Annotated in this window: 44 protein-coding genes and 1 tRNA gene (1 of these 45 running past the window's edge); 30 read left to right on the plus strand and 15 right to left on the minus strand. The window is 35.4% G+C overall.

Annotation, left to right across the window (positions count from 1 at the left end; translation table 11 throughout):
- A protein-coding gene (locus U6A24_RS20525; RefSeq protein WP_324181891.1) for a PfkB family carbohydrate kinase crosses the window boundary here: on the plus strand, positions 1-880 show its 3' portion. The gene continues 50 nt to the left of window position 1, outside the view; 880 of the gene's 930 nt are visible here — the last part of the coding sequence; its start codon lies off the left edge, out of view; its stop codon occupies positions 878-880.
- Between the two features lie 86 nt (positions 881-966).
- Positions 967-2,865 (plus strand): amidophosphoribosyltransferase, encoded by a 1,899-nt coding sequence (locus U6A24_RS20530; RefSeq protein WP_324181892.1) that lies wholly within the window; start codon positions 967-969, stop codon positions 2,863-2,865.
- A gap of 264 nt (positions 2,866-3,129) precedes the next feature.
- Here the strand turns inward: U6A24_RS20530 and U6A24_RS20535 are convergent, their stop codons facing one another.
- The gene (locus U6A24_RS20535) at positions 3,130-3,738 is read right to left on the minus strand and encodes a superoxide dismutase (protein ID WP_324181893.1); all 609 of its coding nucleotides are present in this window, start codon (positions 3,736-3,738) and stop codon (positions 3,130-3,132) included.
- Between the two features lie 190 nt (positions 3,739-3,928).
- Between U6A24_RS20535 and U6A24_RS20540 the strand changes: the two genes are divergently transcribed.
- The 9 genes from U6A24_RS20540 (at position 3,929) to U6A24_RS20580 (ending at position 18,964) form a co-directional block, all read left to right on the plus strand.
- Complete coding sequence (locus U6A24_RS20540; RefSeq protein WP_324181894.1) at positions 3,929-7,078, plus strand: UvrD-helicase domain-containing protein; 3,150 nt, start codon at positions 3,929-3,931, stop codon at positions 7,076-7,078.
- A 285-nt stretch (positions 7,079-7,363) separates the two neighbouring features.
- Entirely contained in the window at positions 7,364-8,758 is a 1,395-nt protein-coding gene (locus U6A24_RS20545) for an OmpA family protein (protein WP_324181895.1), read from the plus strand.
- Between the two features lie 100 nt (positions 8,759-8,858).
- Positions 8,859-11,594, plus strand: coding sequence for a PD-(D/E)XK nuclease family protein (locus tag U6A24_RS20550; protein ID WP_324181896.1), 2,736 nt, complete (start codon positions 8,859-8,861; stop codon positions 11,592-11,594).
- A gap of 2 nt (positions 11,595-11,596) precedes the next feature.
- Positions 11,597-12,445: an alpha/beta hydrolase family protein gene (locus tag U6A24_RS20555; RefSeq protein ID WP_324181897.1), complete on the plus strand. Its 849-nt coding sequence runs from the start codon at positions 11,597-11,599 to the stop codon at positions 12,443-12,445.
- Between the two features lie 57 nt (positions 12,446-12,502).
- Positions 12,503-12,790, plus strand: coding sequence for a hypothetical protein (locus U6A24_RS20560; RefSeq protein WP_324181898.1), 288 nt, complete (start codon positions 12,503-12,505; stop codon positions 12,788-12,790).
- A gap of 80 nt (positions 12,791-12,870) precedes the next feature.
- The gene (locus U6A24_RS20565) at positions 12,871-15,273 is read left to right on the plus strand and encodes a TonB-dependent receptor (RefSeq protein WP_324181899.1); all 2,403 of its coding nucleotides are present in this window, start codon (positions 12,871-12,873) and stop codon (positions 15,271-15,273) included.
- A gap of 10 nt (positions 15,274-15,283) precedes the next feature.
- Positions 15,284-15,886 (plus strand): type 1 periplasmic binding fold superfamily protein, encoded by a 603-nt coding sequence (locus U6A24_RS20570; RefSeq protein WP_324181900.1) that lies wholly within the window; start codon positions 15,284-15,286, stop codon positions 15,884-15,886.
- Between the two features lie 1,324 nt (positions 15,887-17,210).
- Positions 17,211-18,053, plus strand: coding sequence for a M57 family metalloprotease (locus tag U6A24_RS20575; protein ID WP_324181901.1), 843 nt, complete (start codon positions 17,211-17,213; stop codon positions 18,051-18,053).
- Positions 18,054-18,175: 122 nt separating this feature from the next.
- Entirely contained in the window at positions 18,176-18,964 is a 789-nt protein-coding gene (locus U6A24_RS20580; protein ID WP_324181902.1) for a M57 family metalloprotease, read from the plus strand.
- Positions 18,965-19,078: 114 nt separating this feature from the next.
- Here U6A24_RS20580 and U6A24_RS20585 read toward each other — a convergent pair whose 3' ends face one another.
- From U6A24_RS20585 to U6A24_RS20600, 4 genes are all read right to left on the minus strand, one after another.
- Positions 19,079-19,267, minus strand: a complete 189-nt coding sequence (locus U6A24_RS20585; protein WP_324181903.1) for a hypothetical protein — start codon at positions 19,265-19,267, stop codon at positions 19,079-19,081.
- A 31-nt stretch (positions 19,268-19,298) separates the two neighbouring features.
- Entirely contained in the window at positions 19,299-19,493 is a 195-nt protein-coding gene (locus U6A24_RS20590; RefSeq protein ID WP_324181904.1) for a hypothetical protein, read from the minus strand.
- A 320-nt stretch (positions 19,494-19,813) separates the two neighbouring features.
- Positions 19,814-19,887 (minus strand) — tRNA-Ala (locus U6A24_RS20595).
- 7 nt (positions 19,888-19,894) lie between these two features.
- Complete coding sequence (locus U6A24_RS20600; RefSeq protein WP_324181905.1) at positions 19,895-20,695, minus strand: universal stress protein; 801 nt, start codon at positions 20,693-20,695, stop codon at positions 19,895-19,897.
- Between the two features lie 181 nt (positions 20,696-20,876).
- Here U6A24_RS20600 and U6A24_RS20605 point away from each other — a divergent pair, with 181 nt between their 5' ends.
- From U6A24_RS20605 to U6A24_RS20640, 8 genes are all read left to right on the plus strand, one after another.
- Positions 20,877-21,263 carry a GNAT family N-acetyltransferase gene (locus U6A24_RS20605; RefSeq protein WP_324181906.1) on the plus strand — a complete coding sequence of 129 codons (387 nt, stop codon included), beginning with the start codon at positions 20,877-20,879 and terminating at the stop codon, positions 21,261-21,263.
- A 107-nt stretch (positions 21,264-21,370) separates the two neighbouring features.
- Positions 21,371-22,705 carry an MATE family efflux transporter gene (locus U6A24_RS20610; protein ID WP_324181907.1) on the plus strand — a complete coding sequence of 445 codons (1,335 nt, stop codon included), beginning with the start codon at positions 21,371-21,373 and terminating at the stop codon, positions 22,703-22,705.
- Positions 22,706-23,127: 422 nt separating this feature from the next.
- A complete protein-coding gene (locus U6A24_RS20615; RefSeq protein WP_324181939.1) occupies positions 23,128-23,895 on the plus strand; it encodes an enoyl-CoA hydratase/isomerase family protein in 768 nt (255 codons plus the stop codon).
- Between the two features lie 105 nt (positions 23,896-24,000).
- Positions 24,001-24,825, plus strand: a complete 825-nt coding sequence (locus tag U6A24_RS20620) for a LytR/AlgR family response regulator transcription factor (protein ID WP_324181908.1) — start codon at positions 24,001-24,003, stop codon at positions 24,823-24,825.
- Positions 24,826-24,929: 104 nt separating this feature from the next.
- Positions 24,930-25,532 carry a hypothetical protein gene (locus U6A24_RS20625; RefSeq protein WP_324181909.1) on the plus strand — a complete coding sequence of 201 codons (603 nt, stop codon included), beginning with the start codon at positions 24,930-24,932 and terminating at the stop codon, positions 25,530-25,532.
- A 160-nt stretch (positions 25,533-25,692) separates the two neighbouring features.
- Positions 25,693-26,724, plus strand: a complete 1,032-nt coding sequence (locus tag U6A24_RS20630; protein WP_324181910.1) for a serine hydrolase domain-containing protein — start codon at positions 25,693-25,695, stop codon at positions 26,722-26,724.
- A gap of 121 nt (positions 26,725-26,845) precedes the next feature.
- Positions 26,846-27,298 (plus strand): 6-pyruvoyl trahydropterin synthase family protein, encoded by a 453-nt coding sequence (locus U6A24_RS20635; protein WP_324181911.1) that lies wholly within the window; start codon positions 26,846-26,848, stop codon positions 27,296-27,298.
- Positions 27,299-27,342: 44 nt separating this feature from the next.
- A complete protein-coding gene (locus U6A24_RS20640) occupies positions 27,343-28,101 on the plus strand; it encodes a UDP-2,3-diacylglucosamine diphosphatase (RefSeq protein ID WP_324181912.1) in 759 nt (252 codons plus the stop codon).
- On the opposite strand, the gene U6A24_RS20645 is transcribed toward U6A24_RS20640, so the two are convergent.
- The 7 genes from U6A24_RS20645 to U6A24_RS20675 form a co-directional block, all read right to left on the minus strand.
- Positions 28,098-29,066 (minus strand): ABC transporter ATP-binding protein, encoded by a 969-nt coding sequence (locus U6A24_RS20645; protein WP_324181913.1) that lies wholly within the window; start codon positions 29,064-29,066, stop codon positions 28,098-28,100. The two genes, U6A24_RS20640 and U6A24_RS20645, sit on opposite strands and share 4 nt — an antisense overlap.
- Before the next feature lie 91 nt (positions 29,067-29,157).
- A complete protein-coding gene (locus U6A24_RS20650; protein WP_324181914.1) occupies positions 29,158-31,326 on the minus strand; it encodes a prolyl oligopeptidase family serine peptidase in 2,169 nt (722 codons plus the stop codon).
- A gap of 206 nt (positions 31,327-31,532) precedes the next feature.
- A complete protein-coding gene (locus U6A24_RS20655; protein ID WP_324181915.1) occupies positions 31,533-31,901 on the minus strand; it encodes a DoxX family membrane protein in 369 nt (122 codons plus the stop codon).
- 151 nt (positions 31,902-32,052) lie between these two features.
- Complete coding sequence (locus U6A24_RS20660; RefSeq protein ID WP_324181916.1) at positions 32,053-33,045, minus strand: aspartate-semialdehyde dehydrogenase; 993 nt, start codon at positions 33,043-33,045, stop codon at positions 32,053-32,055.
- Between the two features lie 230 nt (positions 33,046-33,275).
- Complete coding sequence (mscL, locus tag U6A24_RS20665; protein WP_324181917.1) at positions 33,276-33,695, minus strand: large conductance mechanosensitive channel protein MscL; 420 nt, start codon at positions 33,693-33,695, stop codon at positions 33,276-33,278.
- 101 nt (positions 33,696-33,796) lie between these two features.
- Positions 33,797-34,909: an alanine racemase gene (gene alr / locus U6A24_RS20670; protein WP_324181918.1), complete on the minus strand. Its 1,113-nt coding sequence runs from the start codon at positions 34,907-34,909 to the stop codon at positions 33,797-33,799.
- Positions 34,902-35,540, minus strand: coding sequence for a thymidine kinase (locus tag U6A24_RS20675; protein ID WP_324181919.1), 639 nt, complete (start codon positions 35,538-35,540; stop codon positions 34,902-34,904). The genes alr and U6A24_RS20675 overlap by 8 nt, the downstream gene beginning before the upstream one ends.
- A 106-nt stretch (positions 35,541-35,646) precedes the next feature.
- Here U6A24_RS20675 and U6A24_RS20680 point away from each other — a divergent pair, with 106 nt between their 5' ends.
- From U6A24_RS20680 to U6A24_RS20700, 5 genes are all read left to right on the plus strand, one after another.
- Entirely contained in the window at positions 35,647-36,399 is a 753-nt protein-coding gene (locus U6A24_RS20680; RefSeq protein WP_324181920.1) for a hypothetical protein, read from the plus strand.
- A 17-nt stretch (positions 36,400-36,416) separates the two neighbouring features.
- Complete coding sequence (locus U6A24_RS20685; RefSeq protein ID WP_324181921.1) at positions 36,417-36,764, plus strand: DoxX family protein; 348 nt, start codon at positions 36,417-36,419, stop codon at positions 36,762-36,764.
- Positions 36,765-36,944: 180 nt separating this feature from the next.
- The gene (rsmI, locus tag U6A24_RS20690; protein WP_324181922.1) at positions 36,945-37,619 is read left to right on the plus strand and encodes a 16S rRNA (cytidine(1402)-2'-O)-methyltransferase; all 675 of its coding nucleotides are present in this window, start codon (positions 36,945-36,947) and stop codon (positions 37,617-37,619) included.
- Positions 37,619-38,191 (plus strand): uracil-DNA glycosylase family protein, encoded by a 573-nt coding sequence (locus U6A24_RS20695; protein ID WP_324181923.1) that lies wholly within the window; start codon positions 37,619-37,621, stop codon positions 38,189-38,191. Before rsmI ends, U6A24_RS20695 begins: the two co-directional genes overlap by 1 nt.
- A gap of 84 nt (positions 38,192-38,275) precedes the next feature.
- A complete protein-coding gene (locus tag U6A24_RS20700) occupies positions 38,276-38,974 on the plus strand; it encodes a M50 family metallopeptidase (protein ID WP_324181924.1) in 699 nt (232 codons plus the stop codon).
- A gap of 73 nt (positions 38,975-39,047) precedes the next feature.
- On the opposite strand, the gene U6A24_RS20705 is transcribed toward U6A24_RS20700, so the two are convergent.
- Entirely contained in the window at positions 39,048-40,208 is a 1,161-nt protein-coding gene (locus tag U6A24_RS20705; RefSeq protein WP_324181925.1) for a hypothetical protein, read from the minus strand.
- 230 nt (positions 40,209-40,438) lie between these two features.
- Here U6A24_RS20705 and U6A24_RS20710 point away from each other — a divergent pair, with 230 nt between their 5' ends.
- The 4 genes from U6A24_RS20710 to U6A24_RS20725 are packed head-to-tail and all read left to right on the plus strand — an operon-like array spanning position 40,439 to position 43,339.
- The gene (locus tag U6A24_RS20710) at positions 40,439-41,221 is read left to right on the plus strand and encodes a hypothetical protein (RefSeq protein ID WP_324181926.1); all 783 of its coding nucleotides are present in this window, start codon (positions 40,439-40,441) and stop codon (positions 41,219-41,221) included.
- Positions 41,222-41,251: 30 nt separating this feature from the next.
- Positions 41,252-41,902, plus strand: a complete 651-nt coding sequence (locus U6A24_RS20715) for a hypothetical protein (protein WP_324181927.1) — start codon at positions 41,252-41,254, stop codon at positions 41,900-41,902.
- Complete coding sequence (locus tag U6A24_RS20720; RefSeq protein ID WP_324181928.1) at positions 41,878-42,657, plus strand: sensor histidine kinase; 780 nt, start codon at positions 41,878-41,880, stop codon at positions 42,655-42,657. The genes U6A24_RS20715 and U6A24_RS20720 overlap by 25 nt, the downstream gene beginning before the upstream one ends.
- A gap of 28 nt (positions 42,658-42,685) precedes the next feature.
- Positions 42,686-43,339: a response regulator transcription factor gene (locus tag U6A24_RS20725; protein WP_324181929.1), complete on the plus strand. Its 654-nt coding sequence runs from the start codon at positions 42,686-42,688 to the stop codon at positions 43,337-43,339.
- Between the two features lie 44 nt (positions 43,340-43,383).
- Here U6A24_RS20725 and U6A24_RS20730 read toward each other — a convergent pair whose 3' ends face one another.
- Positions 43,384-44,139 (minus strand): toxin-antitoxin system YwqK family antitoxin, encoded by a 756-nt coding sequence (locus tag U6A24_RS20730; protein WP_324181930.1) that lies wholly within the window; start codon positions 44,137-44,139, stop codon positions 43,384-43,386.
- Between the two features lie 74 nt (positions 44,140-44,213).
- Positions 44,214-44,804 (minus strand): carboxymuconolactone decarboxylase family protein, encoded by a 591-nt coding sequence (locus U6A24_RS20735; RefSeq protein WP_324181931.1) that lies wholly within the window; start codon positions 44,802-44,804, stop codon positions 44,214-44,216.
- 128 nt (positions 44,805-44,932) lie between these two features.
- Here U6A24_RS20735 and recJ point away from each other — a divergent pair, with 128 nt between their 5' ends.
- On the plus strand, positions 44,933-46,618 hold the full coding sequence (recJ, locus tag U6A24_RS20740; RefSeq protein WP_324181932.1) for a single-stranded-DNA-specific exonuclease RecJ: 1,686 nt from the start codon (positions 44,933-44,935) through the stop codon (positions 46,616-46,618).
- Between the two features lie 700 nt (positions 46,619-47,318).
- A partial coding sequence (locus U6A24_RS20750) for a leucine-rich repeat domain-containing protein (RefSeq protein WP_324181933.1) occupies positions 47,319-49,662 on the plus strand: 2,344 nt, incomplete at its 3' end.

Raw genomic sequence — 49,662 nt, forward strand, 5'->3', positions numbered from 1 at the left:
TCCGTTTGGGAAGACTGATAAGATTTTAGGTGGAGCAGCACCTTATATTGCACTTTCTGCTTCAAATTTTAATATATCATCTGCCATTGTTTCTGTGGTGGGCGAAGACTTTCCTCAGGATTATTTCAGAACTCTGGAAGAAAAAAATGTAGATACTTCTGCGATTGAAGTCGTAAAAGGAGGGAAAACTTTTTTCTGGAGTGGTAAATATCACAATGACCTAAACTCTAGAGATACATTGGACACTCAACTTAATGTATTGGCAGATTTTAATCCAGTAGTTCCCGATACATATAAAGATGCAGAGATTGTGGTGTTAGGAAACCTTAATCCGTTGGTACAAATTAGTGTTCTGGAACAACTTACAACAAAACCAAAACTTGCCATCTTGGATACTATGAATTTCTGGATGGAAGATGCTTTTATTGAAGATCTTCGCAGAATAATATCTATGGTAGATGTGATCACTATTAATGATGAAGAAGCCAGACAGTTAAGCGGTGAATACTCTTTGGTAAAAGCAGCTCGAGTAATAGAAAACATGGGGCCAAAATATGTGGTTATTAAAAAAGGAGAACATGGAGCCTTGTTATTTCATAAAGAGCAAATTTTCTTTGCACCGGCACTTCCGTTAGAAGAGGTGTTTGACCCAACTGGAGCCGGAGATACATTTGCCGGAGGTTTTGCGGGATATTTAACCAAGACCGGGGATATTTCTTTCGAAAACATGAAAAATGCAATTATTCATGCGTCTAACTTAGCTTCGTTTTGCGTAGAAAAGTTTGGAACCGAGCGAATGGAGAATCTCGACCGGGCCGAAGTGCAAAAGAGGCTTCAGCAGTTTAAAGAATTAACACAATTTGAAATAGAATTGTCTTGATACAAATCTGGCCCTTGAAACAGTGTTTTCGGGGCTTTTTTAGTTATGGTTTACTCAACACAACAACTTAGAATTTTTGGAATACAATGAGTGATGCTTTAAAACACGAATGCGGAATTGCGTTCATAAGATTATTAAAACCATTAGAGTATTATAAAGAAAAATACGGTAGTGCATTTTATGGAGTAAATAAAATGTATCTAATGATGGAAAAACAACACAACCGCGGACAAGACGGAGCTGGATTTGCAAGTATTAAATTAGATACCCCTCCTGGAGAAAGATATATTAGCAGAGTTAGGTCGAGTGCACCCCAACCCATACAGGATATATTTTCGCAAATAAATGATCGAATAAATAAAGAATTGGTCGATCATCCAGAGTATACAGATGATGTTACTCTTCAGAAAAAAAACATACCCTATATAGGAGAAGTGCTATTAGGGCATGTTCGCTATGGAACTTTTGGCAAAAATAGTGTAGAAAGTGTTCATCCGTTTTTAAGACAAAACAATTGGATGCACCGAAACCTTATTGTAGCAGGTAATTTTAATATGACCAATAATGACGTGTTATTTAAAAATTTGGTACGTCTTGGTCAGCACCCAAAAGATAAGGTAGACACGGTTACCGTAATGGAAAAGATAGGTCATTTTCTTGATTCTGAAGTAGCAAAACTTTATAAGCAACTCAAAAAAGAAGGGTATAATAAAATTGAAGCGTCTCCACAAATAGTTGAACGGCTTAATGTTGCAAAAATCCTTAAAAAATCTTCACGAGATTGGGATGGTGGATATGCTATGGCTGGAATGCTGGGGCATGGCGATGCATTTGTTTTAAGGGACCCTGCTGGAATTAGGCCTGCATACTATTATAAGGATGATGAAGTAGTAGTAGTAGCCTCAGAAAGACCCGTAATACAAACAGTGTTTAATGTTCCTTTTGAAGAAGTCATAGAGTTAAAGCCAGGAAAAGCCATTATTGTAAAAAAGAATGGAGATACCACTATAAAAAAGATCATCGAGCCATTAGAAAGGAAAGCATGCTCTTTTGAACGCATCTATTTTTCTAGAGGAAGTGATGCAGAGATTTATAAGGAGAGAAAAGATCTAGGTAAACTAATCATGCCTCAGGTTTTACAGGAGATTAATCACGATACAATTAATACGGTTTTCTCATTTATACCAAACACAGCAGAAACTTCATTTTACGGAATGGTAGAAGCTGCACAAGATGAATTGAATAAGCAGAAAAATGAAACTATCCTGTCCGAAAAGGAAACCCTAACCGATGAGCGTTTATCTGAAATACTTTCATCCAGATTAAGAACAGAAAAAATTGCTATTAAGGATGCCAAACTTCGAACATTTATTACCGAGGACAGTAGTAGAGATGATCTTGTAGCACACGTTTATGATATCACCTATGGCGTTGTAAAACCTGATGATAATTTGGTGATTATAGATGATAGTATTGTAAGAGGAACGACGCTTAAGAAAAGTATTATCAAGATGATGGATAGACTTAATCCAAAAAAGATAGTAATTGTCTCATCTGCACCTCAAATTCGATATCCGGATTGTTATGGGATCGATATGGCTAGACTAGAAGGCTTAATAGCATTTCAGGCAGCATTAGAACTTTTAAAAGAAAATGGGAATTATGATTTGGTAGAAAAAGTTTATGAAAAATGTAAGGCTCAAGAAAATCTTAAAGATGCTGAAGTTCAGAACTTTGTGAAAGAGATTTATGGTGGGTTTTCAGATCAGGAAATAAGTGATAAAATTGCAGAATTGCTTAGCGACGATACGGTTAATGCCGAAGTTCGAATTATTTATCAAACCGTAGAAAACCTGCACCAGGCTTGCCCTAAGAACCTAGGGGACTGGTATTTTACTGGAAATTATCCTACTGTAGGAGGAAACAGAGTGGTAAATAAAGCATTTATAAATTTCTTTGAAGGTAAAAACGAAAGAGCTTACTAGAAAAGCGTAAAAAAATTGATGTTAAAAATGGTTAATTTGTGTATTTCAACAAGTATTTTGACCTTTCATCTAAAACATTTTTTCACAATGAATTTCCGTCTTATATTAGCAGAGCCATAGCATAAGTAGGTTAAGTTCATGGTAGATTTGGGGCAAAAAAAGGTGGACTTTCCACCTTTTTTTATTTTAGGACAATTCGTAATTATCAACATAAAAAAAGAGTCGCAAACTGCGACTCTTTTTTATATAGAAATTTTCTACAATTTATTTTCCTTGCGCATATCTACTTGAAACCTCATTCCAATCAATTACGTTAAAGAAAGCGGTAATATAATCTGGACGACGATTTTGATAATTTAAATAGTAAGCATGTTCCCAAACATCTATTCCTAAAATAGGAGTTCCTCCACAACCTGTTTTTGGCATCAAAGGGTTGTCTTGATTTGGTGTCGAGCAAATCTCTACTTTACCACCTTGTTGAACACATAGCCATGCCCATCCTGATCCAAAACGTGTAGCGGCAGCATTGGCAAAAGCATCTTTAAATGCATCAAAAGAACCATAGGCAGCATGTATCGCATCTGCAAGCTCTCCAGAAGGTTTTCCTCCTCCGTTTGGAGACATAACTTCCCAAAATAAATTATGATTGTAATACCCACCACCATTATTTCTTACTGCAGTATTAGACATATCTAGATTAATAAGGATATTCTCAATAGTTTTACCCTCTAGATCAGTGCCATTAATGGCAGCATTTAATTTATTGGTATATCCAGCATGGTGCTTATCATGATGAATTTCCATGGTACGGGCATCTATATGAGGTTCTAACGCATCAAAAGCGTAGTTTAATTTTGGTAATTCGAATGACATATTTTACTTTATTTGATTAATAAAAAAATGAAAATGACACCAAATTTAACAATTAGAGCGATGAATAAAAATTTATAATTGTTATAAATTAATTAAAACAAAATGAATGTTGCCAGCACTACTTTGTAACTTAATTGTGAAATGAAGACACAAAAAATAACTGCTTTTAGTATTTTAGTAAAAAAAAGAATTGAACGCCAACACTGCCTTTACTGTTTATAACGCTGCTGCCGGAGCCGGAAAAACCTATACATTGGTAAAACAATATTTGATTACTTTATTAACCGGTGAGTTTAAAGATAGTTATAAAAATATCCTTGCGATTACCTTTACCAATATGGCAGTGACCGAAATGAAAAACAGAGTCGTAGAAAACCTGGTGGCGATTAGCAGTTCTGACACCCCTCAAGACTATCAAGAAACATTAAATGACCTGGTAAACGAAACAAAAATCCCTGAAGAAAAACTTAAACATAAAGCCGATAGAATATTAAAAAGTATTCTTCATAATTATGCAGCATTTGACATTGTAACGATTGATACATTTACTCATAGGGTAATTAGAACTTTTGCTCATGATCTAGGTATCCCGATGAATTTTGAGATCGAAATGGATACTGAGGGGCTTATTGAGGAAGCCGTAGATGCCGTGGTAGCCAAAATAGGATTGGACTCCAAACTCACCAAGTTAATTGTTGATTTTGCCATAAGCAAATTAGAAGAAGATAAAAGTTGGGACATTACTATAGAACTCAATAAAGTTGCTAAACTTTTATTTAGTGAAAATGATAGAAAGCATCTTGATCGTATTTCAAATAAGGAAATCAAGGATTTTGATGAGCTTAAAAAGAAATTAATACAAAGGATAGATGCGTTTCAAAAAGAAGTTGTTTCTCGAGCCCAAGGGGTTCTTGAGCTAATTGCAAACAAAGGAATAGAACATAATGATTTTACTAGAGGATCGGTTCCTGGTCATTTTAAAAAATTAGCGCAAGGAGACACAGTAGATTTTAAAGCCGCCTGGAAGCAGGACATACATAATGCTTCTTTTTACAATGCAAAATTGGATGAGCATAAAAAAGAACAGATTGATCACATCAGACCCACCATCGAAGAAGCTTTTTTAACTACCAAAAAACAAGTAACTCAAATACGGTTTTTGAAAAACTGTATCAAAAACCTTACTCCTTTGTCGGTCTTAAATGTTATTAATCAAGAACTACTAAAAATTAAAAAAGAAAAAAGGATTCTCCTCATTTCAGAGTTTAATTCGATAATAAGCAAAAGTATACAGGATCAACCAGCCCCTTTTATTTATGAACGGCTTGGAGAACGTTATAGAGATTATTTTATTGATGAATTTCAAGATACATCAGAGTTGCAATGGAACAATTTGATTCCGCTTGTTGACAATGCGGTTGCCACAGAGACCCTAACTGGAAAAAGAGGGAAAATTACCATCGTTGGTGATGCAAAGCAAGCTATTTATAGATGGAGAGGAGGCAAGCCAGAACAGTTTATAGAATTATCGTTAGATCAGAACCCATTTTCGGTTAAGCAGAAACAGGTTTTTAACCTACCAAGAAATTATCGAAGTCATGAAGAGGTTGTAAAGTTTAATAATAGCTTTTTCACATTTTTATCTAAGGATTTTAGTGATGAAAAACATAAAGAACTTTATTTACTTGGAAACAAACAGGAAGTAAATTCTAAAAAAGAGGGCTATGTAAATATTTCCTTTATAAAGGCAAAAAATATAGTCGAAGAACATGAGATTTACCCACAAAAAGTATATGATATCATACTCGAACTTAGGGAAAAGGGGTATCAGTCAAAAGACATTTGCATTATTGTGCGTAAACAGAAAGAAGGAGTAACTATTGCAGATTATCTTACAGATAAAGGTGTTTCGATAATTTCTTCAGAAACATTATTGCTCAAAAACTCACCAGAAGTAGGGTTTATTGTAGATTTAATTACTTGGTTTGTGCAACCAGATAATCTTCTTGCAAAAATTAAGGTATTGCACTTTCTTTCAAATAATATTGCAGTGAATGAGAAGCACTCTTTCTTACAAAGGATGATTGCCAACGACAGGACAGATTTTATAGTCGGTTTAAAGACGTTGGGGATTGATTTTAGTTTTGATCAATTGGCACTACGGCCCTTTTATGATGCTATAGAGTATGTAATTAGTTGCTTTAAGCTAGCAAAAACGGCACCGGCATATGTTCAGTTCTTTTTAGATATCATTTTTACATATTCTCAAAAACATACTGAGGGAATGATAGGTTTTCTTTCGTATTGGAACGACAAAAAAGATAAGCTCAGCATCGTGGCTCCAAAGATTAAAGATGCTGTACAGATTATGACAATACATAAATCAAAAGGGTTAGAGTTTCCATGTGTTATTTATCCATATGCCAATGAAGATATCTACAGAGAGATAGAACCCAAAACCTGGTTTACTGTCGATAAGGAAGAATATCTGGGTTTTGAAGAAGTTTTTATAGATTATAATAGAAGTATTGAAGATTATGGATCTATAGGCCAAAAAATTGTTGCTGATAGAAATGCTCAGTTAGAACTTGACGCCCTCAATTTACAGTATGTAGCGCTTACTAGGGCGAAAGAGCAATTATATGTAATTTCTAAGTTAGATTTGACAAGTAAAGGAGTAAGCAATCCTAACAAATTCTCAGGAAAACTTATTACATATCTCAAGGATATTGCGAGATGGAATGATGATGTACAGGAGTATTCCTTCGGGAATCCTCGCAAACCTCCTGTTATGGTATTGGAAACCAAGAAGTCGGTAAAGACCATAAAACTTTCTCATTTTGATGATTCTTCAAAAGTGCTTAAAGTTCATATTGTAACAAACTCTGGTAAACTATGGGATACAGCTCAAAAGGATGCAATCGAAAAAGGAAATCTTATACATGATTTGATGGCTTCAATCTATACTCAGGATGATGTACAAACGGTGATTGAAGAGGCTTATATAAAAGGAGAAATAGCGGGTACAGAAAGAAAAACTCTTCTTAATGAAATGAATTCTTTGGTAAATCACCCAGAATTATCGAAATATTTTTCAAATGAAAATATAGTCTTTAATGAAAAAGATATTATCTCTGAAGGGCGTTTTTTTCGTCCAGATAGAATAGTGGTTAACAAACATCAAGAAACGACCATAATAGATTATAAGACTGGTGTTTATATGCAATCACATGCTGTGCAAATACAAAAATATGGTGATGTGTTAAAAAATTTAGGTCATGACGTTAAATACAAAATTCTCGTTTATTTTAATGAAGATATCACCTTAAAATACGTATAAATTAGATATCATTTTCATAATTACTAAAAGAAATTTAAGGATAAAAGGTATTTTTATCTTATAATTGTACCATAATTTTTAAGATAAACACAATTAATTTTATCTGAAAAGGTTAAAATTCTCGTTTTTTTAAGGACTAAAATACTGTAAGAAAAAACTTTAAGACCCTTGAAAACAGCGATATTTACTGGCCTATTAAGAAAAATTTATTAGATTTATCTTTGACAGTTATGTTTAACATATTACATTTGCTCTAATTAACACTTAAAAATTAAATTATTGAATATGAAACATCTTAGCAGATTTTTAGTTGCTTCGTTACTGGTACTAGGGGTTAGTACTGCGAATGCACAAGATGAAAACAATCCTTGGGCGGTTTCTATAGGCGTTAATGCCGTTGACATCTTTCCTACTGGGGGAGACCTTTTAACTCAAGGTGAAATTTTCGACGAATATTTTAATGCTACAGACCACTGGAACATTCTTCCTTCTGTTTCCAAAATATCTGTTGGAAGATATATAGGAGATGGTTTTACCTTCACAGTTTCTGGGTCGGTTAACAAAATTGACAAGGCAGGAGAACTTCCTGATGGAACAGATGTTAGTGCAGACGATTTGTCTTATTATGCTGCAGATGGTAGAGTTAGCTATAGCTTTAAAAACGCTTTAAAAACAAGTTGGTTGGACCCTTACTTAGGTGTAGGTGGTGGATATACTTGGGTTGACGAAATAGGTGCAGGAACTCTAAATGGTTCTATAGGAATTAACTTCTGGTTTACTGAAAACTTAGCACTTAACGTACAGTCTACTTACAAGCATGTATTCGAGGATTATGAAGTAAGTAACTATCCTCCAACGCATTTCCAACACTCTGCTGGTCTTACTTTCGCTTTTGGAGGTAAAGATACAGACGGTGATGGTGTATATGATAAAGATGATGAGTGTCCAGACGTTCCTGGTTTAGAGGAATTCAATGGATGTCCTGATACAGATGGTGATGGAATCACTGATGCTAAAGATGACTGTCCTGATACTGCTGGTACTGCAGAGTTCAATGGATGTCCTGATACAGACGGTGACGGTGTAGCTGATCCTAAAGATGAGTGTCCTACTGAAGCTGGTCTAGCTGAGCTTAACGGATGTCCTGATGCTGACGGTGATGGAATCGCTGACGGTAAAGATGGTTGTCCTAATGAAGCTGGTCCTGCTGAAAATAACGGATGTCCTTACCAAGATAAAGATGGTGACGGAGTATTAGATAAAGATGATAACTGTCCTGATGTTGCTGGTACTGTTGCAAACAACGGATGTCCAGAAGTAACTGAAGAAGTACAGAAAACTCTTAATGAGTACGCTGCTCAAGTATTGTTCGACTCTGGTAAGTCAACTATCAAAGAACAGTCTACAAAAGTACTTAACGACATTATCGCTATCTTAAAAGAGTACCCAACTGCCAAGTTTACAATTGAAGGTCATACGGATAGTCAAGGTAGAGCTGCATCTAACCAGAAATTATCTGATGCTAGAGCAAATGCAGTTAAAACTTTCTTAGTAGAAAACGGAGTTGATCAGTTCAGATTATCTGCTGTTGGATACGGAGAAGACAGACCAATCGCTACTAATAAAACTAGAGCGGGTAGAGCTAAAAACAGACGTGTAGAGATCAACTTAAAGAAATAAGAAGAATCTCTTAACAAATAATAAATATGAAAACGTCCCGATATTATCGGGACGTTTTTTATTTTTAGAAAATTGAATGATGATTTTAAAACAGTAGTATTTGAAAAGTTTTCTAAAAGAAGTATTGCTCGAAGTACAGAACACACAAGATACAATCAGTGATCTTGTATTCCTGGTTCCTAGTAAAAGAGCTGGTTTGTTTCTTAAAAAAGAACTTCTTGACCTTTATAAGAATGAAACCATCTTTGTTCCCGAAATTTTTAGTATTGAAGAATTTATAACCCAAATATCGGGATTACAACAAATAGATAACATACAGGCGTTATTTGAGTTTTATGAAACCTATTTAAACACAAATTCTCATCTCAGAAAAGAAAACTTCGAAACCTTCAGTAATTGGGCTCAAACTCTAATATATGATTTTAATGAGATCGACCGATACTGTATTGATCATAATAGTTTTTTTGCTTATCTCTCAAATATACAGGACATAAATCATTGGTATTTACAAAAGGAAAAAACAGAATTAATACAAGAGTATATTAGATTTTGGGAAAGCCTTCCAGAGTATTATAATAACTTTAAAGAACGATTATTAGCCAAAAAAATAGGATATCAAGGGTTGTTGTATCGCAAGGCCTCCGACGATATACAGGGATATATTAAAGTTGAAAGCCGACAACATATCTTAGTAGGGTTTAATGCATTAAATAATGCCGAACAGCGCATTTTTCAAACTTTATTAAAGGAAGGAATGGCAGAGGCGTATTGGGATAGTGATCAATTTTTTTTGGAAAACCCCTATCATGAGGCCTCTCTATTTTTGCGCAATTATAAAAACCAATGGGACTATTATAAGCAAAACCCGTTTAAATGGATTAATAACAACTTTTCCTTACAAAAAGATATCAAATTAGTCGGGGTGCCAAAAAATGTAGGTCAGGCAAAATCTATTGGTAAGATACTTGCAGGCATTTCAGAATCCGAAATGGAAAAAACTGCCTTGGTACTAGCCGATGAAAACTTACTTCAACCAACCCTTACTTCATTACCCAATACGATAAAATCTGTAAATATCACAATGGGCTTACCCCTGAAAGAAGTACCAATATCAGGTTTCTTCGAACAGTTATTTAACCTTCATGAGAATAATACTTCAAAAGGATTTTACTTCAAATCGGTTCTTGAAATATTAAGTAATTTCGTCTCTTACAGATTAATGGGTATTACTTCGAGACATTTAATCACAACGATTTCTAAAGAAAATCTAGTGTATATAACACAGGACAAACTGCAAGAATTAGTTGGCGATGATAAAAAAGAAATCGTACGATTATTGTTTGATCCATGGGAAAATGTAACCACGACCCTAAATAATTGTAGAGAAATAATACAATTACTAAAAAGGAACATAGGAAAAGAAGGTAGCGCCATGGAATTAGAGTATGTATATCATTTTCATGTAGTATTTAATAAACTAACGACCTTACATAGCAATTATCAATATCTTACATCTATAAGAGCTTTACATACTCTTTATAAAGATATGTTAACTACAGAGTCCTTAGATTTTTCTGGTGAACCTTTTGCGGGATTACAGCTTATGGGAATGCTAGAATCTAGGTGTCTCGATTTTGAAACGGTAATTATTAGCTCTGTAAATGAAGGAGTCTTACCTGCAGGGAAAAGCACAAATTCTTTTATTCCTTATGATTTAAAACGGGCGTACAATTTGCCAACATACAAAGAAAAAGATGCAATATATACATATCACTTTTATCGCTTAATCCAACGTGCCAAGAAAGTATATTTGATGTATAATACCGAAGATGAAGGGGTTGGTGGAGGAGAAAAAAGTAGATTTTTACTTCAGCTGGATATTGATAAAAGGCCAAATCATAAAATTTCAAAATATACCGTTTCTTCAGAAGTACCCAAACTCACCCATGAACTTATTCGAGTCGAAAAGAATAAAGAGATCCTTGATAAGTTAAAGGCGCTTGCCGGGCATGGCCTGTCTCCTTCGGCACTTACTACATACATCAGGAATCCAATCGATTTCTACTATAAATATATTTTGGGAATTAGAGAAACCGACGAGGTAGAAGAGACAATCGCGGCGAATACATTGGGAACCGTAATTCATAATACACTAGAGACATTTTATAAACCTTTGGAACATACATTTCTTACCATAGAGAATATCAAAGAAATGAAAGGTGAGATAGATAGCGAACTTTGTAAACAGTTTTATAATGAGTACGCTCAACTTGATATTACTCAAGGAAAAAACTTATTGATTTATGAAGTAGCCAAACGCTACATCCATAATTTTCTCACCTCTGAAGAAAGACTATTGAATCAAGGGACTCAACTCAAGATTGTTGCTATAGAGAGTAACCTGAAGACTCAAATAAAGATTCCAGAACTGGATTTTCCAATCTATATCAAAGGAAAAGTGGATCGTATAGATGAATTGGATGGGAAAACACGTGTTATAGATTATAAAACGGGGAAAGTAAACAAAAGCGATGTTGTTTTAATGGATTGGGAAGAAGTTACTCTGGATTACAAATATAGTAAGGCAATTCAGATATTGGCTTACGGGTATATGTACTACAACGAAAACATAATTGCACAAGCATTTGAAGCTGGAATAATTTCATTTAAAAACCTGCAGGAAGGGTTTTTAAGGTTTGGCACCAAAGAAAGCGTAAGAAGTAAACCAAACCATGATATCACTAGTGAAGTTTTTGATGAGTATTTGACGCAATTAAAAAATTTGATTGTGGAGATTTTTGATAGTAAGATTCCTTTTATAGAAAAAGAAGTATAGCCATGATTACCCGTAAAAAAAATATCAAGTTAGAAGGAAAGCACCAAAAACCTATTTTGGCCGATGTTTTCTATATAAAAAGTCAAGAAAAAAAACCTATAGTGATTTTCTGTCATGGGTATAAAGGATTTAAGGATTGGGGTGCGTGGGATTTGGTTGCAGATGCATTTGCAAATGCTGGTTTTTTATTTGTGAAGTTTAATTTTTCTCATAACGGAGGAACGGTAGAACAACCTATAGATTTCCCCGACCTTGAAGCCTTTGGAAATAATACTTATATCAAGGAACTGGATGATTTGGAAACCATCATAGATTGGGTTTCTGGTACTGACTTTGGGTATAAAGGCATGGCAGATACTGCCGAAATATCTCTTATTGGTCATTCAAGAGGTGGGGGAATTGTAACAATCAAGGCAGCAGAAGATCCAAGAATATCTAAATTGATCTCTTGGGCCGGAGTATCAGATTACAAAGAACGTTTTCCAAAGGGAAAAGCTTTTGAATTATGGAATAAAAAAGGAGTGTACTATATCGAGAACGGAAGGACAAAACAACAAATGCCACACTACCTAGGTTTTTATACTTCCTTTATAGATAATGAAGAACGACTTACGATTAAAAAAGCGGCAAAAAAGATAAAAATTCCACACCTTATTATTCACGGCACACATGATCCAACGGTAAGTTTAGAAGAAGGTCAAAATATCCACTCCTGGAATCCCAATAGCGAGCTATTTTTGATAGAAGGTGCCGATCATGTTTTTGGAGCAAAACACCCTTGGTCTCACAATGAAATGCCAGCATATCTTAAGGAAATCACAGTAAAATCGATCGATTTTGCACTACTTTAACAAGAAACAAGAGGCTGTCCTACAATTTTTATTCATTTTTTTTGTTTATTTGTTACCATGAAGTCAAATCGACATATTATAGCATCCATACTCCTGGTGCTGTTCAGCTTTATGCAATTAGCTGATCTCCATGTTTTGGATCATGATGCTAATGATGTTGATGATTGTAATATATGTCAACTAGCTTCAGAAAACCATAGTGATGGATATATAGGTATAGAAATTGTTGAAACTCCTTGTATTATTACAATTCCTGCCGATGTTGTTCGATCTAACTACGAACAAAAGTATTTTGATTCTTCTATCAATTACTCTTTTCTTAACAAGGCTCCACCTACGGCCTAACCTTTTAATTAATTTTCCAGATTGACCTTTTACTAGCATGTTATTGCAACTAATCTAGTTAATATTTATTTTTTATTCGAATGAAAAGATTCACTTTAGCTTGCGTGTTTCTTTTGGGTGTATCCATTTTATCAGCACAAGATTGCGATAAAACACTTACCGGACAGGTAATTGATTTTCATGATGGGGTACCTCTAAAAGGCGCAACGATAACTTTTAATAATAAAACCATAGTGACAGATAGTAATGGTACATATACAATTAATGGCTTGTGTGCTGTGTCCTATGCATTTACGGTATCTCATGTAAATTGTAATGCTCAGGTGTTTACCATAGATATGTCTAAAGTCGCAACAAAAGATTTTTATCTAGAACATCATTTAAACGAGCTTCAAGAGGTAAAAGTAGCGGGGAAAAATAGACGAGAGACATCTTCTTCTCAGGAACAGACTATTAATACAGATATAATAGAGAAATATAGCAGTGCTTCTCTGGGAGATGCCTTAAGAGAGATCCCAGGAGTATCTTCATTAAACACGGGCACTACTATTGTAAAACCAATTATTCAAGGTTTAAGCGGCAGTAGGGTTCTTATTATGAACAACAATGTGAGAATGCAAGATATGGAATGGGGTGATGAGCACGCCCCTAATATAGATATTAACACCGCCGGAAGCGTCACCGTAGTAAAAGGAGCTTCGGCCCTGCAATATGGAGGTGATGCCATTGGAGGGATCATCATTATGAAGCCTAAACGTGTACCTGCTAAAGATACATTATTTGGAAAAACCATAATAACTGGAGCCACAAATGGTCGTGGGGGTTCTATATCTTCAGAAATAGTAAAGGGATACGAAAATGGGTGGTTCTTAAAAGCACAAGGAGCTCTTAAAAGATTTGGAGATTTTGAAGCACCTGATTATGTGCTTTCTAATACCGGTGTTTTTGAAAAAGGTGCATCAATTGCATTTGGAGTTAACAAATTTGAATATGGTTTCGATGCTTTTTATTCATTTTATGATACAGAAATTGGGATACTCGCCTCTTCACATATCGGAAATGTTGATGATCTAATTCGATCTATTAATAGCGGCCAACCAGATATTATTAGGGATTTTACTTATGACATTTCTAATCCAAGACAGGAAGTTACGCACCATCTTGGTAAAGTAACATATTATAAAAGGTTCGAAGAGTTAGGTAAATGGACGACTCAATATGATTTTCAACAGAATCAGCGATTCGAGTTTGATATTAGAAGAACTGACGAACTGAGTAGAAGACCAAGTATAGACCTGGAACTTACCACTCATACGTTAACCTCAGACTTTGAATTCGATGCTAAGCCTAATTATAGTTTAAAAGGAGGAATTCTTTTAAGATATCAGGAAAATGTTGCTGATATTGCAGAAACTGGCGTTAGACGTTTGATCCCAGATTATGATAAGTACGATATTGGTGCTTTTCTCACAGGAGAATTTGATATTAATGAATCCTTGATTATGGATGCTGGTATACGATATGACTTTAATAGGATCGATGCAAAGAAGTTCTATCAGGATAGTCGGTGGGATGAACGGGGGTATGAAACTGATTTTTCAGATATTGTGATAGACAGAGAAGTAAGAAACTCTCAACTATTAGCGAATCCGGTGTTTGATTATCATAACATCTCATCAACTGTTGGGATACAATATTCGTTTAAAGAAGATTACCAACTTCGAGCTAATTATGCTTTAGCTCAAAGAGCTCCCAATCCAGCCGAATTATTTAGTGATGGTCTACATCATTCTGCTGCCAGAATAGAATTAGGAGATTTAAGAATAGATCAGGAAACTTCACATAAATTATCGGTATCCCTTCAAAAAAATAACGAAAAGTGGGGATGGGAGATAGCTCCATATGCCAACTTTGTTAATGACTATATTTTACTTGAACCCACGGGTACCAATCTCACTATTCGAGGCGCTTTCCCAGTTTGGGAATATAGACAAACTGATGCCCAACTTTTGGGGGTTGATGCAAAAATGTATGTAAACTGGTCAAAACATTGGCAAACAGATCATAACTTTTCATTGGTAAAAGGAAAAGAAACGGATAATGATATCCCTTTGATCAATATGCCTGCACCCAATTTTACTAATAAAATTACTTTTACAAAAAAGGATTGGTTTAATTTGCAAGCTTCCTTGGAAAGCCAGTATACCTTTAGACAAAACGAATTCCCTCCTAATATAATTGTATTTTCTCCAGATGCTCAAGAAGATGTCGAACTAGAGATTAACACTCCGCCAGATGCGTATCATTTGTTAAACTTTGATACGGATATGGAGTTTGAATTGGGGCAGAAAACAGATCTAAATGTGGGACTCACTATAAACAATATATTAAATACAAACTATAGAAATTATCTAAATCGTTTGCGATATTTTGCCGACGAATTGGGTAGAAACTTTTTATTACGAATATCAATTAACTATTAAATTTTTAACAATGATGAACTTACGTAAATTTTTAGCCGTGTTTTTTTTAGGCGCTCTTGTATTGACTTCTTGCTCTGATGATGATGATAATCCTGATCCAGGTACCGAAGAAGAGGTAATTACAACAATGACCGTTACATTAACTGATGGAACAGATCCAGTAGTACTTAACTTTTTTGATGCAGATGGAGAAAATGGACCTATAGATCCTGTTCCTACTGTTACAGGGGTTTTTAAAGCAAATACAACGTATGAAGGAACGATATTATTATTAAATACGACTGAGGACCCTACAGAAATTGTAAATGAAGAGATAGAAGCAGAGGCAGATGAGCATCAATTCTTCTATTTAACTGAAGACTTAGGAATAACAATTGCATATGATGATATGGAGTCTGATTATGTGAATTCAGAAGGAGTTGCCTTTACATCTGAAAACCCTGTAGGAATCGATTTTACATTAACTACTTCTAATGATACAGGTAATGGGCAATTAAGAATTGTATTAAGACATGAACTAAGCAAGGATGCTGCTGGAGTATCTGATGGAGATATTACTAATGCAGGAGGATCTCCAGATATCGATTGGACATTTAACATATCGGTAGAATAAACGATAAACAAGTTTTTGTTGAAACTTCATTTTTGAATATTTAAGTTGAGTTTTGTGTATTAAATACATATAATGAGTTTCAATGTGTAGTTACCCTCAGATTTATTCTGAGGGTTTTTTTATTCATATTTTATAAAAATTTATAGTGACTTGGTATAAATTTTGATGATTTTACAATAAAATAATATTCATATTGTGAATTTCATGTAAAAACCATTGAGAATATGATAATAAAAGCATGTTAAAGGCAATAGGAATTATAGCAAAAATTGATTTTCAATACGTTAAATACAATGTTTTTACGAGGATATTATGACATCGTTAAATGTGGATTATCATCAATATTCTCATAGAATATTTAATAGATAGAAGTTATATTCGCAGCATTAAACCAGCCAAATAAACAATACAATTGAAACTATCATAATTAGTATAAGTTGAGTTTGTGTTAAATACAATTAAGTTTCAATTTAGACCCCCAGAAGTAGTTAGCTGGGGGTTGTTTTTTTATAACAAAAAAGTCCTGTTGGGGAGCAGGACTTCTTATTTGTAAGGGACACTCTAATTTTTTTGAAAAAAAACCTCAGTTGCAACAACGCCTTACAAAAGAGGTTTTTTAAACAAAATGTACTATAATAAGGGTGAATTTAATTTTTTAACTAAAAGAATTAAGCGTTATATACTGGCTAATCATAAAATATGTTAGAAACAAGCAATAGGATATAATAAAAACCCCTCCAAGTAACATTTTATCTTTCAACATTTTTTTAACTATATGCATAAACAAGTTGTATTTAATGACTTTGTATTAATAAAACAACTAAGTATTAAAAATTCCTTTATTAAATCTATGTTTTTTTTAAGTAATTGAAAACAAATAACATAGAGTGCTGTTTTGAGTTGTGGCTTTGTCGCCAAAGAACATACATGGTAAACCCTTTTTGGATATAGGATGTTTACCCAGAAGATAGTGAGTTAATTAACCCTTTTTTAAAGAGGTATTAAACGGAGATTTTTTTCTAAATACTTGATATTCATGTATTTGTGTTGTTTTTAATATTTTTAAGAGGCTTTAAGTATTTTTTAAGAAATTGATATTAAATACCTTTGAATCAAATCAATAGAGCAAATTATTTCATTGGTTTGATACTCCACTCTAGGGATTAGAATCCCACAATAGTTTATAGCATCATTAAGATATAACCGTCTATAATGGAAGAAACAAAAAATGAAGAATAGGATTTGTTTCAAATGAGAATGATCACATAAATAGATTGTAGGTTTCGACACGCAAAAATTCTTATTCTTAAAAACCAAAAACAAAATGAAAAAACTCAAAGTATTTGCGCTTTGCGCAGTGATCGCAGGATTAGTTATGTCCTGCCAGAAGGATGAGGGTGCCAGTGAGACACCGCAGGAAGAGGTAGCTGCTCAACCAACCAAAGCACAACTAATCAAGTTGTCTAATATGGGAATAAATACCGATGATGTTAAGATTGAAAAAATACCTATGGTCGATGGTTCTTTCGAGAAACATTTAGTTTCAGGTGATATTACAATTCCGGTAGCAGATTTAGAAAAATTTGCAGATTTAGAAACATTAGAAAATGGGGATAAACAATTTCGCACAACAAACATTGTTGCGCCACAGTATCGAAATATCAGAATTTTGGGATATACAGGAGGCAGCTTTGCACTTACACCAAAGATGCAAACGGCACTATCCTGGGCAGTTTTCAATTACAATGTGCTACCAAATACTCTTAATTTTACACTTACATATGGTACCAATACCGCAGCTGCAGATATTGTAGTATATAAAGTCAATGGCAATGCTGGTGGATCTGCTGGATTTCCATACAATAATGGTAGACCATATAAATGGGTACGAATTAATTCGGGGACAGATGCTTTGTCTACCAACGTAAATGAGCACGTGATTGGACACGAAATAGGACATTGTATAGGATTTAGACACCAAGACTGGTACAACCGTCAAAGTTGTGGTCAAAACGTTAACGAAGGCGATGCCGGTGTAGGGGCTATTTGGGTTTTTGGAACGCCATTTTTATCAACAGAAGATTCGATCATGCTAGCTTGTTTTGGAGCGAATGAAGATGGAGAGTTGACAGATTCAGATAAGAATGCACTAAACATTCTGTATTAGAAAATGGTTAGAAAAAAGAAAGGATCCCCATAGCTTGCTTCGGGGATCCTTTCTTAAAAAAAAGCAAAACCATCACATAAATTTCAAAACAACAAATACATTATTCTTAAAACGTATATAAAATGGAAAAACTAAAACTTGTAGTTTTTTGCATTATCGCAATAGCTTTGGCTTCTTCTTGCAATAAAGGGGAAATCAATAAAGAAATTCCGCAGCAACAAAAAATTGAACCTACCCAAGAACAAATCGATAAATTATCTGCTTTGAATATTGATATCAAAGATGTGTCAATCGAAGAAATTCCAATGATAGACGGTTCTTTCGAGAAACACTTGGTTTCTGGAGATATTACTATTTCTGTTGCAGATTTGGAAAAATATAATGTAAAAGAACCTGTACAATATCAAAATAAACAATTCAGAGCCCCTTACATTGTGGCACCTCCATTTAGAAATATTAGAATATTGGGATATACTGGCAGTGGTTTTGCGCTAACTTCAAAAATGCAGACGGCACTATCGTGGGCAGTTAATAATTATAATGCGCTGCCCAATACTCTTAATTTTATACTTTCTTATGGAACCGATGTTGCGGCTGCAGATATCGTGGTTTATAAAGTAAACAATAGTACAGCTGGAGGGCAAGCAGGGTTTCCATCATCCAATGGTAGACCTTATAAGTGGTTAAGAATTAATTCGGGTACCGATGCTTTTAGTACCAATGTAAACGAACATGTGATTGGCCACGAGATAGGACATGCTGTAGGATTAACACATCCAGGTTCTGGGATCTGGATACCAGGTACACCCATTGCAGTAACAGAGCCTTCTATTATGCAACCTTCTTTTTCAGCTACTGTGGATGGAGAGCTAACACCATCGGATAGGCTGGCTTTAAATATATTGTATTAGATTGTAAAGAAGCATCATAATTTGATTATGATGCTTCTTTTGATTTGTCGACTATTTGAGTTAAGATTAAGAAAAAAACAAACAACTATAGGTGCATTTTAAGATAATCAATTATTAAAGAATACCACTGCAGTGCTTAGCTGCTGAAAGTCTGGCGGCAATAAGAGCAGAATCACTTAAGTCATTGTGTCTCACGATCATATCAAGTGTTCTACAATACTCAACGACATCGACTCCTCCATTAATAAATTTTAATTCTGTTTTAGAGATTTTAAATTGTTGAAGATTTTTTAAATTATTCATGACTTTAATTTTGAAATTGTTTACCCTAATTTTATTCTCTATTACGACAGTTGTGTTCAGGATCCAAAGTTTCTTCACACACAGGCATCAACCATGGGTTTCCGTCTCTCTGTGCTGTTTGCATACACCTGTTTACATAATCGCAAATATCCCCATCACCGGCATTAATTGTTTTTAACTGATGGTATGGAATTTTGAAAAATTGAAAATCTTTTAAGTTCTTCATAAATTTTGTATTAAGAGATTAATTTACTGAAATTAAAGAATGGTAATGAATCGAAAGTTATTATGTTAAAAGAACCTTCTTACTGGCAATTCTCTGGACTATATGATTAAATACGTGTTTTTTAAACTCAAATGTATTTAAATCAAAGGTAATTATTGGTATAAATTAATCTAAAAAAAGTGCCGAAACTCAGTAAAAGCGGGACGAAAAAAGAAAATCTAGGGATATAGAAATTTTTCTTAAAATAGATAATTTTCAGTGCAAATTGCATGTAAATAAAAAGAGTTATAAAACACTTTTTATAACTCTTTAATAATTAGTGGAGAAGATGGGACTCGAACCCACGACCTCTTGACTGCCAGTCAAGCACTCTAGCCAGCTGAGCTACATCCCCATATTTTTTAATCAGATCCTCGCAATATAAGTAGCGGAATCCTACTTTCAAAATCTCTTTTAAGAATCGTATTCTCTTCCCAAAGTTTGGCAAAAAAACCACGTTTACGTCTGAAAACACATAACAAATCCGGATGATTTGCATTAAGGTGTTCTAGAACTCCCTGAAACAAAGTAGCATTCTCTGAAGATTTATAAGACGAAATTATAGTTTCTAAATCTTTTTGAATTTCAGAATCTCCTGGCAAAAAATCGGTAGTTTTTACCTGTAGCAACTTCATTTGAGCACCAAATGTAGTCAAAATTTCTTTTATGGGAGCCAAAGCATTTTTCTTTTTTATGCTGCCCGATTTAATAGCCATGAGAACCTTATTTATAGGTGCAAATCTATAGTTTTCGGGAACTATTAATATGGGTATCTCTGTCTTCTTTACTAAGCTTCCAGAGGTTTCACCAAGAAAATATGGATCTTTTATACCACCATTTTCTGGACCCAGAACGATTAAATTGATAGCGTTTTCCAAATTAAATTTTGGGATAGCTTCTAATAACTCTCCTTCTAGTGGCAGCGCTACTACTTCTACTCCTTTTTTATCCAATTCAGATAATTGCTCTTCAATAGAAGAGGCCGTTATTTGTTTTAGAGTTTTATTAACCGTTGGGAGGCTGCCGGACCTTGGCAGCTCCTTGAAAACCTGAGTGACATAAACTGTTCCTCCGAGTTCTTTGGCCAAGTTTATAGCATATTCGACCCTATTTAAAGTAATTGAGTTTTCTGATAATCCCAAAGGAACAAGTATATTCTTCATTCCGTTAATTTGATTTGTGATGTAGTCAGCAAAATTACGATTTTATACCAATTGGTAATTAAAATACATGAAAAGATAAAGGGTCCCTATATCTTAAAGTTTCATTAAATATATAACCTAATGTATTCAGAGATTATTTTCTGCTTCATAAAGTTAGTATTTTTGGCCTTTGCAAAAAAGTATGATTAGAAAAGCGTTGTTTTCAGACATATCATCTGTCCATAAATTAACAAAGGCTTGTGGTGCAGCTATGATCGCAAAAGGGATTTATCAATGGAACGAACATTATCCTACATTAGATCGTTTTCAAAAAGATATAGAACTACGGGAATTATTCGTGCTTGATGAGGTTAAAATAAAAGGTATTATTGTACTTACAGAAATTGTAGACGAAGAATATATACCAGTAAAATGGTTAACCGAAAACAAGAATAATCTTTATGTACACCGTTTGGCAGTGGATCCTGAATATTGGGGGCAGGGATATGCGCAGCAATTAATGAATTTTGCAGAAAATCATGCAAGAAATAATCAATATGCTTCGGTTCGGTTGGATACTTTTAGTTAAAATAAACGCAATCAAAAATTTTATGAAACCAGGGGATACAAAAGGCTTGGAAGCATATATTTTCCAAAACAAAGTAAGGATCCTTTTTATTGCTATGAGCTTGTTTTATGAGTAGTATTATAAGTTTTAAAAATATAAACCGCCTGGCGGTTCCTGCAATCATTTCTGGGATTGCCGAACCTATATTATCGGCAACCGATACGGCTGTGGTGGGTAATATTCCAATTATCGGAACAGAATCTCTAGCAGCTGTTGGGATTGTAGGTTCGTTTTTGTCGATGCTTATTTGGGTTTTGGCACAAACAAGAGCCGCTATATCGGCCATCATTTCTCAATATTTAGGTGCGGGAAAATTGGACGAAATCAAAACATTACCAGCGCAAGCTATTCTTTTTAACATTGGATTGAGTATTACTATTCTTATCGCTACGGTACCTTTTATCAAGGAAATCTTTATGTTACTAAAAGCCGAAGGCCAGGTTCTAGAGTATTGTATATCATATTATAGTATTCGAGTATGGGGGTTTCCATTATCACTTTTTGTGTTTGCCATTTTCGGAATTTTTAGAGGACTGCAAAACACATTTTGGCCCATGATAATTGCTTTGATAGGTGTTTTTGCAAATATCGCTCTTGATTTTGCTCTTGTCTATGGAATAAAAGGAGTTGTCGATCCGATGAATTTAGAAGGTGCTGCCTGGGCAAGTCTCATTTCTCAGGTTATAATGGCCATATTATCGTTGATTCTATTACTCAAAAAAACAGATGTATCTCTTCGTCTTAAAGAAATGTGGCACCCAGAAATGAAACGATTTTTAGTAATGAGCGGAAATCTTTTTATTCGATCTTTGGCACTTAATACTACGTTAATGCTAGCGGTACGAGAGGCTACAAGCTTGGGGACAAATTATATTGCAGCTCATAGTATCGCCATACAGTTATGGTTATTTTTTGCATTTTTTATTGATGGATATGGAGGAGCAGGAAATATTTTGGGAGGAAGATTATTAGGTGCAAAGGAGTATACTACTTTGGTGGCAATGTCTAAAAAAGTGACACTATACGGGGTCATTGTTGCATGCATGCTAGCGGGTATAGGGTTGTTTTTTTCTGAAACGCTGGGACTTATTTTTTCTAAAGATCCTGAAGTATTAAAAGTCTTTACAGGTTTCTTTTTTATTGTTGTTATTATGTTGCCCATTAATGCTCTTGCATTTGTTGGTGACGGTATTTTCAAGGGATTGGGAGAAACAGGGTATCTGCGCAATGTCCTTTTGGGATCAACATTCTTAGGATTTTTACCCACATTATTAATTGCTCGTTATTTTAATTGGCAATTGCACGGAGTTTGGATCGCTATTTCAGTTTGGATGTTTATAAGAGGTATTTCCCTGGTAATTAAGTTCAAACAAAAATACGTTTCCTTAGCTTTATCTCGTTAGTGCTTTTACAGTTATCAAAAGGGTTAACAAATACAAAGAACCCATGATAATTTCTAATCGATATTTTTCAAAAATTCTTTTAACCATATTTCAAAGATAAAAGGTGTTAAGACATTATAAAATACGTATAACCACGTATTTATAAGCAAATTTGGGCAGTTGTTTTAAGAGCTATTAATTATTTCTATTATAAAACAAATAGAATAAGCATGGTATAAAAAACCATTAAAAGCACCCCAATTTTTAATCTGTGTTTTTCGAAGAATTGTTCTAACATATGTTAAATATAAACCAAGTTCGTTGGTTATCATATAAAATAGACTTAGTAGTTATTATTAGTTTTTAACATAAAATGAACAAATTAGGATCTAGAAATAAACATTAATTAAGATATTAACTATTTTTATGCGGAAAAATCAATAATAATGACATTAAGAACCAACGGAAGTTTATATGTAAATACTCAAAATAATGTTGCAACTATAGAGTTTGGGCATCCTGCTAGTAATTCATTTCCTTCAGAATTATTAGATCGTTTAACAAAAGCATTTGTTAAATTATCTGTTGATAACTCTGTGCATGTTATCATTTTAAAATCAGAAGGTGATCGTGCCTTTTGTGCAGGAGCTTCTTTTGATGAGCTACTTTCAATAGCTAACCATAAAGAAGGTAAAAAGTTCTTTTCGGGCTTTGCCAATGTAATCAATGCAATGCGAAATTGTACAAAACCAGTTATTGGAAGAATACAGGGCAAAACAGTGGGTGGCGGTGTAGGTTTGGCTTCGGCTTGTGATTATTGCCTGGCTACCGAGGCGGCTTCTGTTAAGTTAAGTGAATTAAGTATAGGTATCGGTCCTTTTGTAATAGAACCAGCTGTATCTAGAAAGATTGGATTGGCAGCTTTTGAATCGTTGGCGTGGGATGCATCACAGTGGAAAAACGCGTATTGGGCAAAGGAAAAAGGGCTTTATACACGAGTATTTCCAACTATTGAAGAACTGGATAAAGAGGTAGCGTTTTTTGCAGAAAAACTGGCAGGCTACAATCCAAAAGCATTACAACAAATGAAAAAGGCAACATGGCAAGGTACAGATCATTGGGGAGAACTTTTGTTGGAGCGAGCAACCATTTCTGGAGAACTAGTATTGTCTGAATTCACAAAAAATGCTCTGGCAAAATTCAAAAAATAAATTTGCTCACGCTGCATAAACATGGTACCTTTTTAGACTCAATGATTAGCATATAACAACAAGTTTTACGATTTATAAAAAGTATACTTTAGTTTTAAATGAGCCATGTTATTTCTAAGAAAAGATTCGCGATATTACCCTGATATTCCATTATTTCTTATACTGATTCCTTTTATCAGTGCCTTTAACTATTATCTAACCTATACCAACATAAAACTCAACGGTTTTTTAGCGCTTACCTTTACTTTAGATACCTTAACAGGATACGTGGGTTGGTTAGGGGCTCGTAAAGCTATTCTGTATCTTGATAAAAGCTTACCTTATAGTAAAGGAATTCCGAAACGTATCATCATTCAGTTTCTTTTAACAACCCTAATTGGACTTTTTATAATAAGTGCCTTTACAGAAATAATAAGTCTTATTGCCAGAGGAAGAATGGCTCCTTCAAGTTTTTATACCCACGATCTTTTTATTATTAGCATTTGGTTCTTTGTGATTAATGCCATTTATATTATGCTCTATTATTATAAAAAATGGCAACGAACTGAAGCTGAGATAACGCAAGAAAAACAAATTAAAATTGAAGGCTTTGTGATACGTGTTGGTAAAAAAGATTTAAAATTTTCTTATGATGAACTCGTTGGTTTTTACGTGGATTCTGACTATGTAATAGCTTGTCATGCTAATGGTAACACCTATTATCTAGACACTTCACTTGACAAAATAGAAGAAAAACTCCCTACAGATTTTTACTTTAGACTTAATCGTAAATATCTTGTTCATCGCAATTTAATGAACGGGTTTAAACGAGTTGAAAATGGGAAACTTTTGGTGTTTTTAAATTTACCATATTCATCAATTCCAAATGAAATTCCTGTTAGCCGAGCAAAAGCTCCAGCGTTTAAAAGTTGGTTTTGGCCAAATTCATAACATTTAAAATGTAAAATCAATACCATTCACCGGAAAAGTGAATGAAACACACATTTTACAACGATTACTTCTGATAATTTTATCTGAGATCTAAAAATCTCAGTATGAAAAATAAACATATTATTATCGGGTTACTATGTTGTGTACTGTGTGCAGGATATTCTCAAGGTGATTCCACACAAAGTTATCGCAATTTTCCTTTGATTATTACGCTTCAGTTTCACTCTTTTTCTATGCCTTTTAAGAATATTAAATCTAATTTTTCAAATATTGGAATAGGAATAGGAACTGAAGTTAGTTATAACAAGAAATCAAGTGGTGTACAGCAGCTTCATCTTTTATGGTATCGAAACAAAAACATGGGGAATGGTCTCATGGTGTATTCGCAAGCCGTTTGGCGACCCGCAATAGGTTCAAATGGCTACACAGAACTAAAACTAGGAGCGGGATATCTTTTGTCCAAAAGGCCTTCAGAATCATATATACAAAATAACAGTGAATGGATTTCGGTAGGTAAAAAAGCCAAAGGCATGTTCATAATACCAATTGGTCTGTCGGTAGGATATGAAAACGAAAATGAAGAAACATATGTCTCACCATTTGCGAGTTATCAATTTCTTGTGGCAAGTAGTTATAATAAGAGTATTCCTGTAGTACCATATACCTTAATACAACTAGGTAGCAGAATTCATTTTGAAGACCAATAGCTTTAATATCCACAATCAATATCCTATGAAAATGTATCAAAATCGTATTTTTTTTTCCGCTTTATATTTTTTAGTAATCTCTATATATGCACAAAGCCCTAATTACTGCGAAAACCCACCAGAACTCAACCATAATTATTCAAAAAAAGAAGCTGTACAAATGGCATTAGATTTGCTTGTAAAAGAAGGAATTCCCGGTACAAGTTTAGCTGTTCTTTCAGAAGAGGGTTGGTTTATGGCTAACTCTGGATTGGCAAATATTGAGGAAAAAACACCTGTGCAATTCTGTCATTTACAATATCTACAAAGTATTGCTAAAACGTACATGGCAGTAGCAGTTTTGAAATTATATGAACAGGGAAAAATAGACCTAGATGACCCTATCACAAAATATTTACCTTCTTCTATTAGTAATCATCTCGCTAAATCTGACAAAATAAGTGTTCGTATGCTTTTAAATCATACTTCAGGTCTTGCAGAGTATAATTTTAATCCCAATTATATAACCAAACTATTTCAAGATCCAGAACATATTTTTGAACCTGAAGATTACATAAAATACATACATGGCAAACCACTCGATTTTCCTGTAGGAAGTAAATACTCTTATCGAAATACAAACTATGTATTGCTGGCGATAATAGTAAACAAAATTACAGGAGATCATACTGCATTTATTCGAGAAGTTGTTTTTAGGCCTTTGCAACTTGAGCATACCTACTATCCTCTTGTAGTTAATCAACTTGGTAATGATCAATTGGTTTCTGCTTATTGGGATCGCCATAGCCAGGGTATTATAGAAAATGTTTCAAAAATACAGCAAAACAATGTAGCCAATATGGTGGGAGATGATGGTATTGTGACTACTCCTGTTGAAGCTATAATATTCCTTAAAGGATTGATGGAAGGTAAATTAATAAACAAAACTACTTTACAAGAAATGTTACAATGGGCAAAGAGAAAAGATGGTACACCAGCATATGGATTGGGTATTGCCTATAGTAGTATCAATGGTTTTAAGTCATACGGACATACAGGGGGCGGTATTGGTGCAGGATCAGAACTAAGATATTTTCCTGACAAAGGGGTATACATGTTTGTGGGAATAAATTTAGGTACCGTTACCGAGAGCCCTTTGCACAAAGGTATTGCACCTGCCAGAGATCAACTTTTTAAAGCAATATTAGAATAGAAAGATGAATAGGTGTGCATAAAAACGTATCGATATTTGGGTCATAGCAGCTTATTACAGATTTTGAAGTAAATAGAATGTAATCTTTGTGTAACTTTGCAAAAAATTATAAAGTAGAAGGATGAGTAAGATTCGCATCACCAAACGATTTTCTTTTGAGACTGCCCATGCCTTATATGGTTACGACGGGAAATGTAGAAATGTACATGGGCATAGTTATAAATTAAGCGTTACCGTGATTGGAAATCCGATCACAGATACATCCAATGTAAAATGGGGTATGGTAATCGATTTTGGAGACCTGAAAAAAATCGTAAAAGAAGATATTGAGGATGTCTTCGATCATGCCACAATATTTAATAAAAACACGCCCCATCTAGAGTTGGCTAGAGAATTAGAAACTAGAGGACATGACGTGATTTTGGTAGATTACCAGCCAACCAGTGAGAATATGGTAATCGATTTTGCTGAAAGGATAAAAAAGAGACTTCCCGATACTATTGAACTACATTCACTAAAACTTCAGGAAACAGAAACTGCATATGCAGAGTGGTATGCTTCAGACAACCAATAGTAACCTTATAATGCTTTTCTTATATTTACATTAAACAGAAATTTATGAACCTTCCTGAAGGGAAAAAAATATATTTTGCCAGTGATAATCACCTGGGAGCTCCAAGTAATGAGCAAAGTTTTCCTAGGGAGCAGAAGTTTGTAAGATGGCTTGATGAGGTTAAAAAAGACGCTGCAGCAATTTTTTTACTCGGTGATCTTTTTGATTTCTGGTTCGAATATAAGACTGTGGTACCCAAAGGATTTACAAGAACATTAGGGAAACTTGCAGAAATTACCGATTCAGGGATTCCTGTCTACTATTTTGTAGGGAATCATGACCTTTGGATGAACGGTTATTTTGAGGAAGAGCTTAATATTCCCGTATACCATAAGCCAAAAGAATTTATATTTAACGAGACTACTTTTTTTATTGGCCATGGTGATGGCCTGGGACCCGGTGACAAAGGTTATAAGCGCATGAAAAAAGTATTTACAAATCCTTTGGCAAAGTGGTTGTATCGATGGTTGCATCCGGATCTTGGTGTAAAATTAGCTCAGTATCTCTCTGTCAAAAATAAACTGATTTCGGGAGATGAAGATGTAACATTTTTAGGCGAAGAAAACGAATGGCTTGTACAATATTGCAAAAGAAAACTAGAAGATAAGCACAGAGATCATTTTGTGTTTGGACATAGACATTTGCCTATGGAAATCAAATTAAATGACAACTCCCGATATACTAATTTGGGAGATTGGATCATTCATTATACATATGCCGTATTTGATGGAAAAAAGATGAGTCTGGAAAAGTTCGAAGGCTAACTTTTTAGTCTTTTTTGAATAATTTCATCAGAAATTGAAATGTTCACAACCTCTGGTGCTATTAAATTCGCATTGTGATCAAAGAATATAATAGTATTGTCAAAAACAGCCTCAATTAAATAATGACCTCCGTTGAAATAAGAATTTTTTACCCGTGCTTTTATTGAAGAAGTAGGATCTACTTTTAGCTCATGAGGATAGACCAAGATCTCATGATGGTCATCATAGCCTAATGCCGAAAGATTAATCTGGTTTACTTCACCAAAGAGCGAAGCAATATAATAATCTGGAGGGTTTTGATAGAGGTGTTCTGTTTTTTGTTGAGTTACAATCTCTCCTTGTTTAATCACAATAGTCTCATCGGCAAACGAAAGAATATCTGTTTTGTCGTGAGTTGCGGTAATACTTGTGATTTTATTGCGTTTTAGATATCTAAAGAGGTTTCGCCGCAAAGAACTTCTTCTGAAATTATCAATATTGTGAAATGGTTCGTCTAGTAACAATAATTCCGGTCTTTTGGCCAGTGCTTTGGCAAGAGCTACTCTTTGTTTTTGTCCACCACTTAGATTTTCGACCTTGGTATCGGCAAAATCAGCCATCTCAACAATTTCGAGCAATTCTTGCACTCGCCCCTTTTTTAACTCGGGTTCAAAATTGGAAAGATACTGACCAATGTTTTCAGTTACTGTAGTATACGCCTGGAGTTCAAATCCCTGGGAAAGGTATTTCATATTTTCTTCTCCTGGAACTAAATTGTAAAGAGGTCCTAGTAGTTTTTTGTTGTCCCAAGACAACTCGCCTTGTTCAATATGCAGCAAACCATAGATAATTTTGAGCAAAGTGCTTTTTCCACAACCACTGGCACCGATCAATGCAATATGTTGCCCTTTTTCAATAGTAAAACTTACGTTTTTTAAAACGGGTTTTGTGTCATAGGCGAAAGATATATTATCTACAGTAAGCATTTCTCAAATATATTGAACTTTTAATGAGTTCAATAAAAAAATCCGTCTCTTTTTACAGAAACGGATTCTTCATTTTTTTAGATGAAAAGATTTATCCTTTTACTTCGGTATTAACTTTCTCTGGTAATACTTCATATCCCATATTAAATAGGGTAAACCCAAAGATATCGGCATATTGTTCGATAGTTTTGCTTACTGGTGTTCCTGCACCATGCCCGGCATTGGTTTCTATTCGAATTAAAGTCGGATTTTGACCTGATTGCTTGGCCTGTAGCTCTGCTGCAAATTTAAACGAATGGGCCGGAACTACTCGATCATCATGATCACCTGTGGTTACCAGGGTAGCTGGATATTGTACGCCTTCTTTTACGTTATGTACAGGAGAATATCCTTTTATATAATCAAACATTTCTTTGCTTTCTTCAGATGTTCCGTAGTCATAGGCCCATCCTGCACCGGCAGTAAAGGTATGGTAACGTAGCATATCAAGTACCCCAACAGCGGGTAATGCAACCTTCATAAGATCTGGTCGTTGTGTCATTGTTGCTCCTACGAGTAAGCCTCCGTTAGAACCTCCTCGTATAGCAAGATAATCAGAGGACGTATATTTGTTTTCAATAAGAAATTCTGCAGCAGCGATAAAATCGTCGAAAACATTTTGTTTTTGCATTTTGGTACCGGCAACATGCCATTTTTTACCATATTCTCCTCCACCCCTTAGATTAGGAACTGCATAAACACCGCCTTGCTCCATCCATACGGCATTTGCAACGCTAAATGACGGGGTAAGACTAATGTTAAAACCACCATATCCATAAAGAATTGTTGGGTTTTTGCTATTAAGTTCAATTCCTTTTTTATGAGTGATGATCATCGGCACTTTGGTACCGTCTTTTGAAGTATAGAATACTTGTTTACTTTCATAATTATCAGGATTGAAATCTATTTTTGATTTACTATATAATTCTGAAGCTCCTTCAGCAATATTTAGCTTATAAATTGTCGTTGGGGTTTTATAATTAGCAAAAGAATAATACAATTCTTTTTCTTCTTTTTTGCTCGAAAAACCATTTGCACTACCAATACCTGGAAGCCTAACTTCTCGAATTAATTTTCCATCGTAGTCATATTGAAAAACTTTGGATACCGCATCAACCATATACTCTGCAAAGAAATAACCTCCTCCGGTTCCTGGGCTTAGTACGTTTTCGGTTTCTGGGATAAAATCTTTCCAATTTTCTGGAGTAGGGTTAGACGCATCTACAGTAACAATTTTTTGGTTAGGAGCATCTAGATTAGTAACCAGATACAGTTTGGATCCAACATTGTCTATGATATAAGTGTCGCTGTCTGTATGATCTAGAATAGTGATAAGCTTACCACTGGGGTTTGATAAGTCTTTTATGAATAATTTATTTCCTGATGTAGAAGTACTGGCTGATATAATTAGATAGCGATTATCTTCAGTTACTCCACCATAAACGTAACGATGTTTTTCTGCATCAGTTCCACCAAAGATTAGAACATCCTCTTTCTGAGAAGTTCCTAATTTATGGTAATATACTTTATGTTGGTCTGTTTTGGCAGAAAGCTCGCTTCCTTTTGGCTTGTCATAGCTAGAGTAATAAAATCCATCATTCCCTTTCCAGGACATACCAGAAAACTTTACATCTACAATAGTGTCCCCAACAATTTCTTGTGTTTCAGTATTTTTTACAATTACTTTTCGCCAATCGCTACCACCTTCAGAAATTGAATAGGCTACTAATTTTCCATCTTTGGAAAAATTTATTCCCCCTAAAGAAGTAGTGCCATCTTCACTAAATGTATTTGGATCCAAAAAAACCTTGGGTTCATCTCCTTCATTCTTAAATCTATAGAGTACATATTGATTTTGAAGCCCGTCATTTTTATAAAAATAAGTGTAATCACCTTCTTTAAAGGGAGCACTTACTTTTTCATAATTCCATAGATTAGATAAACGGTCTTTTAATTGTGATCTAAAAGGGATTTTTTCGAGATATCCAAAGGTAGTTTTATTTTGAGTGGTAACCCATTGTTCAGTTTCTTCACTTCGATCATCCTCTAACCATCGATAAGGATCTTTTACTTGTGTTCCAAAATAAGTATCTACAGTATCAACTTTTTTAGTTTCTGGATAGTTCAATGCAATGTTAGTTTTATTAGTTTGTTCTTTGGTTTCATTTTTACAGGCTATGATTAAGAACATGATACATAGTCCCAAAAGCGTTTTTTTCATAATACTACTCGTTAGAATATTTCACAAATCTATCAAAAGATGTTAGGGTAAATGCTAAATAAAGCATAAAAAAGACTGCCCTTATTTATATCCAATGAAGAAAAAATGGGGTTTTCTTCGTGTTACTTTGGGGTTTAGTAACAAACTTGTAGGATAATTACCTAAGGACAGTCAGAATTTTCTGAAAGAAACAAAAAATTTTGGACTTAGAAAAGTGTTTTATAACTATCCCAGTGTTTAAATATTAAGAAAGTGTTTAAAAGAAAGACCAATATTGCAGGTCCTATTCCCATAGGATCCAGAGTTAGATGAAACAAAACAATATTGACAGATATTGGAGCCAATAAAATCAAGGCAAATGGTACCGACTTGTTGATAACCAGCAAAAATCCGGCTATTACTTCGATAAGGCCAACAGTTTTTAAAACATAACTACTTGCCAACGCACCAAAAAATGTTCCTGCGTCTGGATTTGCGAATTCGATTGCTGGTAAAAAGTTAATAAACTTGTTGACTCCAAAAACAATTAAAATTATACCTAATATTATTCTTAAAACTAAAATTAACTTGTTCATTATTTCTATTTTTTGTGATTACATTGAATGTATTAGAGGGAAAAAGGATAATAACCTTACAAGAATTAGTTTTGCAAAGAGAAGGATGGAAATAAAAAACCCTTGCTATCATTAGAGATAACAAGGGTTCTGGTTATTTAGTTTATAGTTGTTAGCCTATAAGGTTATGCTCTACTAAATATTCTCCTATTTGTACAGCATTGGTGGCGGCTCCTTTGCGCAGGTTGTCTGCCACGATCCACATATTGAGGGCATTTTCTCTAGAGTGATCTCTTCGAATTCTACCTACAAACACATCATTTTTTCCTTCGGCATATATCGGCATTGGGTAAGTATTGGTATCTGGATTATCCTGCACCGTTACCCCTGGCATTTGATTTAAAAGAGTTCTTACATCACTTTCAACATATTCACTGGCAAACTCAAGATTTACACTTTCACTATGTCCTCCAACCACTGGAATGCGAATTGCGGTAGCCGTAACTGCAATTGTACGATCATCAAGAATTTTTTGAGTTTCATTTACCAATTTCATCTCTTCTTTGGTATATCCGTTTTCTTGAAAAACATCACAATGCGGGATGGCATTTCGATGAATCGGGTACGGATACGCCATTTCTCCCTTTTCGCCGGCATATTCATTTTCTAGTTGTTGTACTGCTTTTACACCAGTTCCTGTGATAGACTGGTATGTAGAAACAACTACACGTTTTATTTTATATTTTTCATGTAATGGCCCGAGTGCTAAAACCATTTGTATTGTAGAGCAATTGGGGTTTGCTATGATTTTATCTTCCTTGGTAAGTGCTTTTGCATTAATTTCTGGTACAACAAGTTTTTTTGAAGGGTCCATTCTCCATGCCGAAGAATTATCAATAACTGTTATTCCAGCTTCAGCGAATTTTGGAGCCCACTCAAGCGAGGTACTTCCACCAGCGGAAAACAAAGCAACGTCTGGCTTCATTTCTATTGCGGTAGCAAGACCAACCACGGTATAGTCATTTCCTTTATATGAAATCTTTTTCCCTACAGATCTTTCTGAAGCAACAGGAATCAGTTCAGAAACCGGAAAATTTCTTTCTTCTAATACTTTTAACATTACGGTTCCTACCAGCCCGGTAGCACCTACAACAGCTACTTTCATGTATTTTACTTTTTCATTTTCATGTATGCAAAAATCGCATAAACTCTTTTAAATTCCAGCAAATGTGAGGAATATTTCCAATATGACAAGTGTTTATACAAAAAATGTAAAAATTCATATATATTTGTTAAATATTTAACTTTCTGTAAAAAAGAACCGCCCAATGTAGGACGGTTTAGTTAGAATATATAGTATAGCGGTAGCTATAGATAAATCACTATAAGTTAAAATTATTGCTTCTTAAGCAAATCTCTAATTTCTGCCAACAATTCTTCTTGAGTAGGTCCAGCTGGTGCCGCAGGAGCTTCTTCTTCCTTTTTCTTAGTTTTTTCATAGCTCTTTAATAAGATGAAAATGAAAAGACCAACAATAATAAAATCGATGGTAGCTTGTATAAGGTTTCCATATGTTATTGCTGCAGCTCCTGCTTCTTTAGCGGCTTCGAGATTGGCATATTCTCCTCCATCAAGAGCAATAAACTTTTGCGTAAAGTCTGTTCCACCTGTAATTACACCAACTACTGGCATAATAATATCTGCTACAAAAGAACCTACAATTTTGTTAAAAGCTCCACCAATTACCACGGCGGTACCTAGGCTAACAATATCTCCCTTCATTAAGAAGGATTTGAAATCTTTAAAAAATCCCATACTATGTATATTTAGATGATTAGTTTACGTCTAATTTAACAAAAAATTAGAGACTTTGATAGAAAATATAATTGCAGATGTAATTAAGTTATCGATGAAAATCAATTTTCTTCGATAACTGTACGTTTTACACGTGGTGATACCGCCGTGAGAAGCTCATATGAAATTGTACCCGAGAATTCAGCTATTTTGGCTGCATTCGAATTTGCATCAAAAATAATGACTTCATCTCCTTCTTTACAATCAATATTCGTGATATCTACCATGATCATATCCATGCAGACATTGCCAAGGATATAAGCCCGTTGATTATTTATGATTACAAACCCCTTTTTATTACCGTATTGTCTACTGATTCCATCGGCGTGGCCAATAGGAACGGTGGCAGTTTTGATAAAATCGGTTGCCTTAAAAGCACGATTGTATCCTACCGATTCTCCTGGTTCAAGCCTATGGATCTGTGAAATAATTGATTTTAGAGAAGCAACAGGTTTTAATTCTTTGTCAAATTTTGCGTCATTACCATAGCCATAAAGACCAATACCCGTGCGGACCATATCAAAATGCGCTTCGCGGTAGTTAAGAATACCCGAAGTGTTTGATTGATGCATTATTGGAGTGTATCCCAATTTTTGTATCAATTCTTTGGATGTTTTTTTGAAGGAATTGATTTGATGTATTGTAAATTCCTTTTCATTTGGGTCCTCACTAGCTGCGAGATGCGAAAGTAATGAAACGATTTTTACAGTATTTGTTGCATTAAGTTGATTGATAATATAATCTACATCATTTTCCCAAAAACCAATACGATTTAGTCCTGTATTAAATTTAATGTGAATGGGATAATTTTGTTCGCCCAACAAGGATGCGATCTTAATAAATTCTCGCAATGTTCTGGAACTATATAGACTAGGCTCTAATTTATATTCTATTAACTTCGGAAAATTAACTGGTTGGGGGTGCAATACTAAAATAGGAATCTTTACCCCTGCTTCACGAAGAATAACACCTTCAGAGGCATATGCCACGGCAAAATAATCAGCACCAATTTTTTCGAGGTGTTTGGCTATAATCGCAGCGTCACTTCCGTAACCAGAAGCTTTTACCACTGCCAACATCTTTACATGATCTGCAATCTTACTTTTGAGATAATTAAAATTATGGGTAAGATGAGCTAGATTGATTTCTAATACGGTCTCTTTTGTACTACTCATCAGAATTCTTAGATATTTCTTGAGGATCTTTAACATCCATTTTGTTAACCTTTTCTTTGAGCATGGCTTTATAATAGGCTGCTCTACTCAAAGGCTCATATTCTTCGGTTTCACCTAATAAAACGAGGTCATCTTTTCTGGATTTCCTATAGCTAAATTGCGCTAGGTTTCCTGTTCGAGTGCAAACGGCATGTACTTTGGTCACATATTCTGCGGTAGCCATAAGTGCTGGCATGGGACCAAAGGGGTTACCTTTGAAATCCATATCCAATCCGGCCACGATTACCCTAATTCCTTTGTTAGCAAGGTCATTACAAACAGCTACAATTTCGTCATCAAAAAATTGAGCTTCATCGATCCCAACCACATCACAAGTATCGGCAAGAATCCGAATATTGGCAGCAGCAGGGACAGGGGTAGATCGAATTTCGTTGGCGTCATGCGAAACTACCATCTCATCATCATACCGCACATCGATGGCGGGCTTGAATATTTCTACTTTTTGTTTGGCAAATTGTGCACGCTTTAATCGACGAATCAATTCTTCGGTTTTCCCCGAAAACATTGAACCACAGATTACCTCTATCCACCCAAATTGCTCCTTATGATTTACTGTATTTTCGAGAAACATTTTGTATTTTTCAGAATCAATTAAAAGAAGTCCCTTCTCCTTTTGCTAAAGATGGGGTAAATTTATTAAAAAACAAAAAGCAGTATTACAAACGAATAAGAAAGTTATGAAGAAGAAATTGGAAGCGGAATTGATAAGTATTGCTCATAGAATATTACAATTAAAAGGCAAATCTTCATTACCTCAATTACAAGAAGAGGCAAGACAGTTATATGAAAAGCTTACGATACTTAATTTCACAGCGTCTCATTTTGCAGGACCACAACCAACTATTGGTCAGGTACACACGGCTCTTGAAAAGGAAGGTCCAGATGATTTGAAAAAAGTGCAGGAAAAAATTAAGGCGATTATTGAACCCAAAGAAGAACCTGTACCAGTAGAAAAACCAGAGATTCTGAAACCGACGAAGAAAGAGATTAAATATGAAGAGAAGGTTGAAGAAACTTTGCAAACTGAAAGCAAACCAGAGTTGGTGATTGAAGAAATAAATGCAAGAGTTACCGAAGATCTTTTTGTGCCCGCTTCGGCCACTACCGAAGAAAGTAATTCTTTTGCAACGTCTCAATACAATAGGGAAAATCCTGAAAATACAGAAGAAAAACCTAAATCGTTAAATGAACAGTTAAAAAAAGATATTCATATTGGTTTAAATGATCGATTGGCATTTATAAAAAACCTGTTCGAAGGCAGTACTCCCGATTATAATCGGGTACTTTCTCAATTAGGTACTATGAGAAGCAAGATTGAAGCAGAAGAATTTATAAACAAAATGGTAAAACCCGATTATAATAATTGGGAAAGCAAGGAGGAATATGAAGAGCGATTTATGGATGTTGTATTAAGTAAGTTTGAACATTAATTATAAAATTTGAACATATGAAAATCGCTTATTGGATTGCCACAGGACTGTTATCTGCATTAATGTTATTTTCTGCAAGTATGTATTTTTTTAATCATGAAGAGATAGTTAAAACCTTTACATCATTCAACTACCCTAGTTATGTAATTTATCCTTTGGCTATTTTAAAATTATTGGGCATTACAGTAATCTTATTAAACAAGTGGAAATTACTTAAAGAGTGGGCTTATGCCGGTTTTTTCTTCAATTTTGTAATGGCCTTTTTTGCGCATCAACAAGCAGGTGATGGTGAATGGGGAGGCGCTTTGGTAGCGCTGGTTTTACTTTTAGCGTCGTATTTTTTAGGTAAAAAAGTGCGTCCATAACGATTATCAAATAAGAATCAAAAGATTATCTTTGACGCTTTCCAAAAAATGTAAATAAGCGTCATTCTGAATTCATTTCAGAATCTCATTATCATAAATTACATAGCTTTGTGAGATCCTGAATCAAGTTCAGGATGACAACATCTCATTTTTTGGAAAGCTTCTTTTTTATTTCTTGATATGTCAAAATTATACCTCGTACCCACTCCTATTGGTAATCTAGATGATATAACTTTTAGAGCGATTAAAGTTCTCAAAGAAGTAGATCTAATACTGGCCGAAGATACTCGAACCAGTGGTAAATTATTAAAACATTTTGATATAACTACTTCTATGCAGAGTCACCATATGCATAATGAGCATAAAATGGTGGATCGTATAATACAAAGGTTAAAAAGCGGAGAAACGATAGCTTTGATTAGCGATGCAGGTACGCCCGCCATAAGTGATCCGGGATTTTTGCTTACCCGGGCCTGTGTAGAAAATAATATTGAGGTTGAATGCCTACCCGGTGCTACCGCTTTTGTACCAGCATTGGTAAATAGTGGACTGCCCAATGACAAATTTGTTTTTGAAGGATTTTTGCCTGTAAAGAAAGGGCGACAAACTCGACTTAAACTATTGGCTGAAGAAACTAGAACGATGATTTTCTATGAATCACCACATAAACTTATTAAAACCTTAGGAAACTTTGTCGAGTATTTTGGTGAAGATCGCTTGGTTTCGGTGTCTCGTGAGTTAAGTAAATTGCACGAAGAAACTGTAAGAGGAACTGCAAAACAAGTTCTGGAACATTTTGAAAAAAAACCTCCGAAAGGAGAAATTGTAGTAGTGGTTGGAGGAAGAAAAAAGTAATGGATAATCTACTTTCTAATATAAGAACATGTGATGTATGCAAAGCGCATTTGCCTTTGGGTCCAAGGCCTGTAGTTTCTGGTCACCCGGAAGCTAAGATTGTAATCATTGGACAAGCACCGGGAACCAAAGTTCATGCTTCTGGAGTTCCATGGGATGATGCCAGCGGTAAACAGCTTAGAAAATGGCTTAATGTAACAAATGAATTGTTTTATGATGAAACCAAAATAGCGATTGTTCCTATGGGGTTTTGTTATCCTGGCAAAGGAAAAAGTGGTGACTTACCACCAAGACCAGAATGTGCTCCGCTTTGGCATCAGCCATTGTGGGATCATATGCAAAATATAGCATTGGTTATTCTTATTGGGCAATATGCTCAAAAATACTATCTAAGAGAAAAAATCAAGGGTAATTTAACCGAAACCGTAAGGGCATACCACGAATTCTTACCAAGATATTTCCCATTGCCACATCCATCACCAAGAAATCGTTTTTGGCTAACCAAAAACCCTTGGTTTAATGATGAGGTGGTGTCTGTTCTTCAACAAAAGATCAATGAAGTTTTAAAGTAAGGTGTTTTTTCCCCGAAAGTTTGATAATAAATTGGTTGTTATCTTGTTATTGAAACATTGAGCCTCAATATAAATGCATAACAATTGAAAAGGAAACCATTACTTGCAATTATAGGAATCAGCTTGCTGGTATTTTTATTATGGCAATTGCCTTATTTTGCCATGATACAATATCCATTATTGCTGTTGGGAACATGGTTTCATGAAATGGGGCATGGTCTTACCGCATTACTTCTGGGAGGGAAATTTTATTATCTGGAGATTTATGATAATGGTGGTGGTGTAGCGTATTCTAATGTGACTTTTAGTTATTTGGATTATAATGTTGCCAGAGCTATTACTTCTGCGGGAGGGTTACTAGGGCCGGCTATTTCTGGGGCTGTGTTAATTGCATCAGCCAGAAATCGCATTACATCCAAAATTGCGCTTTGGCTTTTGTTAGTGATTATGGTATTGTCTTTATGCTTATGGATACATGCGTTATTGGCCCTAATCATTTTAAGCATATTTGCGGCAATTCTATTTTTTATTGCCATTTTAAGGGTAAGAAAACTGGAAGCTTTTACATTATTATTTTTGGGCACGCAATGTGTGTTAAGTACTTATTTACAAACCGCCTATTTGTTTACCAAACAATTTGAACGTGATGGGAGAATACAATATTCGGATACCCAAATGATCGCAGCTCATTTACCTGGGGAGTATTGGATGTGGGCCTTATTAATTCTTTTGATTAGTATGTTTTTATTATATAGGAGTTATAAGTATTATCTTAGAAAATAACATCTTTCGAACGACGAATTCGTTGTAAAAAACGACCCACTTAAAGTTAACTTTAAGTGGGTCGTTTAAGTAATTAGGCTGCAATTTTTTTGTACTCGTCAAGTTTTTTTAGATGGTTTTGCACATCCTGGACTTTGTTTTCTTCTATTTCTAAAAATTTTGCAATATCTCTTGGAGTTTTGCGCTCTATTAATAGTTTTCTTATTCTTAATTTTAGAACAGCTTCATCATCCAAATCAAGATGCTTTTTGATTTCGTCAATAGGCAAATCAATTTGATCAAAATAAGAAATTTTTAAAATTGTAGCGATTTCTTCTTTATTTTTGATATTGCCAAAAACTCCTTTAAGAACTAAATCCAATATATTTTCTAAATCTTTAGTTTCTCTTCCTTGCATCATTGTCATGGTCATGTTATAACCTATTCTTAAGTTTTTAATTTCACTAGATTTCTTGTTAATTACATCGACAAGGTGTATAATATCATTTGATCTATTTTTGTTGACCCATCCCGTTTTTACTAATAAATTTCCGAGGTCTTTGAAAAACGCATTCATTTCCTTTTGAGCTTTTAGTAAGGGGCGGTATATTTCCCGATCTACTTCTCTGTAAGATTTATCGGCATCTTGCTTAAATTCTTCGAATAACACTTTTCTTTTTTCTCCTGCTACAATACCGGCAATAACTCCTATCAATAAACCAATGGCAGCAATCGCCAGGCCAGCCTTAAAACCGTATTTTGCCATTGAAGCAAAACCTGCTCCAATTACAATTACAGAAAGTTGTGCAAATATTTCTACACCCCAGTCTTTAGAGAATTCAGGAACTATTATTGAGGTTGAACCAATAATAGGAAAGAAATTAACAATGGTCTCTCTCCATTCACCCATGTCATTTCCGATTTGTTGACAGTAATCTTTCTTGTTTAACAGGTCATCGATAATATCTTCAGAACTTCCGCAAAGCTCGATTAATCTGTCGATGGCATCAATGGCTTGTTTTTTTCTTCTTCTATTATCGGGCCTAAAAATATTATCTCCAAAAAAGTTTGCGATGTTACTGGATTCATTCTTTATTGCCGATAATACTCTTTGTGCGTTGCTTTTCCCAGAGATGACACTTGCCTTAAGATGTTCGAGTTCCTTTTTGCGATGTTTTAATTCTTTCAAAAATGTCTCCAAGGACATAGGATCTGTAATCTCGATTGTAGATAAATCTTCACTTACTAAATACATAATTTATAGGTTTTAAGTTTACTATTCGCTATTGATTTTTTTAATAAATCTGCTTTCAAAATTCGGATGGACATCACAAAAATAAAAGCCTTAAAACCCTGTAAATACAGATACGTGGAAAATACGTGTTCTACCATGGTAAGTACCTGTTAGTCGTGGGAGTATTAGTAAATAGCACGTTTTTTGGTTACCTTTAATAAACAATAATTAACCTTTAAATACATGGTCAAATGGAAACTACAATCCCACAAAACGATGCCACAATCCTTCAAGAAGAATTTAAGACAGATACAGATCGATGGATAGAAGAAGACATCCTTAAATTAGCAAATCATTTTCATAAACTGAAATGGAACGAACGAACCACTAGCAATCAATATAGCCGAGTTAAAGAATTTACTATGGAAGGTCCGGGAGTAAACCGATTTAATGAAATCAAAAAAGAGATCACAGAGCTCAAGTTACATCTAGCACTAAAAGAAGAAAACAAAAATGAGTATACTTTTTATTTTATACTGGGATATAAACGAGGTAGTGATCACGAAGAATACATAAAATTAGTTCCAGATCCGGTATCACCGATGAAGATTAAAACAGAAGGAGGCGCTAATGTGCCAAAGATCTTTAAAGATATGATTGCCAAAAACTGGGATGAGATCGGTAATCATTTAATTGATGACCTTTTTATTGCCGAAGAGGAGGATAGTACGAATAGGGTCCGGGTGAACTATTATTGTATAGATAACCCCATGGTAGAGTATATAAAAGGCCTTGGTGAAATACGTGCTATTACGCTTTATCCAGGAGTAGATATGAATAAATTTAATAATAAAAAGATGATTTCTTTTGCTCCAACTTTGGGCTTTAAACTTGTCAATTCAAAAACTCAAGAAAATCAAGATGCATTTAGACTCAAAGGTGTATTGGAAATGGTTTCAACCATAACATCAAATTCACGGGAAACCGAGAGATATGTAGAGTATCTTCGACCCTGTCCTCCTACTTGTCAATGATAGTAATGTGACGAACCTTAAAATATATTAATGAGCAAAGAAGTTTTTGAAAACCTAACATTGGTAGCATCCATTTTATTGTTTTTACCTCTAACCATATCTATACTTAAATTCAAGACTTTAGGTGTTGCACAAAAGAAACTTGCATTTTTGATTTGGGTTACGGTAATCGTAGAAGTAATTTCATGGATGCTTTGGCACCAAAATATAAACAACCTGCCAATGTATCATTTTTATACAGTGATCCAGTTTTTACTTATCATTAATATTTATAAGGAAGAATTGTCGATACTGTTTCCAAAGGCCTTCTTTATAGTATTAGGAGTCGTGTTTACAATTTTTGCAATTACCAACACGCTTTTTTTTCAGGATTTGAACACTTTTAATTCTAATGCTACGACCGGATTAGGATTGTTGACCATATTCTTGGCCTTAAGCTATTTTTATGCCTTACTTAAAGAAGTAAAATATAGTGCCTTGGAAAATAATGCTATGTTTTGGATTAGCTCTGGTTTTTTGATTTATTTTTCGAGTAACCTGATCTTGTTTTTTATTAATAATAGCATTTTTAAAGAACCTAACAAGGTTAGCTACCTGGTTTGGGGGCTTCACGCTATTGTAAATATTGTATTAACTATTTTTTACACCATCGCTTTATGGGTGAAACTGAAGAGGCAATAGTATTAAAGATTATAATTATAGGTATGACAGTATTATTTTTACTGTCTCTTTCTCTTATAATATTTTTTATCTTATATCAAAGAAGGTTATTAACTCAGCAAAAACGACATCAAAAAATAGAGTCGGATTATCAAAAAGAATTATTAAAAACGTCAATTCTTAGTCAGGAAGAAGAGCGTACCAGAATTGCAAAAGAATTACACGATGATGTGGGTGCAATGTTAACCACAACCAAATTATATTTTAGTCAAATTAATCCCGAATTACCAGAAGATGAGCTAAACGAAATTACAGAAAAAATGAGCGGTTTTTTTGATGATATGATTTACACCGTGCGCAGTATATCACAAGATTTAAGACCTGTTATTCTCGAAAAATTAGGATTAATAGAGGCTATTCAAAGTTTGGCGCAAACCGTAAATGACTCGGGAAATATCGAGGTAGAGTTTAAAAATAACACCATAAAAACTATTGCAAAATCAAAGGAACTTAATATATACCGAATTATTCAAGAATTAATTACAAATACGATTAAACATGCCGAAGCTTCTGAAGTAGGTATCGAGCTAAAAAATGAAGATGAAAAATTGATAATTTTATATGAAGACAACGGAAAAGGGGTTGACCAAAAAAAGCTGGATCACAAAAAAGGATTAGGATTAAAAAATATCGAAAGTAGACTATCTGTATTATCAGGAAACATGGATTTTCTGAAAGTCAGTTCAGGAATGAAGATTAAAGTAACATGCCCATAAACACACAACCAAGTATAATATTGCAGCCATGGAAACTATAAAACTCGGATTAATAGATGACCATAATTTATTTCGTGAAGGGATAAAATCGTTAATAGACAAAATGGAAAATATCACCCTGGTACTAGAAGCTGTAAGCGGCAAAGATCTTCTCACCAAATTGAACAATGTAGTGCCTGATGTAATTCTTTTAGATCTCGAAATGGAAGATATGAATGGTGTTGATACCACGCTGAAATTGCAAGAACTTTATCCAGATCTTAAAATCATTATTCTTACGATGCACAAAGAAGAACGAATGATTTCGTATCTCATGGAAATAGGTGCCAATGGATATTTGTTAAAGGATACCAATCAAAAAGAACTTGAAGAGGCAATTAGATCAGTATACCAGCAAGGTGTGTATTTTAATCCGTTTGTTTCTAATGCGTTGTTAAAAGGGCTAAAGCACAAAGTAACAAAACCACCCATGATAGGTAAGGATTATTATCTTACTGCCCGAGAGCTTGAGGTTTTAGAACTGATCACCAAAGAATATACAACAAGCCAAATCGCCGAAGAACTTTTTTTAAGTACTAGAACGATCGAAGGACATCGCAAGAACCTTATGAGTAAATTGGGAGTCAAGAATATGGCCGGATTAATAATGAAAGCTGTGAAAGAAAAGATAATTTCTGTTTAATTACTACAGATTACCTTTCTTGGACAGTATCTGGATAAAGTAACCTATTGTTGTAGGAAATAGTAAATCTCCATCATTTTTTCGGGTTGCTCTTTTGGAGAAATCGAATCTACAATTTTATATTGTTCGTTTAAAATATAGAACATTGATGGCTGTCCTGTGCCTGTATTCTCATCTTTTACAGCAAAAGCACCATCTAGAGATTCAACATTATCATAATGTAATAATATTTGATAGCTAACACCATCAATTTTATCTGAATACATGGTCATTTTAAGTTTGTTTTCTCTATAAGAATGCTCATACGCTATACCATTAATAGTTTCAGTTTTGGTAAGCATTTTTCCATTATTAGTATATCCAATTCGATCTCCTACTATTTTGCCTTTTGAATAATTGGTAATGCCTGTTACTTTACCTTCTTTATTAAAAAATTTGCTAACTCCATCAAGATATCCGTTTTTATAATGCTGTTCTTTAAGTAAATGTCCCTCTGGAGAATATACCCGATGAATACCATCTAAAACACCACCTTTTAAAACAAACTCTTCAGAAACTTTCTCGTTATAGACAACATAAAAATGCCCTGTCATGAATTCTCTTTTTTTATCAAGATATATAGAACGATCGTATTGATCGATCTCTACTTCATAATCATCATATGTAATTTCGATTTGCTGTAGCGCTTTTATTTCTGTAACCGCTTTTTCAACTTCGTAGCAACCAGAAAGATTAAGCGACAAAAAGACAAATGGGGCAATTTTGGCAATGCCCCTTGAAATGGTAGTTTTAAATCTCATAATAACAATTTCTAAAAAAAGGTAGAACCTTAATTCGCATGTTGGATGCAAATAGATGATTCTAAACATGGGTTTTAAACATGTTTCCCCTTTTCCCAGCCATGTTTACCAAGGTATTTTTCTCCAGATTCAATAGCACCTTCTTCTACAGTAGTTCCCATAGAATCATTCCATCGATTTAGGTATCCAAATAAGGAGATTACTCCAAGCATTTCTACAATTTCGCCTTCATCCCAATACTTGTACAATTCCTCTTTGATGGTATCATCTACAGTATTTGGAACCATAGAAGCCGCCAGCGAAAAATCAAGTGCAGCACGCTCTGCATCACTAAAAGAAGGGTGTGTTTTGTATTCCCAAATATTGTCTAATTGCTCTTGTTCTGCACCATAACGTTCTGCTGCTCTAATAGCATGAGCCTGACAATATCTGCACCCAGTTGCATTACTGCTCACCCAGGCAATCATTCGTTTTAAAGCTGAGGTAACACGACCTTCATTGGCCATTACCGCTTTGTTTAGATTGATAAAAGCTTTAGAGATAGCCGGTCTTCTTTGCATGGTAAGTACAGAATTTGGACAAAATCCAAGCGTTTCGTTAAAAAATTCTGCTAATTCTTTGGTTTCGAGATCGTGATCGGCAGAAAGTGGTGTTACTAATGGCATGTGTATGTGTGTATTTTTGAATTTAAACGTATTATTTTGGCAAAGCAAAATACAAAACTAATATCAAATCAAGAGGGATCGGGATGTTTTTTGTACTTTGGTTTCTGTAATAGGAATACACTACACGAATGAGATGGACAATAAAGCCAAAACCAGATACCTCCAAAGTAAATGAGCTGGCAAAAGCCTTGAATGTAGATACAATCATCGCTTCATTATTGGCACAAAGAGGGATAGAAACATTCGAACAGGCCAAAAAGTTTTTTAGGCCCTCTCTTGAAGATCTTCATGACCCGTTCTTGATGAAAGACATGGATTTGGCCGTTTTACGAATCCAAAAGGCAATTACCAACGAAGAAAATATTATGGTATATGGTGATTATGATGTCGATGGTACTACATCGGTAGCTTTACTATCATCATATCTACAAACCTTGCATCCGCAAATAACGACCTATATTCCTGATCGATATGCAGAGGGGTATGGAGTTTCCTATCAAGGGATCGATTATGCACACGATAATGATATTTCATTAATTATTGCCTTAGATTGTGGGATTAAAGCTATTGAAAAAGTGGCCTATGCCAAGACAAAAGGGATTGATTTTGTGATTTGTGATCATCACCGGCCGGGAAATAAAATTCCAGATGCTGCAGCAGTTCTGGATCCCAAAAGAGAGGATTGTGATTATCCCTATAAAGAATTATGTGGTTGTGGTGTTGGTTTTAAATTGATTCAGGGACTAGCTTCAAAAAAAGGGCAATCCATAGAGGATTTACTTCCTTATCTGGATCTGGTGGCCACAGCAATAGGAGCCGATATTGTACCAATAACCGGAGAAAATAGAGTCCTTGCCTATTTTGGATTATTGGTGATTAATGAAAGTCCACGAACCGGGTTTAAAGCTATGCTTTCTCAGGTAAAAAAAGACACCTTAACCATAACCGATGTTGTTTTTATTATCGCTCCGAGAATAAATGCCGCCGGAAGGATGAAACACGGGCTAGATGCAGTTACTTTGCTTACTGAAGAAAACCTGGAAACAGCATTACAATACGCCGCTGAAATTGAGGTATATAATACCGATAGACGAGATGCAGACAAAAGTATTACTGAAGAAGCTCTTGCTCAAATTCTTCAGAATAAAGAAGAAGATCGATGTACCACTGTGGTGTATAAAGAAGATTGGCACAAAGGCGTGATAGGGATCGTAGCGTCAAGATTGACAGAAACCTATTATCGACCTACCTTGGTGTTTACCAAAAGTGGGGAAAAATTAGCAGCGTCGGCACGGTCTGTAAAAGGATTTGATGTATACAATGCGTTGGATGCTTGTTCAGATCATATCGAACAGTTTGGGGGACATAAATATGCTGCGGGGCTTACATTGCTAGAAGAACAATATGAAGCGTTTAAACGAAAATTTGAAGAAGTTGTTACGTCGACCATAGATAAAACATTACTTACTCCAGAAATTTCGATTGATCTACCCATCGAGTTAGAACAAATCAGCCCAAAGTTTTATCGTATCCTTAAACAATTCGCTCCTTTTGGTCCAGGAAACATGACACCGGTTTTTATGACTGAAGGACTTAGCGATACGGGATATGGGAGATGTGTAGGCGAGGATGATAAACATTTGAAGTGCAAAGTCCAAAAAAATGGGATTGCAATAGATGCTATAGGTTTTGGATTAGGAACAAAACAAGGCACAATCCATAACGAGCAGACGTTTAAAGCTGCTTTTACCATTGATGAAAACGAGTGGAATGGTAAGGTGTCTCTTCAGCTGAAGTTGAAAGATATTAATTAATTTGCCTTAGTTTCCTAGGATTAAAGCCTGTGCTGAACTTGTTTCAGTGGTGCGGGATATATAGTAGAGCAAAGAAATAGCCAGGTCCCGCGATATCCACAAGAACATTTCCTTTCATGTTGCCAGGCATACTTTGCCACAACGGTAATGCTCTCCAATGGGGTGCGCATAGAAACGGTATCCAAGCTTTTGGGACATACCAAGCTGTCCACTACACAGCTATATGCCGAGTGGTCGAAAGCAAAATAAGCGAGGATATCAACAACGTATCAGAATGTTTTAAAGAAAAGGAAAGTAGTGAATCCATGGTATCGAGCCTTGTTCCACAAAAAAACAACGGGGACCGTTGTTTCCGATCCCCGCTGCTGCATAAAACTTAACCATAAATAAAAAACTTTACTCTTATAAAAGCAATGGTCGATCTGGCTGTGTGCCATCACTCCATTGCGCATACTTTTTGTTGTATAGTTCTTTGTTAGCAACAAAGGTGAGGATTTAGTACAAGACCCCAAGATAAAAAGTGCCCATATCGACTGAGACTGGGACAAACAGACCATTAAAAGGGATTTTTGGATTTTCAAAATCCCCGAAATCCTTAATAACATCCCAATTTTAGAGAGGTTGGGCACTAATTGTTGGATGCTCTTTTGTATGTGGATACTTTGCATATTACATAATTTAATATTCAAAAGTCATGAAAATGAAAAAGCAACTACAATTAATACGATCTATCATCCTTATGATAGTAGCGAATGTTGTCTGCTACGGCCAAAGTGTAGGAGACCAATTTGAAGTCGATGGCATCAAATACGAGATTACCGCTACCACTCCAGCCCAAGTTGAGATCGTAGACTATGATATCAATTCTGGAACAAAAGTGACCATCCCTCCAACGGTTACCGACCAAAACACCCATTACCAGGTGACCGCTATTGGGCGGCGAGCTTTTTTTAATAAGCAATTGACCGAGCTTACCTTCTCTGGTGAGAGTAATGTGACCCGTATCGGAGAAGATGCTTTTTGGGGAGAAAGTACCCTTAAAAACCAATTGGGAAGTGTTGTCATACCCAATAGTGTGACCAGTCTCGGGCAGCGGGCATTTGGAACTTGCGGCTTGACCAGTGTCAAAATTCCAGAAAATATCACCTTGCTTGAGAAGTGGGTCTTTGCCGCAAACGATCTAAGGGAGGTGACCATACCGGCCAGGGTGGATAGTATAGCATTCCAGGCCTTTTATAACAACAATAACCTTTCCATTGTGTCGGTCCAACGTAGTCCACCGATGGAATCGGGACGACTGGATCCAGCTGCCTTTAACAATCAGGCCAGTAATATAATAACTTTTGATCTTGTGGTGCCCCCTGGTAATATTCAGGCTTACGAAAATTCAGACTGGGCGGACTTAGCCGAGAGCATCACCTACGGAGTCGCTAAGCTGGATGGTGCTAAATACGCAATTATTGACGCTTCAAACGAAGCTACGGTGATTAGCCCTGCTGCTATTGGCTATAATTTGATCATTCATCCAGAGGTGGATGTTAAAGGGTTCGGGTCCTCCCGCCAGGTCCGGGTGACTGCTATAGCGGATGGTGCTTTTGATAATCAGCACCCTCTAGCTCTACCGCTAACGGTTGTCATACCGGCGACTGTGAAAAGTATTGGGCCCCGGGCCTTTTATACACAGAACATTAACCAGGTGACAGTGATGGCCGATGAACCACCGGCGATCGATCCGGATGCCTTTCAGTATCCATACCGTCACGACAAAACAAACGTACTTGTACCCCAGGGCAAGGAGCAAGCCTATATGGATGCAGGGTGGACAGGTTTTAAGTCCGTCTCTTCGCTCTTAGGGAAGATCCATAATAATAATGGCTTCATTTGGGAAGTCACATCGGTAATCCCCAATGAAGTAAAGCTCGTTAAATTTATAGGCAAGAGCGGAGAAAGCTTGGAGGAAATGTTTGGTACTGAAGGTCACGTGGAAATCCCCTCAGAAATCTACTTCCTCCGAAACAGTCAGAATGACAGCAGGTATACGGTCACGTCCATTGGGGACAATGCTTTTACTGGGGGTAATTTTTGGAACCGCGGAAATGACCCATTGAGGAGCGTCAATATACCCGATGGCGTGAGATCAATCGGGAATTCTGCTTTTGCGGGGAACCAATTGACCGAGGTCGACATCCCCGATGGCGTGACATCGATCGGGCAAGATGCTTTTTGGCAAAACCAATTGACCGGTGTTGAGATTCCGGAAAGTGTGACCAGCCTTGGGCAACGGGCATTTGGAACTAACGACTTTACCGAGGTGGCCATACCGAACGGTATCACCAGAATTGAGCAGTTGGCCTTTGCCCAAAACGATTTAGAAGAGGTGACCATACCGGCCAATGTGGAATATATTGGGGAACAGGCATTTTTTGGAAACGATTTAGAAGAAGTGACCATATCGGGCAATGTAAGAACCATAGATCTGTATGCTTTTCAGGACAACCCGAACCTTCGCCTGGTGACGATGGGGGCCGACGATCCCCCATCCCTCCATGAGCTTGCCTTTTCCAATCCGGACCGTGGCCAAATAGACCTTGTGGTGCCCACGGGCAGGAAACAGGAGTATCTGGATAATGGGTGGGACGGGTTTAGGTCCATCAGCTACGGGATCTTTACCGTTGATAATATCACATACGGAATTACCTCCCGAACCGAGGTAATGGTGGTGGGCTATACCGGTACGGACGCGGCCGTCACCATCCCCGAAACGGCAGACGATGGCGAGTACGCCTACACGGTGGCCGCTATCGGAAAAGGTGCCCTTCAGAACAAGGGACTGACCGATGTTGGGATTCCATCCAGTGTCACCAGTATCGGGGAAGGGGCATTTAGTGACAACCAATTGATGGCGGTTACCCTACCGGGCGGTGTGGAACGTATAGATAGCCATGCTTTTTATAACAATCCAGACCTTGTCTTGGTGACAGTAGAGGCCAATGATCCGCCAGTGCTCCATGCAACGGCCTTTGCTAATGCAAACCGCCACCAAA

It is taken from the genome of Aquimarina gracilis (genome assembly GCF_035285365.1).
In the GTDB taxonomy this organism is placed as follows: domain Bacteria; phylum Bacteroidota; class Bacteroidia; order Flavobacteriales; family Flavobacteriaceae; genus Aquimarina; species Aquimarina gracilis.

What these genes read in the sequence shown, in the direction of transcription:
- U6A24_RS20530 (WP_324181892.1), top strand. Translation starts at nt 967, where the DNA reads ATGAGTGATGCTTTAAAACACGAATGCGGAATTGCGTTCATAAGATTA.
- U6A24_RS20535 (WP_324181893.1), bottom strand. Translation starts at nt 3,738, where the DNA reads ATGTCATTCGAATTACCAAAATTAAACTACGCTTTTGATGCGTTAGAA.
- U6A24_RS20545 (WP_324181895.1), top strand. Translation starts at nt 7,364, where the DNA reads ATGAAACATCTTAGCAGATTTTTAGTTGCTTCGTTACTGGTACTAGGG.
- U6A24_RS20555 (WP_324181897.1), top strand. Translation starts at nt 11,597, where the DNA reads ATGATTACCCGTAAAAAAAATATCAAGTTAGAAGGAAAGCACCAAAAA.
- U6A24_RS20560 (WP_324181898.1), top strand. Translation starts at nt 12,503, where the DNA reads ATGAAGTCAAATCGACATATTATAGCATCCATACTCCTGGTGCTGTTC.
- U6A24_RS20565 (WP_324181899.1), top strand. Translation starts at nt 12,871, where the DNA reads ATGAAAAGATTCACTTTAGCTTGCGTGTTTCTTTTGGGTGTATCCATT.
- U6A24_RS20570 (WP_324181900.1), top strand. Translation starts at nt 15,284, where the DNA reads ATGATGAACTTACGTAAATTTTTAGCCGTGTTTTTTTTAGGCGCTCTT.
- U6A24_RS20575 (WP_324181901.1), top strand. Translation starts at nt 17,211, where the DNA reads ATGAAAAAACTCAAAGTATTTGCGCTTTGCGCAGTGATCGCAGGATTA.
- U6A24_RS20580 (WP_324181902.1), top strand. Translation starts at nt 18,176, where the DNA reads ATGGAAAAACTAAAACTTGTAGTTTTTTGCATTATCGCAATAGCTTTG.
- U6A24_RS20585 (WP_324181903.1), bottom strand. Translation starts at nt 19,267, where the DNA reads ATGAATAATTTAAAAAATCTTCAACAATTTAAAATCTCTAAAACAGAA.
- U6A24_RS20590 (WP_324181904.1), bottom strand. Translation starts at nt 19,493, where the DNA reads ATGAAGAACTTAAAAGATTTTCAATTTTTCAAAATTCCATACCATCAG.
- U6A24_RS20600 (WP_324181905.1), bottom strand. Translation starts at nt 20,695, where the DNA reads ATGAAGAATATACTTGTTCCTTTGGGATTATCAGAAAACTCAATTACT.
- U6A24_RS20605 (WP_324181906.1), top strand. Translation starts at nt 20,877, where the DNA reads ATGATTAGAAAAGCGTTGTTTTCAGACATATCATCTGTCCATAAATTA.
- U6A24_RS20610 (WP_324181907.1), top strand. Translation starts at nt 21,371, where the DNA reads ATGAGTAGTATTATAAGTTTTAAAAATATAAACCGCCTGGCGGTTCCT.
- U6A24_RS20620 (WP_324181908.1), top strand. Translation starts at nt 24,001, where the DNA reads ATGTTATTTCTAAGAAAAGATTCGCGATATTACCCTGATATTCCATTA.
- U6A24_RS20625 (WP_324181909.1), top strand. Translation starts at nt 24,930, where the DNA reads ATGAAAAATAAACATATTATTATCGGGTTACTATGTTGTGTACTGTGT.
- U6A24_RS20630 (WP_324181910.1), top strand. Translation starts at nt 25,693, where the DNA reads ATGGCATTAGATTTGCTTGTAAAAGAAGGAATTCCCGGTACAAGTTTA.
- U6A24_RS20635 (WP_324181911.1), top strand. Translation starts at nt 26,846, where the DNA reads ATGAGTAAGATTCGCATCACCAAACGATTTTCTTTTGAGACTGCCCAT.
- U6A24_RS20640 (WP_324181912.1), top strand. Translation starts at nt 27,343, where the DNA reads ATGAACCTTCCTGAAGGGAAAAAAATATATTTTGCCAGTGATAATCAC.
- U6A24_RS20645 (WP_324181913.1), bottom strand. Translation starts at nt 29,066, where the DNA reads ATGCTTACTGTAGATAATATATCTTTCGCCTATGACACAAAACCCGTT.
- U6A24_RS20650 (WP_324181914.1), bottom strand. Translation starts at nt 31,326, where the DNA reads ATGAAAAAAACGCTTTTGGGACTATGTATCATGTTCTTAATCATAGCC.
- U6A24_RS20655 (WP_324181915.1), bottom strand. Translation starts at nt 31,901, where the DNA reads ATGAACAAGTTAATTTTAGTTTTAAGAATAATATTAGGTATAATTTTA.
- U6A24_RS20660 (WP_324181916.1), bottom strand. Translation starts at nt 33,045, where the DNA reads ATGAAAGTAGCTGTTGTAGGTGCTACCGGGCTGGTAGGAACCGTAATG.
- mscL (WP_324181917.1), bottom strand. Translation starts at nt 33,695, where the DNA reads ATGGGATTTTTTAAAGATTTCAAATCCTTCTTAATGAAGGGAGATATT.
- alr (WP_324181918.1), bottom strand. Translation starts at nt 34,909, where the DNA reads ATGAGTAGTACAAAAGAGACCGTATTAGAAATCAATCTAGCTCATCTT.
- U6A24_RS20675 (WP_324181919.1), bottom strand. Translation starts at nt 35,540, where the DNA reads ATGTTTCTCGAAAATACAGTAAATCATAAGGAGCAATTTGGGTGGATA.
- U6A24_RS20680 (WP_324181920.1), top strand. Translation starts at nt 35,647, where the DNA reads ATGAAGAAGAAATTGGAAGCGGAATTGATAAGTATTGCTCATAGAATA.
- U6A24_RS20685 (WP_324181921.1), top strand. Translation starts at nt 36,417, where the DNA reads ATGAAAATCGCTTATTGGATTGCCACAGGACTGTTATCTGCATTAATG.
- rsmI (WP_324181922.1), top strand. Translation starts at nt 36,945, where the DNA reads ATGTCAAAATTATACCTCGTACCCACTCCTATTGGTAATCTAGATGAT.
- U6A24_RS20695 (WP_324181923.1), top strand. Translation starts at nt 37,619, where the DNA reads ATGGATAATCTACTTTCTAATATAAGAACATGTGATGTATGCAAAGCG.
- U6A24_RS20705 (WP_324181925.1), bottom strand. Translation starts at nt 40,208, where the DNA reads ATGTATTTAGTAAGTGAAGATTTATCTACAATCGAGATTACAGATCCT.
- U6A24_RS20710 (WP_324181926.1), top strand. Translation starts at nt 40,439, where the DNA reads ATGGAAACTACAATCCCACAAAACGATGCCACAATCCTTCAAGAAGAA.
- U6A24_RS20715 (WP_324181927.1), top strand. Translation starts at nt 41,252, where the DNA reads ATGAGCAAAGAAGTTTTTGAAAACCTAACATTGGTAGCATCCATTTTA.
- U6A24_RS20720 (WP_324181928.1), top strand. Translation starts at nt 41,878, where the DNA reads ATGGGTGAAACTGAAGAGGCAATAGTATTAAAGATTATAATTATAGGT.
- U6A24_RS20725 (WP_324181929.1), top strand. Translation starts at nt 42,686, where the DNA reads ATGGAAACTATAAAACTCGGATTAATAGATGACCATAATTTATTTCGT.
- U6A24_RS20730 (WP_324181930.1), bottom strand. Translation starts at nt 44,139, where the DNA reads ATGAGATTTAAAACTACCATTTCAAGGGGCATTGCCAAAATTGCCCCA.
- U6A24_RS20735 (WP_324181931.1), bottom strand. Translation starts at nt 44,804, where the DNA reads ATGCCATTAGTAACACCACTTTCTGCCGATCACGATCTCGAAACCAAA.
- recJ (WP_324181932.1), top strand. Translation starts at nt 44,933, where the DNA reads ATGAGATGGACAATAAAGCCAAAACCAGATACCTCCAAAGTAAATGAG.